Source organism: Sorangium sp. So ce204, assembly GCF_051526795.1.
Lineage (GTDB): Bacteria > Myxococcota_A > Polyangia > Polyangiales > Polyangiaceae > Sorangium > Sorangium cellulosum_B.
In genome coordinates this window covers 403,700-461,370 of record NZ_CP150317.1, presented here as the reverse complement: position 1 = coordinate 461,370, position 57,671 = coordinate 403,700, and the positions used below count along the sequence as shown (strand labels likewise).

Here is a 57,671-nt window from a genome sequence, read left to right as displayed (position 1 = left end):
CGCTGGGGGGCTCCACCTTCGCTGTTGAAAAGGGTCCGAGTCATGAGCCGAATGGGAGGAGCGGGCCCGGAGAGTGTGAACGCCGCGTGGTCGGCGAGCGAGGAGCCCACGTCCCGCCCCGTCTCGATCGCGCCCCAGAGCAGGCCGCCCCGCTCCGCCCCGCCGGGGAGCTCGGGCGCCGCGCAGGAGACGGTGTTCCAGTGCGTCGAGCCGCCCTCGTCGCGCGTGCCGAGCAGGTTTCCCATCCGCAACTGGGATCGGTATGAGTGCGAGTCGCTCATCGGGAAAGGGGGAATGGGCACGGTCTACAAGGCCAGGGACCCGCGACTCCACAGGTACGTGGCGCTCAAGCTGATACGGGGCAACGATCCGGAGCTCGCCCAGCGCTTCATCTGGGAAGCGCGGGCCCAGGCCCGGGTCGAGCACCCGAACATCTGCAAGGTGTACGAGGTGGGCGAGGCGCAGGGCCAGCCGTTCATCGCCATGCAGTACATCGACGGCCAGCCGCTCCACCGGGTGGCGCAGCAGCTGTCCCTCGAGCAGCGGGTGAAGATCGTGGCCGACGTCGCGGACGGCCTGCACGCCGCCCACCGGCTCGGGCTGATCCACCGCGACATCAAGCCGGCGAACATCCTGGTGGAGCGGACCGCCGAGGGCGCCTTCCGCCCCTACCTCCTCGATTTCGGGCTCGCGAGGGACACCGCGGCGGACGCCCGGGCGACGGCGAGCGGCGAGGGGACGCCGGCGTACATGGCGCCCGAGCAGGTGTCCGGGGGCCAGCGCCAGCTCGACCGCCGCACGGACGTCTACTGCCTCGGCTCCACGCTCTACGAGGTCCTCGCCGGGCGCCCGCCGTTCGTCGACCCCTCGGTGACGAGCCTCATCGCCCGCGTGGCGCGCGAGCTGCCGGCGCCGGTGCGCAAGATCGACAAGCGGATCCCCGTCGATCTCGAGACCATCGTGATGAAGTGCCTCGAGAAGGAGCCGCAGCGGCGGTACGACTCCGCGAAGATGCTCGCGCTCGATCTCGAGCGCTACCTCGAGGGGGAGCCGATCGACGCGCGGCCGATGGGCATCGGCTACCGCGCCCTGAAGCGCGCCAGGAAGCACAGGCTCGCGGTCGCGGCGGCCGCCGTCGCGCTCGTCGTGCTCGCGCTCTCGGGCGCCGTCGCCCTCCGCGCGAAGCTCGCCGCCGCGCGTCAGGCCGAGCTCGCCGCGCGCGTGGCGTCCCTGGCCGAGGGCTTCGGTCAGGACGTCAAGGAGATGGAGCTGTTCATGCGCTACGCCTACGCGCTCCCCCTCCACGAGGTGTCGCGGGAAAAGGAGGTCATCCGGGCGCGCCTGGGCGAGATCGACCGGAAGATGCAGGGCATGCGCGAGACGACGGGCGATCTCGTCGAGGGCCCTGGCCGCTACGCGCTCGGGCGCGGGCACCTCGCGCTGCACGAGCCCGAGGAGGCGCTCGCGCACCTCGAGGCGGCGCTCGCGAGCGGGTACGCCGCGCGGGACGCGAAATTCGCGGCGGGCCTCGTGCACGGCATGCTCTACCTGAAGGGGCTCGATCGGGCGCGGCGCCTCGCCGACAAGGGGGAGCGGTCCGCGCACCAGCTCGAGCTCGAGGAGCGGCACAAGCAGCCGGCGCTCAGGTACCTGAGGGACAGCGTGAGATCGGCCGCGGAGCCGCCGTCGTACGCCGTGGCGCTCATCGCGCTCTACGAGGGGCGGTTCGACGAGGCGCTCGCCGACGCGCGGCTGGCGTTCGCGCGATCGCCCTGGGAATACGAGGCGAAGAAGCTCGAGGGCGACATCCTGCTCGCGAAGGGCACGGCGGCGCGCGACCTCGGGGAGCACGCGGCGGCGCTCGTCGAGTTCTGGGGCGCCGTCGCCTCGTACGAGGCCGCGGCGGAGATGGCCGAGAGCGATCCCGACGTCCACGAGGCGGCCGCGCGCGCCCTGAGCGAGATCATGCTGATCGAGGCGCAGCGCGGCGGAGACGCGGAGGAGGTCGTCGCGCAGATCATCGCCCGGTGCGACAAGGCGCTCCGGGCGAGCCCGGGGGCGAGCGGCGCGCTCGCCAAGAAGGCCTGGGCGCTCGTGCACCGCGGAAGGCGCGCCCTGTCGCGCGGCTCGGACCCGAGGTCGGACCTCGTCGAGGCGGTCGCGGCCAGCGAGCAAGCGGCCCAGGGCGATCCGTCGGACGCGACCGCGCACGGCGCGATGGGGGCGAGCTTCTTCCTCCTCGCGTCGCACGAGAGCGCCGTGGGGCTCGACGCGTGGCCCTCGCTCGGCCGCGCGGTCGACAGCGCGCAGCGGTCGCTCGCGCTCGACCCGAACTCCTTCTGGGCGTGGAACGACGCCGCCATCGCCTACGGCATGATGGCCGAGTACGCCGCGTCCCGCGGCGCCGATCCCCTCCCCCTCTTCGAGATCGGCGCGTCGTACGCCGAGCGGGCGATCGAGATCGCGCCGAACGACATGCCGCCGCTCCTCAACCAGGGCTGGCTCTACGCGCGGCGCGCGCAGTACGAGCTCGACCACGGGGCGTCGCCCGAGGAGTCGCTCGACGTGGCCAAGGACAGCCTCGAGGCGGCCCTGCGGCGGCGCCCAGACAGCTACCGCGCCTACAACAACCTGGCCCTGACCTACCTGATCCAGGGCCGGCACGAGCGGCTCACCGGCGGGAGCGCGGAGCTCTCGCTCGCGCGGTCGATCGAGGCGTACGGCGCGGCGGCGCGCCTCAACCCGGACGATCTCGAGGCGAAGCAGGGTGCGGGCCTCGCGCGCATCGAGGCGGCGCACGGGGCGCTGCTCCGGGGGGAAGATCCGACGGCCGCGCTCCGCGCGGCGAGGGGCGCGATCGAGCCCATCGTGGCCGCGAGGGCGCAGCACGCGGGGGCGCTCCTCGCGCTCGGGAACATCGAGCTGCTCTCGGCGCGGTGGGCCGCGTCGCGCGGCGGGAGCCCTGCGGCGGCGCTCGACGCCGCGGAGCGCTCGCTGCTCCGCGCCCTCGAGGCGAACGGGGACAATCCGAGGATCTTCGGCAGCCTGGCCGAGGTCCACCGGCAGCGCGCCGCCCTGACCGGGCCGGGGCTCCTCGACGTGCGCTCGGAGGTCGAGGCGGGGCTCGCGCTGATCGAGCGCACGCTGGCCATCGACCCGGGCTTCCCGCTTGGGCGCGCCAGGAAGGGCGCGCTGCTCCTCCTGAGGGCGAAGGCGGAGCGCGAGCGCGCGGCGCGCCTGGATCTGGCCCAGCGCGCCGGGGCCTCGCTCGACGAGGCGCTCCGCGGCAACCCGCTGCTCGCGCGCGAGTACGCGCCGCTCCTCGACGAGGCGCGGAAGGTCGCCGCGGCGAGCCACCCTTAGCCCCGGATCCCCGCAGCGGCGCTACCTGCGTCTAGGCCGCGACAGCCTGGCCATCGCCTCGTCGTGGGCCCACTTGACGCGCATGAACTCGCCGGCGTCGCCGCCGCGATCGGGGTGCGTGACGAGCGCGAGCCGGCGGAACGCCTGGCGGATCTCGTCCGCGCTCGCGGCCTCCGCCAGGCCGAGCACCGCGAACGGCGACGCGCCACGCGCGGACGCAGGCCGCGACGGCGCGCGGCGCGACGGCCCGGGTGGCGGCGGCGGGGGCGCCTCCCGCCGCGCGCGCGGCTTGGGCCACGGGGGCTCGCCGCGCAGGACGCGCGTCCAGGCCGTCGCCCACGCCGGCGCGATCTCGACGAGCGGGCGCCCGGCCGCGCGCTCGGCCTGCGCCCGCGCCTCCTCGACGGTCCGCGCGCCGCCCTGGCTCGCGTCCGGAGGGCGGAACGGCTCGCGCGCCGGCTCGGCCGTCCACCAGGCGGCCCACAGGAAGCGGCGGCGGCGGGTCGGGGTCACCGCGTAGACGCCGCGGAGCGGGAGCGTCATCGGGGCCTGGCCTTCAGAAGATCTCGGGGCACCACGGGGCGCGCGCCGCGCGGAACAGGCTGTCCGCGCGCTCGATGGCGCCTCCGGAGAGCGCCTCGACCTGGCCCGCGTCGGCCATGCAACGGAACGAGACGCCGCCGAGGTACGCCGAGCCGAGCGCCGTGATGTCGAGGCGGAGGTCCGGCGCCGCCGTGGTCCGCATCGCGCGCCGCTCGCCCCCGTCGAGCTGGAACCGGCCCGCGTTCGAGGGGCAATCGCGGTCGGTGATCTCGAGCGTGAGCGCCTCGCCGCTGCCGTAGGCGCGCGCCGCGAGCGCGGCCTCGACGTCCACGATGCGCACCCACAGCCCGTCGCTCGCCGTGAGGCGCAGCCGCCGCGGCTCGACGAGGAGCATGCCGAGGGGATGATCGGGCGGCAGCAGGCTCGCCTCGATCCGCTGCGCCAGGTCGATGTCGAAGAGGTACCGCCAGACGAGCCTCGTCCCGAGCGGCGAGGCGCCGATCGCCTCGATGACGCGGACGGAGCCGATCGGGATCGAGGACGCGTCAAACCGGTGATGCACGCAGTACAGCGCGTAGGCCTCGGCGCGCCCGTCGACCTCGATCACGACGCGCTGGAGCGGGCCGCCCCCGTGGCGGATGAAGTCGTTGTCGCAGAGCCGCCGGCCCCGCCACCACGCCTCCGAGCGCGCCAGCATCCCGGGGACGAGCGGGCGGGCGCGCTCCCAGACCGGCGCGAACGCCTCGAGCGCCTCGGCCTCGCCGAGCAGCCGCGCCCGGCCCTCCGCGCTCGCCTCCCCGCGGAACGCGCTGCGATCGCGCTCGATCGAGATCGAGCACGCCTGCGACGCGAGGCCGTAGCCGAAGCGGCCGTAGATGGAGCCCTCCGTCGCCCAGAGAGCGGAGATCGGCTGCCCCGCGGCCCGCGCCTCGTCGAGGTGCCGCCGGATGAGGCGCGTGAGGATGCCGCGGCGGCGGTGCGTCGGCATGACCGCGACCGCCGTGAGCCCGGCGACCGGGAGGGCGCCGCCCGGCGTGGTCATCGTGAGCGAGAACGTGCCTGCGGCCCCGACGAGCGACTCGCCGTCATACGCGCCGAGCCGCAACGTGAGCTCCTGGAGCCGCTTCATCGCCTCCTGGCGCTCGGGGTTCACGAGCGCGCCGAAGGCGGTGAGGATCGGATGGGCGAACTCGTCGTACCGCTCGGTGCCCAGCTGCCGCAGCTCGATGGTCATCCGCCTACGATAGCAGCCGCGCCGGCGCCCTCGCGCGGCGTCCTACGCGCTCAGCTGCTCGCGCTCCCTCGCCGCCGCCCGCCGGATGCGCGTCTTCAGCCAGGCCTCGATGAGCGGCCACACCGTGAGCGGCGCGTCCCGGCCGACGACGATGTCGAGGTGGCCGCGCGGGAACGCGCGGTACGTCTTGTCCGAGGAGCGGCTGAAATCGTACGCGGGCTTCACCGACGCCGGCGGCGCGAGGTCGTCGTGCGTGCCCGCGATGACCAGGAGCGGCAGATCGAGCTGCTCGAAGCGCTCGGCGTAGCCGAAGAGGCTCCCCATGTGGTGGCCGCTCTTCCGGGACGCCGCCGCGTCCAGGAACATGTTCCGGAGCACCGTGATGCTGCCGCTGTCCATCGCCAGCGACATGTGCTGCGTGAGCACCCGCGTCTCCATCGAGCCGGGCACGAACCCCCGGATCGGCAGCGGAAAGATCGGGCTCTCGACGAACGCCCGCACGAACCGGAACGGCTCGCCCCACGCCGACAGCGGGAGCGCCCCCTGTCCGAGCGGGACGCGCCGGTCGACCGTCAGCATCAGCCGGCCGAGCAGCGCGAGCGACCGCGACCCGTGCGTGAACAGGTACGGGCTCCCGAGCGTGACGATCCCGCCTACCGCGTCCCCCATCGTCGGCGCCGTCGCGTAGCCGACGAGCCCCCCGAGCGAGTGGCCGATCAGGTACACGGGCCGCGGGCCCGAGATGCGCCGGATCTCCTCGATCGCCGCCGGCACGTCCTCGCGGACGAAATCGGTCACGTGGGCCGGCCGCCGCGCCCCGAGGTGCCGCGACCGGCCGTGCCCCCGCAGGTCCAGGTTGAAGACGTCGAAGCCCGCGCGCGCCAGGTAGTTCGAGAAGCTCCGCGACGGCAGGTGCCAGATGTACCGGTTCTGGCCGTACCCGTGGACCAGCAGCACGCTCGCCACCGTGCCCCGGAGCCGCGCGCTCCGCTTGCGGATCATCGCCAGCGGCACGTCCCGCTCCACCGACTCCGCGTCCTCCACCCCCGGCGCGCGCGCCCCCTCGATCCCGCGGCTCGCCGGCGGCGACTCGTGCGCGGTGCTGCGGACCCGCACCACCACGAGCTCCTTGATGAACCTGTCCCGCTCGTCGCGGTCGATCGTCTGCTCGACCTGGGCCTGATGCAGGATCATCCTTTCCGTCTATTGCGGATTATTTTGCTGTGTGCAACCTCGTTTGGTCCGCCAGCAATGCCGCCGCCGGGGGGCCCTGCCGCGCCAACAACGCACGGTCACCGACGGCGATCACGGGCAGGCGCGCTCTGGCGCGCGGTCGTGGAAAAAGCTCCGCCGTGGGCGGTCCGCGGGCGTCACACGGCGCTGCGTCTCGTGTACCCTCCCCTCGCTGGAGCCCGGTCCACCGGGGCGCGCGGAGAGCCCGATGCAGGCCTCGGCGCGCCCGTTCCGTGGGCGCGGAGCCCGGCCCTGAACTTACGCATCGCTAGGTGACCTACAATGTACCACGTGAAGATGGGTCGGCAGCTCGCGGTCGGGGTGCACGCAAGGGCCGCCGCGCTCGCCGCATTGCTCGGCGCCGTGTGCTTCTCGTCGAGCGCCGGCGCGCAGCCCAAGGACGACGCCGAAGGCAAGCTGGACGACTCCCCCGCCGCCGAGAAGCAGGCCACGGACGAGAAGGCGCAGGACGACAAGGCGCCTGGCGAGAAGGGCGAGCCGCAGGAAGCGCCGCCCGAGGCCGCGGATGAGAACGCCCCGTTCGAGCGGGAGGGCAAGACCTATCGGTTCGCCGGGCTCCGGTTCCGGAACCTCATCGTGCCGAAGGCGATGATCAACCTCTTCGCGGACGGCGGGTCGAGCGTGAACGTGTTCACCTTCGGCCCGGAGCTCTCGACGCGCAGGGATGGGCTCGAGATCGATCTGGCGATCTCCTACGCGGACTACTCGATGGATCCCTTCCTCTTCAAGGGGAAGAACGACGGCGACGACGCCTGGGAGATGGTGTCGAGCACCATGAAGCTCGTCTACTTCACGACCGATCTCCTCTACGAGATCCCGCTCGACAAGGAGAAGGGCCGCTTCTCCCTGCTGATCGGCGGCGGCGTCGGGCTCGGCGTCGTCTTCGGCGACCTCTACCGCGCGCAGGCGTACCCGAACAACCCGTCGCGCCTCGACCCCGACGACGTGGGCTCGTGGAGCAAGTGCCCCGGCCCGATCGGCGGCTTCTGCGACGGCTCCAACGAGCATTTCGGCGACTACGACGAGCCGAGCTGGATCAACGGAGGCTCCAAGCCGTCGGTGTTCCCGTGGATCTCGTTCCCGCAGCTCAGCTTCCGGTACAAGCCTATCAAGCAGCTCCAGACGCGGCTCGACGCCGGCTTCTCCATCACAGGGTTGTTCTTCGGGCTGTCCGCGGGATATGGCCTCTGATCGAGGGATGAGGTGACGTCGCGTCCGCTGTTTCCGCCGCGTTATGAGCCGATCGGGGCCCTCGGAAAGGGCGGTGGTGGCGAGGTGTGGGCGGTGCGAGACCGCCTCACCGGCAAGACGGCCGCGCTGAAGACGCTCGGCGAGGAGGCGGACGAGCCCGAGGTGCTCGCGCTCGTCCGCGAGGCGGCGGCGCTGTCGGGCGTCGAGGGCCTCGGCGTGCCGCGCGTGCTGCGCTTCGGCCGGCTGCCCGCGTCAGGGCGGCCCTTCATGGTGCGCGAGCTCGTCGAGGGGGCGAGCCTCGCCGATCTGCTCGCGCGCAAGCACGATCTGGCCAGGAACCTCGCGGCCATCGCCGACGCGGCCGATCAGCTGACGCGGCTGCACCGCGCGCTCCTGCTGCACGGCGACGTGAAGCCCGCGAACATCATCGTCGGCGAGGGCGGCCGCGCCACCCTCGTCGACCTCGGCCTCGCCGCGCCGTTCCGGGACGACGGCTCGCGGCCCGTGGGCCTCACGCCCCGCTACGCCGCGCCGGAGCTCTTCAAGGGCGACCCGCTCACCGTCCGCGCCGAGGTGTTCGCGCTCGGCGCGACGCTCGCCGAGGCCCTCCGCGACAGCGGGGGCGAGCGCGACCCGAAGGTCGTCGAGGCGCTCCAGGGGGTCGTCGACCGGGCGACCGCCAAGGACCCGAACGCGCGCTACCCGAGCGCCGACGAGCTCTCGAACGCGCTCCGGCGCGCGGCGCGGCTCCCCTCCGGGCCGGACGAGGAGGCCGCGAGGCCGGGTGAGGCGGGCGCGCGGCCCGACGCGGACGCGGGCGCCGTGGTCTGGCCCATCGTCGGGCTGGACGCGCCCTCCACGCGGCTGCTCGCGCAGATCATGGCGCTGCCCGCGGGCGGCGGGCTCTCGATCGAGGGCCCGCGCGCCTCCGGGCGGAGCGCGCTGCTCCGGCGCATCGCGTGGTCGCTCGAGGTCGGCGGCTACGCCGTCGCGTGGGTCGAGGCGGCCCGCGTGGCAGACCCGCGCGAGGCGCTCTCGATCGAGCTGTCGGAGCACGATCTCGGCCGGGTGACGGCGCTCGTCGACGACGCCGATCGGCTCGGCGACGCGGCGATCGAGCGGCTCGACGAGGTGCGGAAGGCCGGCGGCAAGCTCGTGCTCGTGCTCGGGGATCCATCGGAGAGCGGCGCGAACCGGGGGCCAGGCGCACCGCGCGGCGCGCGCGGTGCGCGCGGTGTGCCTGCTGACGACGCGCCTTCACCCGCGCGCCTGGGCCGCGGGTTCGAGCGCTTCGAGATGGCGCCGCTCGACGAGCAGGTCGCCCGCGAGCTCGTGCAGCGCACCATCCCGTCGCTGAGCGACGCGGTGGCGGCGCACGTCGTCTCGCGCGCGGGGCGGTGGCCCGGGCGCATCCGCGAGATCGTCGCGTGCATCGCGCGCGCGCCCGTCGCGTCGACCGAGGACGTCGATCGGCTGCTCGACGCGCCCCCGACGAGCGCGGTGGCGTCCGGGCCGGGCGGCGCGGGCGCCGAGGGGGCGGCGCTGCCGCCGGCGGAGATCCACCGGCTGCTCGACCGCGGCCACTTCGACGCGGCCGCGGAGGCGCTCGGGCGGCACGAGGGCGACGGCTCGGCCGCCGCGGTGCCCGCCTTGACGCTCGCGCGCGCGCGGCTCGCCATGAACCGCGGCGACACGGCGCGGGCGCTCGCCGAGCTCGGGCGCGTGAAGGACCAGGTCGAGGCCTCGGACGATCACGCGCTGGCGGCGTTCTGGTCGCTGCAGATGGCCCGCGCGCTCGTGCGCGCCGGCGACTACGGCGAGGCGGAGCGCCGCGCGGGCGAGGCCGTGGAGCGGGTGGGCCCGCTCAAGATCGAGGCGCAGCTGACCGGCGCGTCGCGCCCCGAGCTCGCGACGGCCGCCGCGTTCGGCGCCTCGCCCGAGGCGATCGTCGCCGAGGCGGTGGCGACGCGCGGGCTCGCGCAGAGCTTCGCCTCGCGGCACGAGGACGCGAAGCGCACGCTGGAGCACGCGGTCCGGCTCGCGCGGCTCACGGGAGAGCCGCGGATCCTGTCGGTCGCGCTCGTGTCGCTCGCCTTCGCGCTCCAGCGGGACGACCGCCTCAGCGAGGCGAAGGCGGTCTACGAGGAGGCGCTCACGGCCGCCGAGCAGGCCGGCGACGCGGGCACGCTCGCGACGACCCGCCTGAACCTCGCCGCGCTCACGAAGCTCCAGGGCGACCTCGGCGCGGCCATCCGCCACCTCGAGGCCGCCGTCGATCTGGGCCGGCGCTCCGGCCGCGTGGCGACGATCCGCCAGGCGCTCCTCAACCTCGCGAACCTCGACCTCTACCTCGGGCGCCTCGCGCGGGCCCGGGTGTCGCTCGACGCGCTCGCCGCCCAGCGCGCGGATCTCGCGCCGCAGCAGCAGGCGCAGCTGCTCGCGCTCGAGGCGGAGCACGCGGCGCGCTCGGGCGATCTCGAGCAGGCCGAGCGGCTCTGCCTCGAGTGCGCCGAGGCGTACGAGGCCATGGGCCGGCGCATCGACGGGGTCGAGGCGCGGCTCGAGCGCGTGCTCTTCGCGGTGGCGCGCGCCGGCGCGGATCCGCGCGCCCTCGGCGAGGAGATCGACGTGGCGTCGGAGCGCCTCGGGACGACCGGCGCCCACCGCGCCCTGCTCGCGCTCGCGCGCGGCCGCGTCGCGGCGGTCGCGCGCGACGAGTGGCGGGCCCGGGCGGCGTACGACGAGGCGCTCGACGCGGCGCGCGCCGCGGGCCAGCGCGACTGGATCTGGCGCGCGCTGGAGGCGCGGGCGCAGCTCGAGACGGAGCGGGGGCACCTCATCCGGGCGCGCCACGACCGCGAGGAGGCGCTGATCACGCTGGAGGAGATCGCCTCGAAGCTGCCGCGCGACCTCCGGGAGGTGTTCTGGAACGACTCCCGGCGCAAGGAGATCCGGGCGGCCGCGATGCTCGAGCTGATGAGCAGCCGCACGGTGCCGTTCACCCAGCAGAGCGCGACGGCTCAGGCGGGCGCGGCGCCCCCGCAGGGCGAGGACCGGCTGGCGCGGGTCCTCGAGATCAACCGCGAGATCGCCGGCGAGCACGATCTCACGCGCCTGCTGGCGAAGGTGACCGATCATGCGATCGCGCTCCTCCAGGCGGAGCGCGGGTTCATCATCCTGCAGCGGCCGCCGCGCGACGAGCTGCAGCAGGTCGCGGGCGAAGGCGCGGTCGATCTCTCGATCCACGCCTCGCGCGACCAGGCCGGGGACGACCCGCACGCGCGCTTCTCCAGCTCGATCGCCGAGCGGGTGATCTCCACGGGCGAGCCGGTCGTGACCGCGAGCGCGCGGGACGACGCGCGCATGAGCGATTACGTCTCGGTGCACCAGCTCATGCTGCAGTCGGTCGCGTGTGTGCCGATCCGGCAGCGGAGCGGGCAGGTGATCGGCGCGCTGTACCTGGAGACCCGGCTGAGCGCGGCGGCGAAGTTCGAGGTGGAGCTCCCGACGCTGAGCGCGCTGGCCGATCAGGTCGCGATCGCGATCGAGACGGCGCGCCTCGTGAGCGAGAACGAGCGCCGCGCCCGCGAGCTCGAGCGCGCGAACGAGGAGCTGCGCGCGGCGCGCGCCAAGCTGGAGGAGCTCCTCGGCCACCGCACCGCGCAGCTGGCCGCGACGCGGCGGGATCTGCGCTCGGCGCGCGCGGTGATCCGCGGCCATTTCGGCTACGAGGGCCTGGTCGGCACGAGCGAGGCGATGCGCCGCGTGTACGCGCTCATCGACCGGGTGAAGGACACGGACATCCCGATCCTGATCACGGGCGAGAGCGGGACGGGCAAGGAGGTCGTCGCGCGGACGATCCACAACGCGAGCCCGCGGGCGAAGAAGCCGTTCGTCGGCGTCAACTGCGGCGCGATCCCGGAGCACCTGCTGGAGAGCGAGCTCTTCGGGCACGTCCGCGGCGCGTTCACGGGCGCCGATCGCGACCGGAAGGGGCTCTTCCGGGAGGTGACCGGCGGCACCATCCTGCTCGACGAGATCGGGGAGATGCCGCAGAAGATGCAGGCGGGGCTCTTGCGTGTGCTGCAGGAGAAGGTCGTCCGTCCGGTCGGCGGCGCGCGGGAGGAGCCGGTCGACGCGCGGGTCATCGCGGCGACGCACCGGGATCTCGCCGACATGGTCTCGAGGGGCACGTTCCGCGAGGATCTCTATTACCGGCTGCACGTCGTCGAGGTGCGGGTGCCGTCGCTGCGCCAGCGGATCGAGGACATCCCGCTGCTCATCGACTACTTCCTCGGGATCTTCGCCGCGCGCTACGGCCGCGATCGCCGCAGCGTGTCCCGCGCCGCGCTGAAGCGGCTGTCGGCGTACACCTGGCCCGGGAACGTGCGGCAGCTCGAGAACGTGCTGCTCAACGCGTGGGTCCTGTCGGATCGCCCCGAGCTGGAGAGCGAGGACTTCGAGCTCCCCGACGCGGCGCCTCGGTCGCTGCGGGGCTCGCTCGACGGCGGCGCCGCGCCCCCGCCGCGGGCGCTCTCTGGCGGCGGGGCGCCCGCGAGCGCGGGCCGGGCTCCGCCGTCGAGCGACCCGCACCGCGTCGAGACGTCGCTGGATGCGCACAAGGCGAGCGAGCGGGAGCGGATCCTTGTCGCGCTCTCGAGCTGTAACTGGAACCGGGTGAAGGCGGCGCAGGTCGTGGGCCTGCCGCGCCGGACGTTCTACCGGCGCCTCAAGGAGTACGGGATCCAGTGACGCCGGGGCCGCGCTCGGCGTGGGGCGCGGGACCGGCAACGGCGCCGTCGGGCGCGTCGGGGACAAGCTCGCCCCGTGCGGGCCTGCTGGGGCAGCTGACCGAGCTGGTCCGGGTGGCGCTCGCCGCCGACGGCGTCGAGGCCGCGCGCGTGGCAAACGAGGCGCTCGGCAAGCTCTTGGCGGCACCCGAGCAGCCTTCCCGAGACACGGCCGATGTCGTTCGCCTTTCGACCGAGCGCGCCCGGCGGAGACGATGAGCGCCCGTGGTAGCGCACAGCTCACCGCGCTCGCGAGGCTGTTCGCTGCGGCGTAGGCTCAACGAGCTCAGTGTGAAACTCGTAAAACTCGCACACGAAGCCGGATCGCCTAGCGCCTACGACCTACCAAGGGAGCCGCAGATAACGGTGCATGAGATCCTGTGGGCGATGCACGCAGCGCTCGACAAGGGTGACGATATTGTACTCAAACATATGCACAAGCATGCTGTCGAGTACCTGAAAGCCAACAGCGACAGGAACTTCGACGGCGCAACGACGGACGTCGCGCAACGAGGCGAGTTCGCCTGTTGGCTTGTTCAGGCGCTCGGTCGCATCCACGAGCCGATCGACAGGCACCCGGTTCCCGATCCGGTGTTCGAGGTCGAGCCCCACGTGCGCATAGGGTGGGCGGTGCTCAGGGGCGCGCGTGTCTTCCCCGAGATATTCGACCTTGGGGACGATGGCGTGATGGACGCAATGGAGGGCGAGTTCGGCTCTGCTCCTGGCGATCTCCAGGACGCGAAGGAGCTCGCGATGCGCGCCCTGCGCGCCGTTGGTGTCCCCGCCAAGGTCGTTTGGAAAGGATCGCTCTCCCGATGCGCACCGTGCTGGCCGACATCCACGCGGGCAAGCTCGCCGCGCAGAAGGCCGGTAAGTACTACGACGTCGAGCCGGACGAGCTCGATCGGTACTACGCCGCGCGGGCGCAAGAGAAGCCAGCGCCGGAAGGCGACGAGTTCGAGGCCGCCATGCAGCGCGCCGATCAACACCGCCACCAGGGGAACAGCATGAGCGCGCCGCCCTTCGACGCACCGACCGGCGGGGACGAGCTCGCCGCCGCCACGCACGGCATGCCGCTGCCCGCCCCGGGCATCGGGAGCGACAGCCCTCCGGCCGAGGCACGAGCGGGAGCAGAGCGGGAGGCGCGGCCCTCGACACGCACGCGAGCCCCGAAGCGCAGCCGCACTGACGGCCCGCGGGGCGACGGGCGCCCGCGCGAGCTCTGCCGCCACGTCACGAGCTGAACGCCGACGTCACCGACGCGCCGGCCGGGCGCTCATCGACGCAGGGCCACGACGGCAACCGCCAGTGCGAGCCCGAGCGCATGCACGTGCGGATGCGGCGGCTCGATGACGGCCACGTCGGGGCTCGGGTCGGAGACGGTCATCTCGACGCCGTCGCGCGGATGGGTGGGACTCGCGGTGACGTTGGGGTTCGGCGGATTGACGATGATGCAGGCGACGCCGGGATCCGGCGGCTCGATGCTCGCGGTCACGCCGGGGTAGGGCGGATCGACGATCTCGGCATCCTGGGGCGGGAGGATCATGCGGCGAAGCTACCACGACGCAGCGCCGCTCCTCACCCTCGCCGCGAGCGGAGCGCCCGGGTCAGCGCGGCTGCAGGTCACGTCGCCCAGAGCACCGAGAGATCGAGCTCGATGGCCTGAAATGGCGCGACACGAACCCGCGCCGCCCCGCGGTGCGTCCCAACAGCGGCCCAGCCCCGATGCGGGACGAGCGAGTAGACCTCGAGCGTCCTCTCGATGGGGTCGACGAGCCACGCCGTCTGCACGCCCTCGCGCGCGTAGATCAGCATCTTGTCGTTCCGATCGACCTTCTCCGTGGACGGGCTCAGCACCTCGCAGACCCAGTCGGGCGAGAGGGAGAAGTAGGCCGTCTCAGGGAGCTCCGGCATCCGTTCGCGGCGCCAGCCAGCGACATCCGGAACGAGCACGTCGACCTCGCCGGGCGCCGCTGGGTCCGGGAAGTGCAGCTCGGGCTCGTTCAGGATCCACCACCCCCCAGGGCCGCCGCGGCCGCCTTGGAACGGGCCGCGGACCTCCCCGATCAGGCCAGAACTGGCGTTCGCGTGGCGCGGCGCTGGCCGCGGCATCACGTGCAGCACGCCCCCGATGAGCTCCGCCACCTTGTTCTGCGGGACGGCTTCCAGGTCGGCGTACGTCGCGCGGCGCTGCTTCTCGGCGGGCTGGCCCATGGCGGAAGCCTGCACGGGGGCGGGCAGCGGGGCAAGATGGCGACCGCCCGCCCAGGGCGAAGCCTCGGCGCGGTGTCAGGCCGAAAGGGCGCGCCCGAGCGACGCCCTCGCCGTGGCCAGCGCTCGGCACGTCGCTCCAGACGCGACGCGGTAGACGCATAGACCGCCCGCCGAAGGGGACGGCGAAGCTCTTCGCCTATCTCCTGCCGGCGGAGGTGCTCGCGCTCCTCGCGTCCGTGGAGATCGCGATCGGACGCCGCGTGCTGTACGCGCTCGCCGTCTACACGGGCCTGCGGAAGTCGAGCCTGATGGCGCTGAAGTGGAAGGACGTCGACATCACCCGCGCCATGCTCGCCGCCCTCATCACTAAGAACGGCGTGCCGCAGCTCTTCGAGATCCCCGCTGGTCTGGTCAACGTGCTGCGCGCCTGGCGCGCGCGGTGCGGCGCCCCGGCCGATGGCGAGCGCGTCGTGCAGGACGTCGAGTGCGGATCGAGCCCTTCCCCGACATCACCGGCGCGATCCCCGAGCTCGCGCCGGCGCCGGCGGATGGGCCGGGCGGCCCCTTGACGGAGGGGGGCGGGACGCCCGAAGGTGGACGCGCAGGACAGACCCACGGGCACCTAGCTGCCGTGATCGGCGGGCTCCGATCCTCGAAAAGACCCGGGAAATGCAGCACTTCGCACCCCCACAATCCGGATACGGGATCCAGTGATCCGGGGGCCGCGCGCGGGGCGGGGCGCGGCGGCGAAGCTGGCCGGCTACCTCGCCCAGAGGACCGAGAGATCGAGCTCGATGGCCTCGAAGGGCTCGACGCGGACGCGTGCGGCGTCGCGGTGGACGACAGCGGACCCCCAGCGACGATCCTGGCCGAGCACATAGACCTCGAGCGTCCGCGCGATCGGGTCGACGAGCCATGCGTGCCGCACGCCCTCGCGCGCGTAGATGGGCATCTTCTCGCCGCGGTCGACGTCCTCGGTCGACGGGCTCAAGACTTCGCAGACCCAGTCCGGGGCGAGCGCGAAATAGGCCGTCTCGGGCAGCTCGGGCATGCGCTCGCGGCGCCAGCCGGCGAGGTCGGGCACGAGCGCGTCGATCTCGCCCGGCGCGTCCGGCTCGGGGAAGTGCAGCTCCGGCTCGACCAAGATGGTCCAGCCGCCGGGCCCGCCGCGGCCGCGGTCGAACGGGCCGAAGAGCTCCCCCTGCAGCGCGCTCTCCGCCCTTGAATGCCGCGGCGCCGGCCGGGGGAACACATGCAGGGTGCCGCGGACGAGCTCCGCCACCTTGTTCGGTGGGACAGCTTCGAGGTCGGCGTACGTCGCGCGGCGCGGCTTCTCGGCGGGCTGGCCCATGGGCGAAGCCTGCCCGGGGGCGGATGGCGCGGCAAGGCGGCGAGACGTGCGGCGTCGACCCGCCACTAACCCCTGGAAACGTCGCACTTCACGGCGCATCATCCCGGCCACGGGATCCACGTGAGCGATCGTTCGAACCTCGCCGCCTCCATCGACGGCGCGCCCCTCGCCGACGAGGAAGCGCGCGATCTCTGGACGCGGTTCAGCCGGTACATGGATGAGCACCGCGGCGACACGGCGGGCTTCGCGCGGGAGAACGGCTACGTGAGCGTGACGCCGACCTTCGAGCGCGGGCGGGCGCTGCTCGTCGTCCGGACGACGGAGGCGCCGCCGGAGAAGCCGGCCCAGCGCCCCGGTGGAGAGAAGCCGGCCCAGCGCCCCGGTGGAGAGAAGCCGGCCCAGCGCCCAGGTGGAGAAAAGCCAGCGCCGCGCCGCGGAGGCAGCGGCAAGCCAGCGCGCGGCAGGCGGCGGCGCTGAGCGCCCACGGTACGGGCGCGAATCGCGAGCAGCCTCGATCCCGGCGGAGAGGCGCCCCGATCGGCCGGCGCCTCACCGCGGCTTGCCGGCCCCTCCGGGGAAGTCCTTGCGCTTGATCTTGGCGCGCCGGCCGTCGGGGTGGTGGAACACGATTCCCTCCGCGAGGTGGCCCGGGGCAAAGCGGCTCTCCAGGTGCTGGAACAGGCCGCGGAGGCCGTCATAGGTCCTCGGGACGTCATCGTAGACGGGAATCTCGAGGTTGAACGGCACGACCATGTGCCTGGCGAGCCCGAGCGGGTTGCCCTGAATGCTCGGTCCGAGCGCCTCGGCCGAGTGCTCGCCGTCCGGCCAGCCCTGGAACTCCGTCCCGCGAACCGCCTCGAAGATCCACCTGTCTTCCGGACCGTGCTCGTCGGCGTCGACGTACCAGCCGTCGATGATTCCCTGCTGCTTCTGGAGCTTGCTCGGGTTCCTGCGCTTCTCGACCCGGACCACGTGGCCCGAGCGAAGGGTCAACCGCACGTTCGTACCGTCGAGCTTCTCGGTGGGACGGCCCTCGCCCGCGAAGACCCACTCGCACCCCTCCCGCGGCTTCGGGAGCACCTTGAAGTCGTCGCCGCGATCGAAAATCGTCGGAATCTTCTCCATGACCTGAATGCCCTTTCGTACCTGGCCGAGCAGCTCGTCAGGGGTGATGACGCCCCCAGCGAGCCCGCTCGCCAGGGCACGCACCAGCTCCGCGACGGAGGTGCTCGCCTCGAGCGCGACGCGCTTCAGCGCCATCCGCTCCTCCGGCGAGATCCACGCGACGAGGCGTGACCAGCCTTCGGGCGGGACCCATGTCGCGAGCTGCTGCGGATCCTTCCTCGGTCTGCCGCGCGGGCGGCCTGGCGCTGTCACGAGCTTCAAGGTAGCCCGATTTTCTATTGTGTCAATTGGCAAAACAAGAATTGGAGCGAGGCGGGAGAGGCAGGAGCAGGTAAGACGTCGCGCGCTGCCCTCGTGTCGAGCGCTGCCCTCGTGGAGATCGGGAGCCAGGGCGGGCGCCGCGAAGGCGCGCGTGGACGCGCGCCTCGGGACATCGGGGCTCGGTGCGCGGCGACGCCCTGGCCCTGCAACAGGGCTGCTGGTCTGCCGCCGCGGGTTCAGTCGAGGAGGGTCCAGGTGGCCTTGGCGGTGCAGCCGTAAGCGTCGAGCGCGCCGGGGTGCGTGAGGGGGACGAGCTTGGTCTGGCCCTTGGCGAGCGGCCCGGTGACCGAGCGGGTGGTGGGCCCCGGATCGCCGTAGTAGTGCGTGACGGTGAAGGTGATCTTCGCCGAGTCCGGAACGCCGAGGAGCGAGGTGTTCTTGATCGCGGCGTTCGGGTTGAAGATGCTGGGATAGGTGATCGAGCAGGAGAGGTTCACGGTCTTCGTGACCGGGCCGCCGCCGCCGTCGTCGCCGCCAGGACCGATGATCGCCTCTGCGCCCTCGCCCACGACCTCGGCGGCGTCGCTGGCGCCCTCATCGACGCTGTCGCCCTCGAGCGGCTCGGCGATGCAGCCGACGAGCGAGAAGGACGAGATGAGCGAGCAGAGGAGCAGGTTCTTGATGTTCATGGTGGTGTGTCCTTTGGTCGGGTGTTCGCGCTCGCGAGATCGCGTGTCGACGGCCTCTTGGCGAGCTCGAGCTCGCCTCGGCGTCCCTCGTCGCTGTCTCGCGGCGTCGCATCCGGATAGAGCAACCGGCGGGCCAGATCGTCGGAGCGCTTCCGGCCGCCGCCCGGCGCCCCAGCACCCGCGGGGAAGACAGCCTATCTCGGGGTTTTCGCGCTCCACCGCGCCGCGCCGGCGGGCGCCCGCGCGGCGCGGTGGAGGTCAGCGCCCCCACGCCGACGGCGCGGGCCTCCACCAGGTGTCGTCTCAGGTGCTCTCTGGCCCGGAAGATCGCGGCAGGCCCAGACGCGATCCGCGCCGCCTCGGGGGCCGGTGCTCCCCCTCACGCCCCGCGATCGAACGCTCAGCGCCGGCGCCGTCGCGACGCCAGCGCGCCGAGCACGCCGAGGAGCATGACGCCGCCGAGATCGGCCGATCGGCTGGTCGTCGAGCAGGAGCACCCGGCGTCGCTGCCAGACTCCTCTTCGCCGCTCTTCGGCGTGTCGCCCGGATCGGCGCCGCCCGCGCCGCCCACCCCGCCGCTCGAGGCGACCGACGAGCTCACTGTCGCGCCCACGGTCGATCCGCCGCCGGCCGAGGAGGAGGAGGAGGAGGAGGAGGTCGACACGCTGCTGCCGTCCGCTCCGCCATCACCCCCGCTGCCGCCGGCGCCGCCGGCGCCGCTGCCGCCGCCATCCAGGCCAACGCACTCGGTCGAGCACTCGGTCGAGCATTCCCCGCAGATGCACTCGAGGATGCGGATATACATGCCGGCCCCCTGGGCATGGTCATTCATGCATTGATCGACGCACGCGTCGTCCTCGCACGCGTTGACACAGCCGATGAATCTCCGGCACGCGTCCGACGCGCCGCACGCGTCATAGGGCGCCCTGCAGGTGTCCGCGAGCGAATCGTTCGAGCAGCTATCGCAGCTGCTGGCTCCGCCGGTGGCAGCGCTCGAGGCGCTCGCGGCCGTGGTCCCGCCGATGGGATACAGCGCGCACACGCCGTCGATGTCGTCCTGCTCGATGGTGCGCATCGACGAGCCCACGACATAGTAAGGGGTCATCGTCGCGGTCCGCTCGCCGGAGTGGCCGAGGCCCAGGAAATGCCCCTCTTCGTGCGTGGCGATCGACTGCGTGTCGACACAGCCGTTGTTGCCGGTGTCGTTCCAGCAAAACCCGACGTCGTTGAAGACCATGTCGGCGTCCACGATGGCGCCGTCGCGGCTCCAGACCGGCATCGTGACGCCGATGACCGAGTTGACGTCGCCGAGCATGTTCGGCCAGGAGGAGCTGATCCACTGAAACACGTTCTTGCCGTCGTTGTAGTTGTAACGATCGGTGGTGTCGCCGAGGAAGTCGACCTGCCACGCCGTACACCCCGCGTTCGACCACGCCTCGAACCCGGTCTCGACACGGTCGACGGCGAAGGCGGAGATCTCGCCCGGGATCGTCGAGCGGTTGATGTAGTAGGTGACGGGCAGCTTGCCCCAGCGGGGGACCACGTCATCGAGCGGCGTCCACGCGGCGGCCTCACGGGCCACGGCGAGGGACGAGGCGGCGCCGAGCAGGGCGGCGAGGGCGACGCGGCGCCTCACCTCACTTCCCTCCCGCGATGCGCACGACGTCCGTCATGAGGCTCTCGATGGGCTCGACCTCCTCGACGGGCGCCTCGATGGGCACGAGCGCGGCTCCGGTCCGCCGGACGAGGTGCAGCCCATCGAGGATGCGCCGCGCCATGCCCCTCTTGTCCACGTGATAGGCCGACAGCGCCAGCGCCGTGAGGTGCCACCGCCCCTTGTCGCCCGAGCGCAGGAAGACCACCGCGTCCTCGCCAGGCGAGAGCCTGGCGTCGCCGAGCAGCCGCTGTGTCTTGCCGTTGTAGGTCCCGCCCATCTGCTCCAGCACAATCATCTTCGAGCCCCCCTTGTCCGCCGCGCCGCCCTTGAGCGGCTGGGTGATCGTGAGCTCGGTGCGGGTCACGATCGATTTTCCGTCATCGGATTCCGTCGTGTACGATCGGCCGACGATCACGCGCGCGATCGTCGCCGACTGGCGCACGAGCTCCTCCCGCGAGAGCAGGACGGCCGTCGTCGCGTCCGCAGGCGCACCGATGCCTAGCAGAGCGAGCGCGGCGGACAGGGCGAGCACTGCTTTCAAGCCTCTCTTCATGTAGATGACTCCTTAAGACATTCATTTCTATCCCGAAGCGCACGCGCCGGCCAACCAGGAAACAGCGCTGCAACGTGCTCGCGATGCCGTGGAGTTGCCCGTCTGTCGTGACGGCGGATCATCCCACCGCGGCGCGATGCCATGCCGACATGTACGGAAGCGGGCATTACGAGCCGCGCCGTGGTGCGCCTGGATTTGTGCCGTACACGTAGACGGCGCACTCCGGAGCTCTCGGGGAGGAGATACCCCTTATCGGGTCATCCCGGCTCTCGGCAGCATCGGTCGGAGTCAGGATGGTTGTCCGTCGATCGGGTCGACTCGCCATCAGCGCCATCGACGGCTGTCCTCGCTCGCCGGGAGCGGCGCGCGGGTCCCCGGCGCGGCGCCGCGCCGCCCTCGGAGGCCCAGGCGCGCGGAGGCCCAGGCGCGCGGAGGCTCGCCCGGGCGCCCTCCGCGCCCCGCGCGGCTCAGGGCCTCTCTCAGTCGAACCGCTTCAGGCCGTTCGGCGCCCTGGAGTCGCGCTTCGCGAAGGCCTCGTCCCGGGCCACGACGCGGCCGGCGAGGACCGCCTCCGCGAGCCCGCGGCACTCGGCGCTGGTCGCGCGATCGGCCCGCGCGAGCGCCTGCTCCGCCGCGGCGCGCGCCTCGGCCGCGCGGCCCGCGAGCGCGTGCGTCCGGGCGATCTCGGCGAGGGTCGCCGAGAGCTCCGCGGCGTTGCCCGACACGTCCAGGAGCCGCTTCGCGCCGAGGTAGAGCGACAGCGCCCCGGCGAGATCCCCCTGGATGCGCGCCAGGTCGCCCCGCGCCCGCAGCACGCCGGCCTGACCCGCGCCGTCCTCGAGCACCTCGAACAGGGCGAGCGCCTGCTCGTAGTCCGAGAGCGCCTCCTCCAGGTCCGACGCGTCGGCCGCCGCGACGCCCACGAGCTCGGCCACCAGCTCGAACTGCTTGCGGCGGAGATCACCCCGCACCTTGAGCGTCGCGGCCTGCCCGCGGCGCTCGAAGCCCGTGCGGAACAGCGCGAGCGCCCGGTCGTAGTCGCGCACCGCGTCCACGAGGTCCTCCTGCACGGAGCGCAGATCGCCCCGCGCCTTCAGCACCGCGGCCTGGCCCAGGACGTCGCGCGTCGCCGTGAACAGCTCGAGCCCGTGGTCGTAGTCCTTCTCGGCGCCCGCCAGATCCCCCTGCCGCACCCGGAGATCGCCGCGCGCCTTGAGCGCGCCGGCCTGCCCGAGGTGGTCCTCGGTCGCCTGGTAGAGCGTGAGCGCCCAGTCGTAGTCGCGCGCGGCGCCCGTCACGTTGTCCTGGCCGAACCGCATGTCGCCCCGCGCCTTCAGCACGCTGGCCTGCCCGCTCCGATCCCCCGTGTCCTGGAACAGCGCGAGCGCGGTGCTGTAGTCGCGCGCCGCGCCCGCCAGGTTGCGGAGCCGGACCCGCAGATCGCCGCGCGCCTTGAGCGCCCGCCCGTGCGCGGCGCCGTGAGGGCGGGCGCGCGGCGGCTCCGAGGGGCCCGAGACGTCCGCGTCGGCGCCCGCCCCGCGCGACCCGGCCCGGGGCTTGAGCGGCTCGCGATCGCCGAGCTGCAGGAAGAGCTGGATCGCCAGGTCGTAGTCGCACACAGCGCCGCCGAGATCACCCTCCTCGGCGCGCGCGAAGCCCCGCGCCCTCAGCGCGTCGCCCTCCGCCGCGCGATCGCCCGCGGCCTGGAACAGCGTGAGCGCCTCGTCGTAGTCGCGCACCGCCTGCACGGGCACGCCCTCCCGCAGGCGCAGCGCGCCCCGATCCATGAACACCTGGGCCTGCCCGAGCACGTCGCCCGTCGCCCGGAAGAGCGCGAGCGCCTCGTCGTAGTCGCGCGCGGCGCCCACGTAGTCGTTCCGCCGGAGGAGCAGGTTGCCGCGCTCCCGCAGCGCGTGGCCGCGCGCCTCCGGCGGGGTGCTGTTGAGGCTCGGAGGCGCCGCGCTCGAACGGGGCCCCCTCACCACCCCCTCGCCGAGCACCTCGGCCAGCGATCCGCTCCGCGGGGTGCAGCGATCCGTCACGCTGTCGAACGAGCGCTGCGTGGGAGGATCGCCGTCCACTCCCCTCAGCTCGGACTGGACTTCGGGAAGGCGACGCATGCCAGGCGGAACAGCATACCGCGCCGGCGCCCCGCTCGTGGAGACATTGTCGCTCACGCAACCGGGCGCGGGCCCGTGGGCTTCGCCCCGCACACCCCGGCCGTGGAACGCCGCTGGCGGTCGATCCTCAGAGGCCCTTGCGCGAGACCAGCACCGCGTCCCGCTCGACCTCGTACATCGCGTGGGTCACGAGCGCCGCAGCCGTGCGCTCGCGCACATGCACGACCCGCAGCTCGGCGTAGGTCTCGTCCGGCAGCAGCTCCTCGTCGACGCCGAACTTCGGCTCGTCGACCTGCGCCGGACGCTCGTCCTGCACCCGCGGCCGGACCGTGGCCAGCCTGCCCGCGCTCCCGAGCTGCTGCAGCCAGCGGTCGCCCCGCCGGACCGCGAAGAAGCGCTGCCCCGGCTTCACGCCGTCCTTCTCGCCCTTGTCGATGAACACCACCTGGTGCTGCCCGACGAGCTGATAGGGGTAGACGGCCGCGAGGATCTTCGCCTCGAGATCCGCCTCGGCGCCCACCGGCGGCACCACGTCGAGGCGCCGCAGCACCGCGCCGACCCTGTCCGTGCGCTCGACGACGTCGAGCGACTCGATGAGCCGCGCGCGCACCATGTGCGTCTTCGGGTTGTAACGATCCACGCGCGCCGTGCCGCGCACCGTCACGAGCTCGCCCTTCACGTCCCCGCTCTTCACCTTCTTGATCTCGCGGAAGATCGTCAGCTCCTGGCCGATCGAGACCTCGTGATCGTCCGAGAGGCGGAGGTAGACGTCGTCGCCCTCGCTGAGGAGCATCTGGTCGTCGGGGCTCGCGACGAGCTCCCCCCACGTGTCCTTCTTCACGTCGTCGACCCAGCCGAGCTCGCGCAGGAAGATCGTCTTCGACGGCACCCTCCCCCCTCGACTCAGCTGGTTCGCGCCGAACCCGATGCTGCCGCGGGTCGGGCCCTCGCTCGGGTCGCGGAGCCGGATCCGGTCGCCCGGGTAGATCCAGTGCGGGTTCTGGAGCTGCGGGTTCAGCGCCCAGACCTGCGGCCACGCATACGGGTTCGTGTAGTACCTGCCCGAGATGTCCCAGAGCGTGTCGCCGCGCCGCACCGAGTGCGACTCGGGAACGAACTGCCCCTCGACGACGTAGCTGCCGTTCGCGCCGCCCTTCACCGAGGCGGGGCCCTCGCTGCGGCGGCCCAGATCGAAGCCGTCCGACGGGCGGGACGTGTCCGTCGTGCCCCGCGAGCTCGAGGGCAGGTGGGCGTTCGGATCGAACCCCGGCTGCGGGTAACCCGGCACCACGACCTGCGTCTCGACGGTCGGCTCGCCCCTCGGGAGCTGGACCACGGTGACGCCCGGCCCCGGGCCGGCGCCCTCCTCGCCGCCCTGGTCCTGAGCGCGCGCCAGCGGCGGCGCGGCGACGATCGCCAGGGAGACCAGGACCAGCGTTGCCTTCGCGGGGAACTTCATCGCTTGCGCCTCGACAGGGTGGAGGGGGGCGGGCTCGGCGGCGGCGGCCCGCCCGGGGGCTCTTCGATCACGGCGCCGTTCGCTGTCGAGCGGAGCACCGGCGGCCGCGCGCCGTCGTCCTCCGGCGCGAGCCGCACCACCTCGAGGTCGGGCCTGTCCGGCTCCTCCGGGAGCACGGCGCGCGCCCCGGCCTCGTCAGGGCGCGCCGCGCCGCGGGCGCCGCCCCGCGAGCGCTCCAGCGAGCCCACACGATCCGCGAGCACCGCGTTCTCCGCGCGCACCCTGACGAGCTCCGCGCGCAGCTCGGAGAGCTGTCGTTCGACCGCGTCGTGCCCTCCGCCGCAACCGACGTTGAGCGCGGCGAGCGCGAGCGCCGTCGAGCCGATGCCCAGGCCAATCCTCATGGGACGCCCAGCCTACCCGCCGCCGCGCCGGCCGGCCAAACGCGCGGCGATCTCCGCGCCCCGCGGCGGGGCGCCGCGCCCCCGACGGGGCAACGCGCCGCGCGCGCCGCGCCGGAACAACCGCGCGCGACCCGAGGTGGGCGGCGCGACGTCACGCGTTACGGAGCGCGCGCAGTTCTGCTAGGGTCCCAGCCCGAGATCTGGGTGCGAGGGGTGAACGTGCGGAAACTCTTCCTGATTTTCCTTGTCGCGACGGCGTGCGCCGGCGCCGGCTGCGGTGACGACGGCCCCGGGCCCGCGGCGACGGCGTGCTTCGACTACAGCAAGTTCGACGGCGCCACGCCCGAGGTGAGCTTCGCGGGCGAGGTCCTCCCCATCTTCCAGCGGTCCTGCTCGTTCAGCTCGACGTGCCACGGCGCCGAGGCCGGCTCGGCCGGGTTCGCGTACCTCGGCCCGACGCTGAGCGAGCAGGCCACGCAGGCGCAGATCGACGCGATCGTGGCCCAGAACGTCGGCGCCGCGTCGAGGGCGCCCTCCGGGATGCCGCGCATCACGGCCGGCGACCCCGCGAACAGCTTCCTCATGCACAAGCTCGACGACACCCTGAGCTGCGGGGACCTCGAGTGCGCCCCCGACGGCTGCGGGGACCCGATGCCCTTTGGCGGCGACCTCCTGCCCTCGGCGGAGCGCGACGCCATCCGCAGGTGGATCCAGCAAGGGGCCAAGGTCAATTGATCGGCCGGCTCTCCGGCCACGTCGTGGAAGAAGGCGACGAGGGCACGGTCGTCCTCGACGTCAGCGGGGTCGGCTACGAGGTGACCGTCCCGCTCGGGGCCGTGGGGCGCGCGCGCGGCATCGCCGCGAACGCGAAGGCCGGCTCGGACGCGATCACCCTGTTCGTCCACACCCACGTGCGCGAGGACGCGCTCCTCCTGTACGGCTTCGCGACGCGCGAGGACCGGGCGGCCTTCCGCGTGCTCATCGGCATCTCCAGCATCGGCCCGAAGATCGCGATGGCCATCCTCAGCGCGCTCGGCGCGGGGGAGCTCGCCGCGGTGATCTCCCGCCGGGAGACCGCGCGCCTCACCGCCATCCCCGGCGTCGGCAAGAAGACCGCCGAGCGCCTCGTCCTCGAGCTGAAGGACAAGCTCGTCCACCTCCCCGCGGCCCCGCTCTCCCCCGCGGCCCCGCCGCCCGCGGCCACCGGCGCCAAGCAGGACCTCCTGCACGGCGCGCTCACCCGCATGGGCTACCGCCCGGCCGAGGCGGAGCGCGCCGTCACCGCCCTCGGCGCGCGCGTCGACAGCGCCCCGCTCGGCGACCTCGTGCGTGATGCGCTCGCGCTCCTCTCCAAGTGAGCCACACCGCCGGCGCCCGACGAGCCCGGCAAGCCGGGCCGCCCACGCCCGACGAGCTCCGCAAGCCGGGCACCCGCGCCCGACAAAACGCGGCCGCCCGCGCCGCGGAAAACCGCGGCCGCCCGCGCCCGGCGAGCTGCGATTTGCCGGGCGGAATCGCCCCGGCGAACGGGCGGGCGGCGGCGCGCGACCCCCGCTCGAGGGGCGGAGGAGCGACAGACAGTCGACAGAGGGCCGCCGCGGCGAATATGCTCCCGCCGCCGTTCGCCCTGGGACCCAGCCCGGTCGCTCGTTGTGAGGAGGCGTGGTGATCACCTGCCCGAAGTGCTCCAAGGAAAATCAGGACCATTACAAGTTCTGCCTCGGCTGCGGCGCCGAGCTGCCTCGCGACGTTTCGCCCAAGAAGTTCGCGGCAGGCACCCCGCCCCACGGCGTGCCCGCGGCTTCGCGGGCGAAGGACTACGGCGATGAGCCGACCGCCATCGGCACGGGCGCCCAGAAGGGCCCCGCGGTCGCGCCCCCGCCGCCCGCGCTCGTCGATCCCGCGGCGTTCATCGCCCCGGCCCGCGGGGAGGACACCGGCGCCAGCAAGAAGGCCGCGGCGGCCGCGCCCGCGACGCCGGCGGCGGCGGCCGGCGCAGGGACGGTCGTCTGTCCCCAGTGCCAGGAGCCCAACCCGCCGTCGAACAAGTTCTGCGCGCTGTGCGGCTTCAAGCTCGTCAAGCCGGCGGGCCAGGCCGCGCAGCCCTCCACGCCGGTCGTCTCCACGTCGGGCGCCGCGAACGTCGTGCTGACGGCGCTCCGTGCCGACGGCACCGAGGCCGGCTCGTACACGCTGCCCACGAACCCCACGCTGGTCGGGCGCGACTCGGGCACGATCTTCGGCGGCGACAGCTACCTCTCGCCGCGCCACGCGACGTTCTCGATCAAGGGCGGGCGGCTCTTCGTCAAGGACGAGGGCTCGCTGAACGGCGTCTACCGCAGGCTGCGCAGGGACACGCCGGTGCAGCTCGACAACGGCGACGTCTTCCGCATCGGCCAGGAGATCGTCCGCGTCGAGCCGCTCTCCCCGGCGCCCACGACCCCCGACGGCGTCGAGCGGCTCGGCAGCCCCTCGAAGGGCTACGTCGCGCGGCTCGCCCTCATCATCGGCAGGGACGCGACCGGCAACGCGTTCCCGGTCCCCGACACCGGCCTGCACCTCGGGCGCGAGCGCGGCGACATCCTCTTCCCCGAGGACGGCTACGTCTCCGGGCTCCACTGCCAGATCTCGCTCCAGGGCGGCCGCCTGTTCCTCACGGACCTCGGCAGCTCGAACGGCACCTTCCTCCGCGTCCTCGGCGAGACCGAGATCACGGGCGGCGACATCCTGCTCATGGGTCAGCAACTGTTCCGCATCAACGTCTGAGCGCGCGCCAGCGGCGCCCCGAGGACGGCGACCCGTCCCGCTCGCACAACCCGACGCCCCATCGTACGCTCAGCAGCAGCCCTGAGGCACTCGCCATGGAAATGGTCCGCACCATCCGCGTGGTCGCCGCCGTGATTGAACAGGACGGCCGGTACCTGATCACCCAGCGCCGGCCGACCGCCGTGCTCCCGATGCTCTGGGAGTTCCCCGGGGGGCGCGTGGAGGAGACCGAGACGGACGCGGCCGCGCTGAAGCGCGAGGTCCGCCACCGGCTCGACGTCGAGATCGAGGTGGGCCAGCTGATCTCGTTCGTGAGCCACCCCTACGAGCGCTACGTCGTCGACCTGTACCTCTACGAGTGCCACATCAAGAGCGGCGAGCTCGCCTCGCTGGCCGTGAACGCGTTCCGGTGGGTCACGAGCGCCGAGTTCGATCGCTACCCGTTCACGCCGGCGGACGAGGCCAGCATGAACAAGCTCCTCGGCATGACCTGACGCGCCCGCGCCCTCACAGGCGCGGCGAGCGCCGCAGCAGCACGAGGAACATCGGCCCGCCGAGCATCGCGGTCACCGCGCCCACGGGCGGCTCGGTGCCGAGCCACCGGAACAGGAGCCGCGCGACGAGGTCGCACGTGACGAGCAGGACGGCGCCGGCCACGAGCGACAGCGGCAGGAGCCGCCGGTGATCCGCGCCGCAGAGCCGGCGGACCGCGTGCGGGACGATGAGCCCGACGAAGCCGATGAGGCCGGTGCGGCTGACGATCGCGCCGACGACGCACGAGGACGCGAGGAAGACCCGGCGCTCGACGGCGCGGACGTCGACGCCCAGGGTCCCGGCCGACTCGTCGCCGAGCGAGAGGAGGTTCAGCCGCGCGGCGTCGGCGAGGAGCACGGCGCAGCCGGCGGCGACGTAGACGGCGACGCCGAGGAGGGCCGGGGTCGTGGGCAGCTCGACGAAGCCGATGAGCCACCGGAGCAGCTGCTGGGCGCGCGAGGGAGAGACGAGCGTCTTGAGGAAGGAGATGAGGCCCGCCGCGATGGCGTTCACGATGACGCCGGCGAGGAGCATCGAGGCGCCGGAGGTGCCCTCGGCCGCGCCGCGCGCGATGGCGTAGACGAGCAGCGTCGCGACGAGGCCGCCGGCGAGCGCCGCCGCGGGCAGGAGCGTGGCGCCGAGGACGGTCGTCGCGCCGACGCCGAGCGCGATCGCGACCGCGGCGCCGAGCGCGGAGCCGCCGGAGACGCCCAGCACGTACGGCTCGGCCAGCGGGTTCCTGAGCAGCGCCTGGAACGCGGCGCCCACGGCCGCGAGGCCGGCGCCGGAGACGGCCGCGAGGAGCACGCGCGGCAGGCGCACGTCGAGGAGGAGGGTCCGGTCGAGGCCGGGCTCGGCGACGGCGCGCGCGATCGAGACGGGCTCGGCGCCGAGGAGGACGGCGAGGACGAGCGAGAGCACGAGCGCCGCGGGCGCCGCGGCGAGGACGAGCGCGCGGCGGAGGCCCCGGCCAGGCGCGGGCGGCGCCGGGAGGGAGGGCACGCTCGCTCGGCGCGGGGCGCGGCCGGACACGGGCAAGGTCAATCCTGGCCGCCTCCGCCCGCGGGCGGCAGCGGGGCGTGCCCGCCGCCTCGCTCGGCGTTCCGCTCGTAGATCAGGCGCAGCCCGGTGAGCGTCAGGTCGTCGTCGACCCCCTCGATGGTCTCGGTCTGCGGCGCGATGAGCCGCGCCAGGCCACCGGTCGCGATGACGCGGCACGGGTAGCCGAGCTCCCGCCGGAGGCGGCCCACGAGCCCGTCGACGAGCCCCGCGTAGCCGTACACGATGCCCGACTGCATCGAGTGGACGGGGTTGCGGCCGACGACCCGGGGCGGGAGCGCGATCTCGACGCGGGACAGCCGCGCGGCGCGGGAGAAGAGCGCCTCGGCGCTGATCTGGATGCCCGGCGCGATGACGCCGCCCAGGTACTCTCCCTTCGGGGTCACGCAGTCGAACGTCGTCGCCGTGCCGAAGTCGACGACGATGACGCCGGCGGCGGCGTGATCCCCCCGGTCGGGCTCGGCCGCGTGCGCTCGCGCCGGCGCGGCGCGGGGCGCGGGCTCGGGCTGCCGGCGCACCCACTCGTGCGCCGCGACCGCGTTGACGATCCGGTCGGCGCCGACCTCGCGCGGGTTCTCGTAGAGGATGGCCATGCCGGTCTTGATGCCGGGCCCCACGACGAGCGGCTCGATCCCGAACGCCCGCTCGACGAGCCCCACCATCGTGTCGGTCAGCGTCGGCACGACGCTCGCGACGATCGCGCTGTCGATGCGGGCGAGGTCGACGCGGCGGAGGTCGAGCATCTGCCGGACGAGCACGGCGTACTCGTCCGAGGTGCGGGAGCGCGCGCTCTCGCAGCGGAGGTGGTGCTGGAGCACCTCGCCCTCCAGCACCCCGAAGCTGATGTTGGTGTTCCCGACGTCGATGGCGAGCAGCATGCTGGCCCGACTCTAGCGCCGCGCGCCCGGGATCCGGCCAGGATTTCGGACGCGCCACCGGCGCTCGCGGCGCGCTGCCGCACGCCCGCCGCGCCCGGCCTTCAGCGCTTGCGCGCGAGCGTCACCCCGTCGCGCACGGTGAGCATGATCTTCTCGACCCGGGGATCGCGGAAGACGAGATCGTTGAAGGCGGCGATGGCGCGGCCGTCCGCGCTCTCGGGGGCGAGGACCTCGCCGCTCCAGAGGGTGTTGTCGGCGACGATCAGCCCGCCGCTGCGGAGGCGCGGGAGGGCCTCGTCGTAGTAGGCCGGATACCGCTCCTTGTCGGCGTCGATGAACACGAGATCGAAGGCGGGGCTCGCCGGCATGGCGCGGAGGGTGGCGAGCGCGTCGCCGAGCGCGATCCGGATCTTCCCGCCGTGCTCGCTGCGGTCGAAGAACGATCGGGCGATGCGGACCACCTCGGGGTCGCGATCGCAGGTGATGAGCTCGCCGTCCGGCGGGAGCGCCTCGGCCATGCTGAGCGCCGAGTAGCCGGTGAACGTCCCGATCTCGAGCACGCGGCGCGCCTGCATGAGCGCGACCAGCATCCTGAGCAGGGCGCCTTCGACCCGCCCGACCTGCATGACCGCCCTCGGCTCGTGGGCCAGGGTGAACTCGCGCAGCTCATCGAGGAGCGCGGGCGGCGGCTCGGAGTGGTCGTGAACGTAGCGATCCAGCTCTGGATTGACGATGGCGATCATGGCGAGGTTCCTCGGCCGGGCACCGTAGCATCGGTGCGCGCTCCCTCCTCACCTCACCTTGAGCCGCCGGCGGCCTTCGCGGTAGCGTCGACCATGGCCTTCTCTTCCTGGAAGACGTGCGCCGCCGCGGCGCTCCTTGCGGCGGCCTGCAGCTCGACGGACGGCAGCCCCGGGACGGGCGGCGCCGGCGGGGGCACGGGCGGCTCCGGCGGAGGCACGGGCGGCGCCGGCATGGGCGGCGCGGGCGGCGCCGGCGGCGCCGGCATGGGCGGCGCCGGCATGGGCGGCGCCGGCGGCTCCGGTGGCGCAGGCGCCGGCGTGGGGGCGAGCTCCACGGCGGCCGGCGGCGGCGCGGGGGGAGAGGCGGTCTACGACTGCGCGTCGCTCGGCGACCCGTGCACGACCTGCCTCGCCCTGCGCTGCCAGGAGAGCTATTGCGCGTGCCAGCGGAGCGCGGAGTGCGCCGCGCTGGGCAACTGCCTCCTCGGCTGCGCGGCGGAGGACGTGGCTTGCGAGCAGGCGTGCCTGACGGCGCACCGGGCGGGCATCTCGGGCATCTTCCTCGAGGGCGGCTGCGCGTCCGAGCGGTGCAGCGCGCAATGCCCATCGCGAGACGCGCTGTCCCCTTGCGCGTCCTGCCGGTTGACAGGGTGCGCAGCCGAGATGAACGCGTGCGTCGCCGAGCCGTCGTGCAGGGCAATGCTCGCGTGCGTGGATGCGTGCCGTGCGGACGGAGATGGCTGCCTGGAGGCGTGCTCGGCGATGCACGCGGACGGCGTGCAGGCTGCCGGGGCGGTCTTCGCATGCGAAGAGGCGCGGTGCGGGGCGGATTGCGGGTGACCGGTGAGCCGCCGCGAGCCGCCATGCCGCGCCGCGCCGCGGGGGTCGACGCCCCGGGCGAACAGACATACCATTCCGTCGTGGCCTTCCTCGGATTGCGCGAGATCGAGCGGGACCCGTACGCGGTCGTCCATCACGACCCCGCTCAGCAGCTCGTGCTCATCAAGCGATATTCGCTGAACTATCCGAGCATCGCGGCGATCGAGCTGAGCTTCGACCGCATCAATCGGTCGCTCGAGGCGATCGCCAGGCGGCACACCCTGCTGCTCGTCGACGCCCGCGACGCACCGCTGCGCAACGACGCCGGGTTCGAGAATGCGTTCGCTCACTGTCACACGCGGCTGACGGAAGGCTTCAAGAAGACCGCGGTCCTCCTGAAGAGCGCGACCGGGGTGCTCCAGCTAGGCCGGCTTTCGAAGGGCTATACAAAGCCGATGGGCATCTTCACCCGCCCCGAGGACGCGCTCAACCACCTCGGCGTCAGCGTCGACCTGAAGCAGCTCACCGATCCCTGACGCGCCCCTCTACCCCGAAGCGGGGCTCACCCGCACAGGAGACGGGCCCAGATCGGCGTTTTCGGCGCGGAAGCGTACTCTTGTACGCTGAGCACCGAAAACGTCGAGGTGGGCCCGTATCCGAAGCGGGTGAGCCCCTCAAGAGAGAGGTTTGCCGCCGGTTACGCCGAGGACCTCGCCGTTGACGTAGATCGCCTCGTTCGAGGCCAGGAACACGAACGCCGGGGCGAGCTCGGCCGGCTGGGCCGGGCGCTCCATTGGATGATTCTTGCCGAAGGTGGCCACCTTCTCCTTGTCGAACGATTGCTGGATGAGCGGCGTCCACACGGGGCCGGGCGCCACGACGTTGACGCGGATGCCACGCTCGATGAGGTCCTGCGCCAGGCCCTTGCTGAAGGTGACGATCGCCCCCTTGGTGGACGCGTAATCGAGGATCTGCGGGCTCGGCTGGTACGCCTGGATCGAGGCGACGTTGATGATCGAGCCGCCTTCCTTCATGTGCGGCAGCGCGTACCGGATCATGTGGAACATGGCCAGGATGTTGACGCGGAAGGTGCGCTCGAGGCGCGCTGCGTCGATGTCCTCGAACCGCTCGACGGCCTTGCCCTGCTCCGCCGCGTTGTTCACGAGGACATCGATGCGCCCGAATTTACGCGCCACCTCCTCGACCACCTTCCGGCAATGGGCCTCGTCGGCCAGGTCGCCGGGCAGCGTGAGCGCCTCGCGCCCGGCCTCCTTGATGACCCGCGCCGTCTCCTTCGCGTCCTCGTGCTCGCTCAGGTAGGAGATCGCCACGTGGGCCCCCTCGCGGGCGAACGCGAGCGCGACGGCGCGGCCGATCCCGCTGTCCCCTCCGGTGATCAGCGCGATGCGGTCCTTCAGCCGGCCGAGCCCCTTGTACGACGACTCGCCGTAATCGGGCCTCGGCTCCATCCTGGCTTCGATTCCGGGACGCTCCTGTGTCTTGCCCTCGAAAGGCGGCTTCGGGCCCGCGCCTTTCGGATCCGCTGTCGGTCCAGTGTTCTGCATAACCTCCTCCTGACGCTGCGCTGCGGTGAGAGGACGAACGCGCTCCCACCGAACCCTGGCCATAAGGGCGGCGGGACAGCTCAGCCATCGGTGGCCGCCTGCTCTCCAGATCGGAGCTCCCCCTACCTCCACCGGCGCGGTGACCAGCGAGCGGCGCGCGCCGTCGGATCCCCGCCGGGCGCTCGCGAGCGGACACGGCAGCAGAGATCTCTCGGTGATGGACGTGATGGACGTGATCGACGTGACGGACGTGACGAACGTGATCGAGCAGACGACGCGGCGGCCCTGTCGCGCGGTACGACCGCCGCGGCCTGTCACATCAAGGCTTGACAGGCGACAGCTGGTCCGGTGTCTTCACCCTGCGTTGTCTCGCGGCACGCCGCCGGCGAAGACGCGGAGGAGAACCGTCGTGATGAAACACATCGACGAGAGCCGTCTGGAGTCAGATCTCGAGTATCGGTTCGGGTATCTCATCGAGTTTGTCGGCTTCGGCGAGGCGGACATCGCGGCGATCCACGGCGCCGCGCCGCACCTCGCCCCCCGGGTCGAGGCGCTCGTCGACGCGGTGTACGAGAAGCTGTTCCTCTACGACGCCACGAAGCGCCACTTCGTGCCGAAGCAGCACGGCTACGAGGGGGCGCCCCCGGCCGACCTCGCGTCGCTCACGCTGGACCACGAGCAGATCAAGTTCCGCAAGCAGCACCTCTCAACCTACCTCGTCCGGCTCGTGACCCACCCGTATGATCCGAAGATGGTCACCTACCTCGACATGGTGGGGAAGATCCACACCGCGAAGGCCGGCAATCCCGAGGTCGTCGTCCCGCTCGTGCAGATGAACGCGCTCATGGGCTTCGTGTCGGACGCCCTGCTCCAGACCATCCTTTCGCTGGGCCTCGACCGGGAAGCCGAGGTGCGCACCCTCCGCGCCTTCAACAAGCTGCTCTGGCTCCAGAACGACCTCCTCGCGCGCCACCACCTCTCGGCGGCCTGATCCCCCTCCCCTTCCGGCCATGCGTCGCCCGCCGGGACGGACCGCAGCGGCGGGCTGCGCGCCGGCCTCCCGGGGGCGGCGGCGCGTCGAGCGGACGGCCCATTGCGCAATCGCGCGACGGCTTGCGCAAGGGCACAACGGCGCGCGCTGCGCCGCCCCGCCGCGCGCGCCACGCGCCGGCGGGGGCGCCTCCGGATCGCCTGATTCGGCCGGGAACGCCGCGACGAGGAGCCCGGCACATGCGGTGCTAGGCGCCCGCCCACCATGAACCGATTCTTCGATGGCATCGCTCTTCTCGTGGGGCTGTTCGTCATCCCGACGATCGCCGGCTGCAGCGACGAGCCATCCGAGGAGGAGCGCCGCTTCGCCCGGCTCGCGAAGCGCGCCGAGCAGGTGCGGGAGCTGTCGTTCCGCCACGCCGTGCCGGTCGTCACGATCACGCGGGACGAGTACGAGGCGGACCAGGAGGCGGCCGCGGCCGCCGCCGAGGAGGACGATCTTGCGGAGATGGCCGCGACCTACGGCCGCCTCGGCTACTTCGCCGTCGACGCGGACCTCCGGAAGACGCTGGCTCGCTCGGGGGACTGGGCCGCTGCGTGGTACTCTCTCGAGAGCAACGGCATCGCGCTCATCGGCCAGGTGGACGACTCCGTCCTCATCCACGAGTACGTGCACGGGCTCCAGGATCAGCATTTCGACCTGGCGCCGGACCAGGACGACACGCTCACGAGCGACGCGTTCCTCGCGCAGCGGGCGGTCACCGAGGGCGACGCGACGCTCGCGGAGGGGCGCTTCATCATGCAGGAGCACCTCGACGCCGATCTGCACCTCGTGGACTGGGGCCCGCTCCTGGCCTCGGTGCATGCGCGCCGGGAGGAGCTCCTCGCCGAGAGCGATCTCCCCCTCTTGTTCATGGCGTATCCATCGTTCGCCTACAGCTTCGGGCTCGAGTACTGCGCTCACAACCTGACCGGCGCGAGCGCGGCGACGCCCGTCATCGACAGGCTCCCGCCGTTCGACTGGTCGAGCGAGGACGCGCTCTTCACGACGCGGGCGCCCACGAGCACCCAGCAGATCCTCGCCCTCGACGCCCAGGACCCCGAGGTCGGCGTCGGCCTGGACGAGATGCCGTCGACGCTCGACGACCGGCTCGAGCGGCTCGACTGGGACACCCTCGGTGAGTGGCTCACCTACCTGCTCCTGCGCCCGCTCGAGGGCGCGGCCGATCTCGGCGACATGCGCGCGCTGGCCGCGGCCTGGGACGGCGATCGCGCCCTGTTTGTGCGCGATCGGAAGACGGACGCGATCGGCACGGCGTGGGCGTCCGCGTGGGACGACGCCGGCGCCGCGGCGGGCGTCGAGGCCGCGCTGTGGCAGCTCTACGACGGCGCGCCGATCGCCGGCGACGAGCCGCGGCTCGGGCGCGCCGGCGACGGCGAGCTCCTCTGGATCGAGCGGAGGGAAGAGCGCGTGGTCGCCCTCAAGAACGTCGACGAGGCGCTCATGCCCTCGCTCGCCGAGGCCGCCTTCCCCTCCGGGATCCGGCCGATGCGGCACGTGATCCGGACGCGCCCGTCGCTCGCGGCCAGGCTCTCGCGGCGCCTGGCCGGGCGACATCACTGAACCAGCGACGGCGCGGCGCGCTCAGATGCAGAGCGAGTCGCAGTCGTGCTCCTCTTCGCACGCCGTGACGCAATCGCCGTCGTCGTCGCACGCCGCGATGCAATCGTCTCGATCCGTCGAACACGCCGTGATGCAGTCGTCCTCGCCTTCGTCCTTGTCGTCGTCCGCGTCGACGAAACAGCCGGCGGCCAGGGGAATCGTGGAGACCAAGAGCACTGCGAGCACCTTGCGCAACATGGGTTGTCCTCCTTCGTGGTGTACTGTCCGCATGCGATGCAGGGGACATCGAACACTCAAGCAGGGGGCGTACCAATCGCTGTTCTGACGCGACTCACCCGCTGGGCCGCAGCCCCGGAGAGCCGTTATGCCGCGCAAAGCGAGCTCGGCGCCGGAGCTCCGGGTCACCCGAGCGCCCCGGCCGGCGGACGTGGGGGTCCCCGCGAGAAGGCAAATCGCCACAGCGGAGGAGGCCATGGCGGCGCTCGGCGGCGTCGGCGCCGGGACTTTCGGCGCGGCGCGCCGGGCGTGCGCGCTGGGCCAAAGTGTCACACCCGGCTCGACCGTGAGGCCCGGACCTCCGTCCAGGTGAGCCTCCGGCCGCGCTGGGTCTCACCGCAGCGCGGCCCCGCGGCTCACCCCTCGTCCTCGGGCTTCTGCGGCTTGGGCGGCGGCCGGTCCACGGCGTAGCGCCGTAGATCCAGCGTGCAGGGCGCGTCGCCGTGGGCGATCGCCTGCTTCGCGGTCACCGGCCAGGGCGTCGGCCCCTCGATCGTGAACCGCTGCGCGCGCCGCGCCGACGCCTCGAACCGCGTGAGCGGCGCGGCGTCGAAGGCGCGGCCCTCGGGGTGCCACACGTGGTAGGCGCACGCGCCGATCGAGCGCTTGCCCCACGTGTCCAGGATGTCGATGTGGACCGGGTGGTGGATGCCGATGTGCGCGTGCAGGCTGTGCGGCGGCGCCCAGGCGCGGAACCGCACGCCGCCCACGTGCTCGCCCGCCGTCCCCGTCGGCCGGAGCGGCAGCACGTGGCCGTTCACGAGCACCGTGTGGCGCTCCGGCGTGAGCCCCTGCACCCGCACCTCGATGCGCTCCATCGACGAGTCCACGTAGCGCGACGTGCCCGTCGTCGTCAGCTCCTCGCCGAGCACGTGCCACGGCTCGATCGCGTTGCGCACCTCCAGCACCACGTCGCCGGCGTGCAGCGTGCCCACCACCGGGCAGCGCAGCTCGATGAACGGCCTGTACGCGTCCGCGGGCAGGGCGAGCCCGCGCTGCTTCAGGTGATCCAGCACGTCCTCGAAGTCGCGCCACAGGTAGTACGGCAGGAGGAAGCGGTCGTGCAGCGCCTGGCCCCAGCGCACGAGCCGGCCCGCGTACGGCTCCTCGGCGAACGAGGCGAGCAGCGTGCGGACGAGGAGCGCCTGGGCGACCGCCATCCGGAAGTGCGGCGGCATCTCGAAGGCGCGCAGCTCGATGAGCCCCTGCCGGCCGTGCGCCGTCTGCGGATCGAACAGCTTGTCGATGCTCACCTCGGCGCGGTGCGTGTTGCCCGTCATGTCCACGAGCAGGTGGCGGAACAGGAGGTCCGAGAGCCACGCCGGCTCGTTCTGCCGGCGCTCGAACGCGCGCGAGAGCGCGATCTCCAGCTCGTAGAGGTTCTCGTGGCGCGCCTCGTCCACGCGCGGCGCCTGCGACGTCGGGCCGACGAAGAGGCCGGCGAACATGTACGAGAGCGACGGGTGGTGCTGGTTGAACGTGAGCAGGCTGGCCAGCAGATCCGGCCGGCGCAGGAAGGGGCTCGAGAGCGGCGTCGGGCCGCCGAACGTGAGGTGATGGCCGCCCCCGCTCCCCGCCATGCGCCCGTCGATCAGGTATTTCTCGCAGTGCAGGCCGCTGTGGAGCGACGCGTCGAACACCGTCTCCACGAGCGACGCGTACGCGCGCACCCCGTCGGAGGGCGGCAGGTTCACCTCGAGCACGCCCGGGTCCGGCGTCACCGAGAAGCGGAGCACGTTCGCGCCGGCCGGGGGCGGGTACCCCTCGAGCAGCACGTCGATGCCCGTCTCCTGCCGGGTCGCGTCGATCGCGGCGATGAGCTCGAAGAAGTCGGCCGGCGCGAGGAGCGGCGGCAAGAAGACGTGCACGAGGCCGTCGCGCGTCTCGACGCAGAGCGCCGTGCGCACGCCGTAGCCCGATCGCCCCGCGGCGGGCGCGGCGCGCTGGGCGTGATGCGCGGCGCGCTCGCCGTCGTGGGCGTGCCGCTGGGCCGCGCGCGCGCGCGCCGTCTCGGCGTGCTCCGGGTCGCCGTCGCCCTCGAGGAGCTGGACGCGGCGCTGCCTCTCTTCCTCCTCGTCGGCCTCGGGCTCGCCGCGCCGCGGGTCGGGCGGCGACACGAGCTCCTCGATCGGCGGCGGCGGGGCCACCGCGACGAGCGAGCGGAGCGGGAGGCGCAGGCCGATGGAGCTGTCGCCCGGGAGCAGGAAGAGGTGCCCGCGCCGGAAGCCCCAGCGCTCGCTGATCCACGACCCCCACTGGCGCGCGAGGGGCAGGACGAAGCCGACCTCTCGCCCGAGCCCGCGATCGAGGACGCGCGCGAGGCGCCGCCGCTCCTCCGCGTCGTCGAGGTTCGCCTTGAGCGGGTCGACGTCGGTGGGCAGGCTCGCCTCGTCCTGGAGGTGGCGCCAGGGGTCCTCGAGGGCCGGCATCAGGAAGTCGGCCAGCCCGAGCCGCGCCGCGAGCGCGTCGGCGAACCTCCGAGAGAGCTCGACGCCGCGCCCGCGCGACGCGCTGGTCGCCGGATCGGCGTGGCGCGCCTGGGACATCTCGGTCCAGATCGGGACGCCGTCGCGCCGGCCGATGATCTCGAGCGCCCAGCGGGGCAGGCTCTCGCCGGGGTAGTGCTTGCCGGCGCGGAGCAGCAGGACGCCGCCCGGCGTGATCCGGCGCCGGAGCTCGTGCGCGAGCCGGAGCCCTTGCGACCACTTCGTCGGGCCGAGCGCGCCCTCGCACCACTCGGGCGCGTCCGGGTACTCGCGCGAGTTGAAGGTCGGCTCGCCGCCCATGGTCAGGGAGAGGCCCGCGGCGGCGAGCCGCTCGTCCGCGCGATCGGCCACGGAAAGGAGCTCCTGCCACACGGGCTCCTCGTAGGGCGTGGTGGGCCGCGGCTCGTGGCCGAGCCGCCCGACCTTCATCTCGAAGGTCACGTCGGTCGCGCGCGTGTCGCTCGTGCCCTCGACCGGCGCCGCGAGCGCGGGCGAGGCGGTGCAGGCGAGCGGGATGTGGCCTTCGCCGCAGAGCAGGCCGCTCGTCGCGTCGAGGCCGATCCAGCCGGCGCCCGGGAGGAAGACCTCGGCCCACGCGTGCAGGTCGACGACGTCGCGGCTCACGCCGCGCGGCTGGTCGGGGATCATCCCCTCGTCCGTGAGCTGCACGAGGTAGCCGCTCACGAAGCGCGCGGCGAGCCCGCGCGACCGGAGCGCCGCGATGAGCAGCACCGCCGAGTCGCGGCAGCTGCCGCGCCCTTGCGCGAGCGTCTCCTCCGGCGTCCAGATGCCGGCCTCCTCGCGGATGACGTACCTGATGCGCCGGTTCACGGCGGTGTTCAGCGCGACGAGGAGCGACACGGTGTCGCCCTTCGAGGGCAGCCCGGCCAGGAACTCGTCGAGCAGCGGGCCGCGGGCGAGCGACGGATCGGCGCTGTCGAGGAAGGGGGTGAGGTCCTGCTTGAGCTCGGCCGGATACGCGAACGGGACCTTCTCCGCGCGCTCGTCCAGGTAGAAGTCGAACGGGTTCACGGGGCGCACGCTGACCGCGAGCTCGACGAGGATGTCGAGGTGAGGGACGCGCTCGCCCGCGGGCAGGAGCACCCGCGCGACGTGGTTGCCGTACGGGTCCTGCTGCCAGCGCGCCGCGATCTGCGGGTCGATCTTCAGGCTGTACGACTCGATCTTCGCCTTCGCGTGCGTCGCGGGCCGCAGCCGGATGAGCTGCGGGCCGAGCGAGGCGGGGCGGGGATAGGTGTAACGGGTCCGGTGCTGGATGAGCAGGCGCACGGTGGTTTGTCTCCGGGGGTGGCCCTATCCAACCAGAAGTGCCCTCTTCCGTCTCGCCTTCCGTGACGCGCGTGAGGCGCGCTGCGAGATCGTTTCGAGGACGATTCGGCCAGGGATCGACGGCGTGGCGGCGCGTGGGCAACGCGACCGCGCAGCGACGCGGGCGTGTGACGGAGCGACCGCGCAGCGACGCGGGCGTCTGACCGAGCGACCGCGCAGCGACGCGAGCGTGTGACGGAGCGACCGCGCAGCGACGCGAGCGTCTGACGGAGCGACCGCGCGCCAGCGCGGCCTCGCGACGGCGCGAGCCGTGTGGCGAAGCGACCGTGCGACGGCACAAAAACAGCGTGCTGCGGCGCCTTTTGCGCCGTTCTGTCCGCCTCGCCACGCCGCGCCCCGACACCGGCGCCGCCCGCGCTTGCCGTCCGAGGGCGAAGCGGTGATCATCGCCCGCTGTGTCGGGTCCGGAGACGAAACAGCCCTCGCTGCCCCCGGTCGAGCCGGGGACGGTGCTCGCCGGCAAGTACCGCGTGGAGCGGGTCATCGGCCAGGGCGGCATGGGTGTGGTCGTCGAGGCCCGCCACGTCGTGCTCGACGAGCGGGTCGCCCTGAAGTTCCTGCTCCCCGAGTTCACCCAGCACCCGGAGGGCTCGGCCCGCTTCCTGCGCGAGGCGAAGGCCGGCATGAAGATCAAGAGCGAGCACGTCGCCCGGGTTTCGGACGTCGGCACGCTCGAGAACGGCGCTCCCTACATGGTCATGGAGTTCCTGATCGGGAGCGACCTGGCGCGCCTGCTCCGCGATCAAGGCGTGCTCGGCATCGAGGACGCGATCGACTACATCGCGCAGGGCAGCGAGGCGATCGTCGAGGCCCACGGGCTCGGCATCGTCCACCGCGATCTCAAGCCGGCGAACCTGTTCCTGACGGCGCGCGTCGACGGCTCGCCGCTCGTCAAGGTGCTCGACTTCGGCATCTCCAAGATGGCGACCGGCGCGGTCGACGTCCTGACGGGCACGGACGCGGCGCTGGGCTCGGCCCTGTACATGTCGCCGGAGCAGATGCGGCAGACGCGCTCGGTGGATCACCGGACGGACATCTATGCGCTCGGCGTCTCGCTCTACGAGCTGCTCGCCGGCAGGCAGCCGTACTTCGCGGAGACGCTGCCGCAGCTCTGCGCGGAGGTGCTGACGGGCACGCCGACGCCGCTGCGGGAGATCCGCCCCGACGTGCCCGCCGCGCTCGCGGCCGTGCTGGAGAAGGCGTACGCCCGCGAGCGCGAGCACCGGCACGCGTCGGTCGCCGAGCTCATCGTGTCGCTCGCGCCGTTCGCGCCCGCGCGCACGTACACGACCCTGGCCAGGATCGCGCGCATGGGCGGCCTGTCGCTGCACGCCGCGATCCCCGGCGGCCAGCGCGCGTCGCAGCCGTCGTTCCCCGGCGTGGACTCGAGGCTCCCTGGGCCGGCCGCTCGCGAGCCGTCGTGGCCGGGGCCCACCTCGCACCCCGCCTGGCAGCGCGACACCGCGCCGCCGCGCCCGCCGACGCCGCTCCCCCACGGGACGCCGTTCTCGCCGGCGCCGCCCGTCGCCCACGCCTCGACGCCTTACCCGCATCCATCCTCGCCGTTTTCGCAGTCCCCGTCGCCGGGCAACGGCGCCTTCGGGCCTCGCCCTGCCGACGACGGCAGGCCGAGCCCGGTCCCGCCGAACGGCTTCCCGGCGCCCGCGCCGCAGCAGCACATCGTCCCCGGTCCGTACAGCGCGCCGATGAGCTCCCGCGCCGCCGCGACCTTCGCGTCGTCGACCCACCTCGGGATCTCGTCGGACGGGCGCCGGATCCCTGGGCTGTCGGTCTCCCCTTCCGCGATCCTCGCGATCGCGCTGATCTCCGCGACCCTCCTCCTGGGGCTCATCGTCGGCAGCGTCTACATGCTCCGCCGGGGCGGCGACGGGACGGAGGGCACGGCGGCGGTGCCGACGGTCGCCGTGAGCGCGACGGAGACCGCCGCGCCGGCGCCTGCGCCGACCCCCGAGCAGCCCGCGCATGCCGCCGGAACGACGACGCCGGACGGGCCGACGATCCGCCCGACAGGGGCGGCAGCCGACGCAGCGACGACGGCTGACGCAGCGGCGGCGAGCGCCTCCGCGGCCGCGAGCGCCCCCGCGCCGAACGCCGCGGCGGCCGCGAGCTCCCCCGCGGCGTCGCCGAGGACGGCGCCCACCGCCGCCCGGGGCGGCGCGCCTGCGGGGCGCACCACGCCGGCCGCCCGCCCGTCGCAAGGCACGACGACGCAGCGCCCTCCGAAGGGCATCGACCTGAACGATCCGCACTGAGCCCACAGCCATGATCCCCTCGACAGTCCATGCCCCCCGCGCGCTCCGTCGCGCCCGCCTCGCCCTCGCCGCGGTCGTGCTCGGCTCGGCCGCCCTGTTCGCGCCCTCGGGCGCCGCCGCGCAGGGCGCGGGCAGCGATCCGACGCTCGCCCAGACGCTGTTCGAGGAGGGGCGCCGCCTGATGGAGGCGAAGTCGTACGCGCAGGCGTGCCCCAAGCTGGCCGAGAGCCAGCGCCTGCGGCCCGGCACCGGGACGCTGCTCAACCTGGCCCTGTGCAACGAGGGGCTCGGCAGGACGGCGACCGCGTGGGGGCAGTTCAAGGAGGCGCTCTTCGCCTCGAAGAAGGAGGGCAACGCCGCGCGGGAGGCGTTCGCGCAGGAGCACATCGACGCCCTGGAGCCGAGGCTCTCGAAGATCCAGCTCAACGCGGAGAACACGCCCGGCCTGCTGGTCCGCGTCGACGGCGGCGACATCCCCGCGGCCGCGCTCGGCACGCCGATCCCGATCGATCCCGGGGCGCACGAGGTCGAGGCGACGGCGAGCGGCTACACGGTCTGGTCGACGACCGTCCAGGTCGGCGAGAGCGCCGATCTGAAGGCGATCGCCATCCCGAAGCTCCTGCCGGTGGCGCCCGCGAGCAAGCCCGCCGCGCCGCAGGCGCCGCCGGCCGGCGGCACCGCCGGCGGCCGCAGCGGCGGGGGCGGCCTGCAGACCGCGGGCTTCGTGATCGGGGGCGCCGGCGCGGCGGTGCTCGGCGTCGGCGCTGTGTTCGGCATCCTCGCCTCGGGGCAAGCGAGCGACGCGGAAAAGGACGAAACGCTCTGTCCGGAGAAGCTGTGTACGCCGGAAGGTCGCAAGGAGATCAACGCGGCGGAGACCAAGGCGCTCGTGTCCACGATCGGCGTCGGCGTGGGCGTCGCCGCGCTCGCCGCGGGGGCGGTCCTCGTGCTGACCTCGGGCCCATCGAGGGCGGAGGGCGCGAGCGCCGCGGCGGCACGGCAGGGCTCGCCAGCGCGGGTGCAGGCGCGCATCGTGCCGCTCATCGGCCCGGAGGGCGGCGGCGTCGGGGTGCTGGGCGCTTTCTAGCGCCGCCCGGTGACGGTCACTTACGCGCCAATCAGGGGGCGTCCTCACGTGACATCCGCGCCGGCGGGCGCTCGCTTTGTATCGATGGATGACGCCGGCCCGCTAGCAAAGATCTCCGCTGCCTCCCGGCTCCGCAGCTGCAAGCGCGACGTGCTCGATCGCTGGACGCGCCGGGTGCTCGACGACCCCAGGGCGCCGGCGCCGCGGCGGGGCGAGCGCCCGGTGCTCGACGACGCGGCGCCGGCGCTGCTCGAGCACCTGATCGAGGCGCTCGCGGCGAGCCGGCTCGCCGGCGAGGACGCGGCGCTCCGCGGCGCGTACGAGCGGGTCGAGGACCACGCGCGCCGCTGCGTCACGCGGGGCCGCTGCATCGAGGCGGCGCTGCGGGAGCTATCGCACCTCCGGGCTGCGCTGATCGAGGAGTGCGTCGCCCAGGACATCGCGCTCGGCGTGGGGGAGGCCCAGGTCCTCCACGCGGTGGTGGACGCGAGCATGTGGACGAGCGCCCTCGAGATCGAGCGGGCGACGCGCGCCGCGCTCGAGGACAGCGGCGCGCGCCTGCGGCTCGCGACGCAGGCCGGCGGCGTCGGCGTCTGGGATTACGACACGGTGACCGGCAAGCTGCGCTGGGACGACCGCTGCCGGGAGGTGTGCGGGCTGGAGCCGGCGTCGGACGTCGAGTCAGACGTCGATTACGAGCTCTTCCTCTCGGCGATCCACCCGGACGATCGCGCGCGCGTGCAGGAGGCCGTGCTGCGCTCGCAGGCCCCGGAGAGCGGCGGCGAGTACGGCATCGAGTACCGCCTCGTGGGGATCCGCGACGGGATCGAGCGCTGGGTCTGCGTGCAGGGGCGCACCTTCTTCGACGCGACAGGGCGCAGCGTCCGGATGATCGGCACGGCGATCGACATCTCCGATCGCAAGCGGGCGGAGGCTGCGCGGCTGGACGATCTCGCGTTTCGCGATCGATTCCTGGCCGCGCTCAGCCATTACCTGCGCACGCCGCTCACGGCGGTCACGCTGGCGTCGAGCACGCTGGTGCGCCACGGCAACCTGACGCCGCGCCAGGCGACGAGCGTCGAGGGCATCGCGGCGAGCGCGCGCCGCATGGCGCGGACGATCGACGACCTGCTCGACCTGACCCGGAGCTGCTTCGGCGACAGCATCCCTGTCGCGCGGAGGCCGGGGAACCTCCATGTCCTCTGCAAGGGGGCGATCGACGAGCTCCGTGCGACGCGCGCGGGGGTGCCGATCCGGCTCGATCTGCGGGGGAGCGGCGCGGGGCTGTGGGATCCCGAGCGGATCGCCCAGATGGTGACGAACCTCGTGCAGAACGCGGTCGACCACGCCGATCCCGGGAGCGCCGTGCGGGTGGCGATCCGGCCGCGCGGGGGCGACGTGCTGATCGAGGTGCACAACGAGGGCCCGGAGATCGCGCCGGAGCGGCTGGCGACGCTGTTCGAGCCCTGGCAGCAGGCGTCGCCCGCGGAGGGGCGAGCGAGCGCGGGGCGGGGGCTCGGGCTCGGACTGTTCATCGCGCACCAGATCGCGCGGGCGCACGGCGGGGTGATCGAGGTGGCGAGCCAGGCGGAGCGGGGGACGACGTTCACGGCGCGGCTGCCGCGGAGGGGGGCGGGGGCGAGGGGCTGAGGGCCAGTACGGACGCGATGTGCCCTAGAGCGACAAACGGGTTGAAACCGCCAGAAGAGAGCAGAATTCGAACCGCCAAGGCGCCAACGACGCCAAGAGAATCACAATAATCTTGGCGTCTTATGGCGCCTTGGCGGTTCACTTCTCGCTCGATCAACGTGATCGGTCTTCTAGGCATCAAGCTGGGCGGACCGTTCGATCTGGGCGACGGAGGGCCCGGCGGCTGGCACATCATCGACGCGCTCGAGCTGCGCTTCCCCGACCCGGGCGCGCCGGGCGAGCTCGACGCGCTCGTGCCTGATCTCGCCGGCTGGCGCCGCGAACGCATGCCCGAGATGCCCGACACGGCGTACTTCGCGCTCGCCCCGGACTGGATCTGCGAGGTGCTTTCCCCTTCGACGGAGCGCGTCGACCGCGACGACAAGATGCCGATCTACGCACGCGAGGGCGTGCGGCACGCGTGGCTGGTCGACCCGATCGCCCGGACGCTGGAGGTCTACGTGCTCGGCGCGGATGGCGGCTGGGGGCCCGCCGTCGTCCACCGCGACGCCGCGCGCGTCCGCGCCGAGCCCTTCCACGCCATCGAGCTCGATCTCTCGGTCCTCTGGGCGAGGTGACCTGCAGCCGCGCTGACCTGTCCGAGCCGACCTGGACCGAGCAGCGATGGTTGTACTCCTGGCCGAGGCGACACAGGGTGTTGCGAATCCCCTGTCCGATCTCCCTGGTCGGCCCGGTGGCGGTGCCTAGAGCGATAGACGGCTTGAAACCCCGGAAAAGAACAAGAATTTGAACCGCCAAGCGCGCCAAGGACGCCAAGATTTTGTTTTGTTCTTGGCGTCCTTGGCGCCTTGGCGGCTAATTTCTCGCTCGATCAACGTCATCGGTGTCCTGGAGCACCGACGATGAGGCAACCCCGAGGAATCAACAGAAGGGAAGAGAAACCGCAACGGCGCAAGGTGGGCGGTTCATCTTCTTGCTGTTGCATGCGGTTTCAACCCGATTGCAGCTCCACGGGGAGGCCGAGCCGCAGGAGAGCATCGCGGCCGGTCCAGCGGCCGCGAAGTCGAGGTGCCCTTCGGGCCCATCGCATCTCCTGAGTCGTCCCATCACCTGCCTCCGGATCGCCGCCGGCGCAGCCCCAGCACGCCAAGGAGCGAGAGCGCTCCGAGCCACCGCGGGGGAGCCTGGCCAGGGCTCGCGACTCGGCAGCTCATCGACGTGTCGCCACCGCCGTCCGGAGCGCCGGCGCCGCCGCCGCCGCCGCCGCCTCCAGCGTGGTCTCCATCGCCGCCTGAGCCTGGCTCTGGATCGCCGCCGGACGACTGCGAGGTGCTGCAAGCGCCGTCGCTGCTGCTGCCACCTTCGCCGGCGCTTCCACCGGCGCCACGGCCACCGGCGCCAGCGCTGCCTCCTTCACCAACGCCGCTGCCACCGGCGCCCGCGCTGCCTCCTTCACCAACGCTGCTGCCACCTTCGCCAGCGCTCCCTCCTTCGCCAACGCTGCTGCCACCGGCGCCAGCGCTGCCTCCTTCGCCTCCGCTGCCGCAAATGTCGACGGCGCCTGCTGCGCACGCGCCCGCCTGGCAGGTGTCGCCATCGGTGCACGCATCCCCATCGTCACAGGCGGTGCCCGTGAGCGGCGCACAGCGGCCGTCCTCGGAGGCACCGGCGACCACCACGCAAGCATCGCAAGGGCCGGCGTCGCAGGCGGCATCGCAGCAGACCCCATCCGCGCAGAAGCCGCTGTCGCAGGAGGCGCCATCGTCGCACGGCGCGCCGAGCGGAGACGTGGAAAGCGCGTAGAGCTCCGCGTTGGTCGTCGAGACGAGCCCGGGGATGGCGACGATGTCGACGACGTCGCCGCCGGCGATCAGCACCGCGCCGTCGAGGAGCTGCGTGGCCGTGTGGCCAGCCCGGGGGAGCCTCATCGGCGCGGCAGGGCTCCAGCGCTGGGCGACCGGATCGAACATCCACACGGCACCAGAGAACTTGTAGTAAACAGGGCAGTCCCACGGATCAGAAGTACCGGTACACGCCTCGGAGCTGGTCTCGCGCGTGTAGCCGCCCGTGAACGATGCGCGGCCGTCCCGCAGCGCCGTGAGCGCCGGCGACACGATCCCGCTCGCGGCCGGCAAGGCGAACGGCGGCATCGCGGTCTGGGTGTCCGTGACCGGATCATAGACGCTGGACAAGGCGTCGGGGCCATCGTGGCGCAGGATCATGAGCACCTTGCCGTCCGACAGCAGCACGATGTCCTTGAAGCGGAGAGGCGGCCCCAGGGTCCATGTCGCCGAGGCCGGATCGAACAGCTCGGAGCGGGAGACACCATCGCTGACGAGGACCCTGCCGTCCTTCAGCGAGATCGCGCCGCGAACCGCGTTCATCGCGGTCCGCATGGGCGTTGTCGCCGACCATGTGTCGGTGGCAGGGTCGTAGATCTCGGCGACGCCGCGGCTCGGAGAGGGTCCCTCCAGGACCCTCCCGCCGGCGACGAGCACACGGCCGTCGGCCAGCATGGCCGTGCCGCATGTCGAAGCGGCGCGAGCGGTGGGCATCCGGGCCGTGGAGGTCCACACATCGAGCGCGGGATCGTAGAGCTCGAACGAGACCCCCGACGCGACGAGCACACGGCCGTCCTGGAGGACCATGACGCGGGAGGTCGCCACGGAACCGGTGATCGCCCTCGGCGCGGCCGGAGCCCATGTCCCTGTCGCCGGATCGTACAGCGCCGTGCTGGTCAGCAGCGTGTCGTCGAACAACCTGAGAGGCTCGGGCTCTACGAGGATCCGCGTCGCGCCACCGAAGACGAGGACCTTGCCGCTGTGGAGCACGACGGCGTCGTGGTCGACCCGGGGCTCGGCCATCGTGGAGGTCGCGGCGTCGGCGGTCGGCTCCTCGCCGGCCGGTTCGAGGAGGGGCGGATCGCGCCAGAGGCCAGCCGGCCCCCTTCCCAGGTCGTCGCCCTGCGCGCAGCCGACCAGGGCCGCGGTGAAGAGGGCGATCGCCGCTGGCCACACCGGCAGGGGCAAGCTCCCGGCCCGCGCCGCACCCCGGAAGCCGAGGCTGCTCCTGCTGCCAGGCTCGCTGTCCCGCGAGCCTCGATACGATTGAAGCGTTCGCATCCCGCAAGCTCCTGCGCCCGTTGTCGCGTCGGGCTGCAGGACGTCGGGTGCGCCGGGGCGCGACAAAATTCATCCGTGCAATCGAGGGGGCCGGAGGAGCGCACGTCCTTCTGAAGTTGCTCGCCCACGACCCGATGCGCCGAGCGCATCACCCGCGTGCCGAGAGATCGGCCCGAACCCATCTCGGGATCAGCGCTTCTTGCTGGGCTCGCGCGCCGGCTCGAGCTCCTGGAAGGGCAGCGCGGGCCGGGGGACGAACCGGCTCATCTCCGCGGTCCCGTGGAGGTTCCGCAGCGCGCCGGGCGCCGGCTCCGCGGGCGGAGCGGGCCACGGCGCGCTCGCGGCCTCCCGGGGCGCGCTCGCGGCCTCGTCGCGCAGGTACGACGGCCACTCCGCCGCACGCTCGCCCTCGAACGCGCGCGCTCCGTCGATGTCCCCCTGCTGGGCCACGGGCTCGCCGAGTGACTCGATGCGCGGCGGGAACTCGCGAAGTCGCCGCTCCTGGGTCGCGAGGGCCTTCGCAAAGCGCGTCAGGATCTCCGGCTCGTCGCGGGCGAGCGCGCTGCTCATCGCCGTGCCCCAGCCGCGCGTCGCCGCGTGCCAGCGCGCCGGCTGGATGCCGAGCCGGAGCAGCACCTCGGTCGCGCGCGCCGCGGGGAAGTGGCGGCGATAGGCCATCACCTCCGCGTAGCGCTCGATCGTGAGCCCCTCGATCTGCGGTTCGCGCTGGTGCGCGCGCCCTGCCTGCCGCCCTCGCTCTGCCGCGCTCATCTCGGCTCCTTGGTCGCGGCGCCGCGCGCCTTGCGCTTCGCCAGCCGCAGCTCGCGCTCCTTCACCCATTTCGGCGTGTGGAGCGCGGGGTTCTTCAGCCACCCGCACGCCTCGCGATCGCCTCGATCGCACGCGAGCTGCGCGGTCTCGCGCGCCTTCTTCGGGTCCCTGGGCACGCCCCAGCCCTTGTCGTGGAGCAGGGCGTAATCGAGGCAGCTCGGACGGCTATCGCCATTGCATGCCTCGCGGAGACGCTCGGCGCCTTCGCGCATCCCTTCTCCCTCCCGTACCTCCTCGCCGTCGTGGGAGATGAGCCAGACACCGAGGGTACGGCATGCATTGCTGTCGTGCCAGCCGCAGGCCTTTCGCCGGAAATCGAGCGATTTGTGGATATCGCGCCCCGTCCCCTCCCCGTTGAGATAAAGCGTGCCGAGGATGTCGCAGGCAGGCGTATAGCCGAGCGCGCAGCTCCGCTCGGTGAGCACGAACGTCTTGCGCGGATCCTTCGCCACGCCGTAGCCGAATTTGTGAAACCTGGCGAGCTCGAAGCAGGAGGGCTCAGCGCCGCCTCGGCACGCGATGTCGAACAGCGCTGCTGCGGCCACGTAGTCTCTGTCGCCTTGCTCTCCTTCGCCGTACATCAGCCCGAGATCGTTACATGCGGCGATGTTGTTGCGGGTTCGGCAGAGCTCGCCGAGCAGGCTCCTCGCGCTGGTGATATCCTCTTTGGCGACCAGGTTGCAAAACCGGCCCGTGTCCTCGCAGGCGGCCTTGCGCAGCGCCACCTGACGTTTGGCGAGCTCGTTGACCCGCGCCCATCTCTCATGCTCCTTGATGTCGCCGAGGGCGGGGAGGTCCGCGCGGGCCCACATCTCGGCTGCATGGCCGCAGCTCCATTCGTTGCCCATGGCGCATCCTCTTGCGAGGAGCGCGCATCCCCTGGCCTGATCTTCCGGCACATGGATCGCCGTGAAATGGATCGCCCCCAGCGTACCACAGGACTTCGCATCATCGGCGTTGCAGGCGCGCTCCAGGAGCTTGATCGCGGCGGCGAACTCCTCGTCGGTCTGCGCCTCGATGCCCGGCTCGCTCCGGAGACGGAGGTCGGCCAGGCGACCGCAGGCAGGTTGATATCCGGCGTCGCAGGCTTTGGTATAGAGCGCCGCTGCGCGCGGATAATCCCTCTCCAGCGCGCCGCCGAGGTAGAGCTGGGCGAGGCGCTCACAGCCGCTTTGCTCACCGCCGTTGCACGCCTTCTCGAGCACGGTCGCCGCCTCTTTGGGATCGGCCTGCATCCGGATTTCCCCGGCGCGGACGCAGCTCGCGAGCGCGCCGTGATTGCACGCCCACGTGCACTCCTCGATCGTGGCGCTCTTCGCGCAGTCCTTCGGGCCTGCTGGCGGAGCGCTCGCCGTCGCTGCCGCCGCCGTGGGACGTGCCGCCGCGGGCGGCGCGGGCGGCGCGGACTGGAGCGGTCGGGGCGGCGGCGCTCCAGAGCAGCCGAACACGAACATCAATCCGGTAAGCAGAGACGCTACCACCGATCTCATGCGAGCTCCACCTCACCCGGTGTCCTCGGTTCGTCGTCGATCATGCTCATCCTGAGCTCTTCGGCGTGGTCATCGTCGGTCGCGATGGGCTCGGCGTCATGCGCGCTCGCGCTCCTCGTGTCCTCGCCGTCACGGAACAGCGATGGAATCGTGATGTCGATATCGCTGTAACGGTCGTCGAAGCGCTCGCCGTTCCAGGGCACCTCGAGCTTGGGATCGCGCCCCTGCCGCGCCACGGGCGCCACGCTGTCCTTGATCGCGTTCGGCAGCGGGTTGCCCTGGATCTGCTCGTTCGTCACCCCGAAGCTGAGCTCCGACCGAGCCCGGCTCCAGTAGAGCGCGCCTCCTCGGTCATCGTTCGTGAGGACGATCTGCGCCACGTAGTCCTCACCGTAGCGGAGCCCTGGCGCGGGCGGTGGATCCTTCTTCGTCTTCTTCGCTTGCTCCTTGTCGAACTTCATGCGGCGGATGACGGACACGTCGCGCGCCATCTTTGAGAGCTTCCGGCTCCGTGCGCCCTTGGTCCACATCATCCTCGCGAGCTCCATCCGCGGGATGTAGATGATCCACCAGGGCTGGAGGCTGGTGAACCCGGGGGTGTTGCGCAGGGACCATGCGCACTTGCTCACCCAGAAATTCTGCCCATCGTCATCGTACGTCCGCATGAGCTTGCTGACGAACAGCACATGCCGATCGCTGAGCTCGGGCCCAGGGCGGCGCTCCGCGATCACGAGGCGCATGAGGCTGATGGGCCGCGCGCGGCGGATGTGGTCGGCCATGGTGTCGAGCGCCACGGGGGCCGTGGGCAGCACGCCCATCCCGCAGAAAACGTTGCCTGGCGGGGCCGCGGTGAGGGAGATGCCGTCGTAGATCCCCGCCTTGCCGAGCGGGTCCATCACGGTGTCCCCTGCGTGTCTGTCGAGCGGGTGGCCGTTGCTGGTGTCGAACTTCTGGATCCGCTTCTTGTCCTTGCTCACGCGGAGCACGAAGAAGATGTGAGATCCCTTGCGCTGTCCGGTCGCGGGGAGGGGCACGCCGACGAGCATGTTCGCGGCGTCTGACTCCGAGGTCGGTGTCGAGGGAGTAAAGTTCAGCTCCTCTACCTTCGTGAGCTGCTCCGTCGGATCATCGACTTGCCGCTTCGGCGTCCCGTACTGCGACTTGCGCTCGGTGATGTCGTTCAGCGTCTTTTCTCTGAACTGGGCCTTGATCGCGGGCGCGCCATGCGCATCGGTCTCGATCCATCCGATGGGAACGAAGCCGGTCACCATCTTGTTGTCCCCGAAGGGGTTATAGCAGTAGATCGTCCCGGGGCCGATCGGCGGCGTCTTCAGCAGACCCGCCGCGACGTCGAGCGTCGCCTCCCTGGTCGGATACCACTTGCCGCCCGCGAACTGCCCGGCGTCGAAGATGGGGCGTCCGGGGTTCTGGCCCGCCGCCCAGCCGGCGCCATTCATGTGCTGCTCGAGCGTGAAGCCCCGCATGACCGTTCCGTACGTGGCATTGTGCTCACACGCGCAGCAGATCGAGATGGCCGGGTCGTCGTTGTCCTCCATCGCCGACTCGATCCTGCGACCGTCCTTCTCGAGCTGCTTCTTGAAGATCTGGATCTCGAGCCAGGTCGCCGGCGCGGTCGCCTTCTTGCGCACGCCCCACACCTTCTGGCTCATGTAGTCGATCGACGTCTTCTGCATCCGCGAGAAGATGAACGAGTCCCACTTCGAATCTCCGAAGTAGCACTGCCCCGGCCCCCCGTACCGCTGGCCGAACATCGCCTCGCTGAGCGCCTTGGCCCAGGCCTCCTCGGCGGGGTCGTCGACCCACTCGTCCTCGCCGTCCGTGCCCGGCGGGCCGGCCCACGCGTCGTCGAGAGGGGCGTGGATCCGCGCGTCGATGTGGGCGAGGATCTGCTCGATGCTCGCCGCGTCGGTGAGATCCAGCTCGTGCGCCGGGAACTCCGGCGCGCCCGTGGTGCCGTCGGGGTAGTCGACGGGCGTCATGTTGAGGCACGTCGTGAGCCGCGGCGGCTCGGCCTCGAACGCGGCTGGCGGCGAGGCGTGGCCAGGGCCGCCTGCGGGGACCTTGACTCCCATCGGTGCGCTCGGAGCAGGCATCGTCTCTTCTCTCCCTTGGCGTCGCGTCCCTGGCGTCGCGTCAGCTCCCGTGCCGCTCGACGATCGACCCGGCGGTCGCCTCGTCGAGCTCCCCCGTCGGCTCCAGCGCGTGGTCGCTCTGGAACCTCCGCAGCGAGGCGCGCGTCTCGTCGTCGATCTCCCCCTTGCCCGCGCCCCGGTAATAACCGAGGTTCCTGAGCCGGATCTGCGCTCCGGCGATCGACGTCGGCGCCGGCAGGTCCTCGATCTGGATCGAGTAGCGCCGCACCTGCCCCGTGGGGAACGCGCCGAGCCACAGCGTGATCTCCGCCGTCCTCGCCGCCTCCGGCACGTCCGCCTCGATGGATCCGTCGCCGCCCGTCGCGCCGTCGAGCTTCAGGCCCTCGCACGCCATCTTGAACCGCTTGCCGGCATAGGGCTCGAACCTCTCGTCGGTCAGCCGGATGCAGAACCTCTTCGTCCCGGGCGGCGCCTCGCCGTCCTCCGGCGGCTCGGGCGCGCCCTCGTCGCAGTTGAGGAGCACCTGCTCGCCCTTCACGCTCGCCTTCTTGCCGAGCTCGATCGAGGCCTCCTCGCCGTAGATCTTGACGACCTTCGACACGATCTCCGCGTCGCTCGCGAGCCGCACCGCCGGGCCCGGGCCGGACAGCGACGCGCGCTCCGAGCCCACGATCTCGATCGATCTCGCCCGGATGACGACGCCCTTCGGCGTGACCTCGATCGAGCTCTGGCCCGACTCGAGCACGATCGAGTCCTCGGCGCGGACGCGGATCACGCTGCCCGAGGAGAGCAGGTACTTGTGCGACACCGAGACCTCGGCCTGGCCGTCGTCGCGGCCCTCGCCCACGAGCAGCGTGTGCTCGGCGTCGACGCGGAGCACGTGCGGGCCGCCCACCACGGTCGTCGAGCCGCCGTGGAGCGTGGCCGTGTCCGTGCCGTGCACCTCGACGCTCCGGTTCTGGAGGATCTCCTCCGCGACGCTGCCGGTGGTGCGGCCGCGCGCGTCGCCGCCGCAGCTCCTCGACGCGCCGCCCTCGACGACCTCGACGAGCGCCCCCGTGACGTGATCGTCGCGGTCGCCCTCGACGCGGACGACCTGCTTCCCCGCGACGTTGAGGGTCTTGTCGCGGCCGACGGTCTCCGTGGCGTCGTTCTCGATCGAGGCGTCGAGATCGCGCTGGGCGCGGATCACCACCTGCTCGCCGCCGGCCCGATCCTCGAAGGCGATCTCGTTGTATCCGCCGCCGCCCGGCGTCGACTGCGTGCGGATGCCGCTCCGCGAGCGCGAGCGCGGCAGCCGGTGCGTCGGCGCGTGGAGGCCGTTGTGGAGCGCGCCCACGACGACGGGGCGGTCGAGATCGCCGCCGAGGAAGCCGACGAGGACCTCCATCCCCACGCGAGGCACGAACTGGAAGCCCCAGCCCGCGCCCGCCCACGGCGTCGCGACGCGGAGCCAGCACGAGCTCCTGTCGTCACGCGCGCCGTCGAGGTCCCAGTGGAACTGCACCTTCACGCGGCCGAGCGCGTCGGTGTGGATCTCCTCGCCGGGCGGGCCGACGACGGTCGCGGTCTCGAGCGCCTGCCGCACCGACGCGCGGGGCGCGGGCGGCCTCACCGGCACGGCCTCGGGCGCGCAGCGGAAGCGCGCCTCGTAGCTCGGCCCGTCGCTGCCCGAGAGGTGCGCGTTGTGCCCCTCGTGCTCGACCCGGGTCAGCACGTAGCGCCCGTTGAGCGCGGCGACGTCATGGCCCTCCAGCGAGAACCTGTGCCCCGGCGCGAGCCGCCGGCACCACGACGCGCCCTCGCCGAGATCCACGCGCGCCCGGGCCTGCTCCAGCACGATCTGCGCCCGCTCGGCGCCGGCGTCGATCCGCTCGTCGTGGTCGTGGTGATCGTACGTCGTGCGCGCCCGGATCGCCTCCCCTCGGGTCCCGCCGAGATCGAGCGCCGGCCGCGCGAGGTCGAAGCCCTTCACCCGCGCGCCACGCGGCGCCTTCGCCTGCCTCCGCACGAACCGCGTCACGTGCCGCTCCTCGGGAGCGAGCGCGGCGGCGCCGGTCGCCTGGCGGTAGGCGAGCGTGGGATCGCCGGCGATCTGCGCATAGGCCCCGGGGGAATCGGCGAAGACGATCACCTCGGGCGCCGCCGGGTCGCCGCCCTCGGGCGGCTCGAACCAGAAGAAGACGCCGTCCTCCGCGCAGAGCCTGGTGATGAAGGCGAGATCGCTCTCCTGGTGCTGGACGCAGTAGACGCGCGGGGGCCGGGGCGCGGCGAGGGAGAAGCGGTGGGGCAGCCCTGCCTCGGTGAGCACGGCGCCGAGGACGCCCGAGAGGGGTTGCTCCTGGAAGATGCGGCTCTGCCGCCCCTCGCCGAGGAGGGCGAGCCGCGGCTCGATGCGCACGCGGACGACGGCGCGCCCGTCGCCGTCGGCGCCCTCGACGCTCACCCGGGTGACGACGCCGGTCACCGCGCGCGCCTCGGTCGCCGAGGTGGGCACGCGCAGGGACGCGGGCCGCTCCATCAGCGTCGCGGCGAGGGTCGCCTCATCGATCGCCCCGGCGTCGAGCCGCGCGGTGACATCGAAGGAGAAGCAGCGTGAGAGCCTCTCGATGCCTCGAAAGCGCACGACCTCCAGATCGGGTGTCCCGGGCGCGTCGATGCGGAGCTGGAAGAGGGCCGAGGGCGAGGGCGCCTGCACAGGAGCGGATGTTCGGCGGCCGGCTGAGCTGCGTCAACGCCGGTGGAGCGCCGGCGCGCGCCCTCGATCGCCGCGGCGTGGTGATCTGGGCCGCCGGCTACGGGACCCGCGGCGACCGCGAGACGCTGTTCTCGACGGTGGTCTTCTTCACCGCCGTGCAGCGCGACGACCTGGGCGAGCCCCCGCCGCTGCGGGCAGCGCCTGCCCCGCGAGAAGAGCCCGTGACGCCGGCCGAGGTGCCGCGCTCCCCCGAGCGCCCGTGCGCGGGGGTCCCTCAATTCTCGCGGTTATGCTCAGGCGGAGAGTCCGGGGCCTGGCCGGCGCGCGTGCCGCCTAGAACAGGCTTCAATGGGGCCGCCGCCTTTCAGCGGCGGAGAGAACAAAACGACGTTCAAGGCCACCATAAAGAACGGGCTTCAATGGGGCCGCCGCCTTTCAGCGGCGGAGAGCGGGAGTGTCCGCCACGAACAACAGGACGGGGAACAGGCTTCAATGGGGCCGCCGCCTTTCAGCGGCGGAGAGATGAGCCTGGCCGCGGAGCGCGGGATCCAGAGCGGCGAGCTTCAATGGGGCCGCCGCCTTTCAGCGGCGGAGAGGGAGTCGTCGCCAAGGAAGGCGACGACGAACAAGGAGCTTCAATGGGGCCGCCGCCTTTCAGCGGCGGAGAGCGTGCGCTACGCCTTCATCCGCGCGACGCACGGCACGCTTCAATGGGGCCGCCGCCTTTCAGCGGCGGAGAGGTCAAGGCGGGAATCGCAGCGCGAGGGCTCGGGCTAGCTTCAATGGGGCCGCCGCCTTTCAGCGGCGGAGAGTCCGCGCGGGTCTCGCTGCCCATCCGCGCGTCGAGCCACAGCTTCAATGGGGCCGCCGCCTTTCAGCGGCGGAGAGGTACCCCGAGGGGGCCAAGCGGTATGTGATTGAGGAGCTTCAATGGGGCCGCAGCCTTTCAGCGGCGGAGAGTCGAAGGTGGCGTCGCGCTTCGGCACGAAACCCGGGATGCTTCAATGGGGCCGCCGCCTTTCAGCGGCGGAGAGAAGGGGAGCGCAGTTGCCGGCCCCGGCTGCGCCTCAGCTTCAATGGGGCCGCCGCCTTTCAGCGGCGGAGAGTCGGAACCGTGGTCACGAATGACTATCTGGAGGTGTACACGCTTCAATGGGGCCGCCGTCTTTCAGCGGCGGAGAGTCAGTCTTACGCGCCGCTCATCGTCCACGAGCGATGGCTTCAATGGGGCCTCCGCCTTTCAGCGGCGGAGAGTTGGGCTGACCATCTGGGGAGCCTACAAGCTGGGAGGCTTCAATGGGGCCGCCGCCTTTCAGCGGCGGAGAGCCGTGCCCGACGGCGATGATGTCGACCGTCTTAGAGAGCTTCAATGGGGCCGCCGCCTTTCAGCGGCGGAGAGGGTCTGCCTGAGACATCAATTGGCGCTCGTGTAAAGGATGCTTCAATGGGGCCGCCGCCTTTCAGCGGCGGAGAGCCCTCGCCGCGCGGCGACACCGACCGGCTCCAGCCCCCGCTTCAATGGGGCCGCCGCCTTTCAGCGGCGGAGAGCCGGACCTGCTCCCGCGCCCTCGCGCCCGGGGAGGTGCTTCAATGGGGCCGCCGCCTTTCAGCGGCGGAGAGATCGCGTGGGTGGAGACGACGCTGGACGGGCCCGCCATGCTTCAATGGGGCCGCCGCCTTTCAGCGGCGGAGAGCGCCCACGGCCGAGCCGAGGCGGAAGAGCGCCAGCCGCTTCAATGGGGCCGCCGCCTTTCAGCGGCGGAGAGGGCCGTTGGCGTCGAGTATTGAAACGCCCAGTTGTGCGCTTCAATGGGGCCGCCGCCTTTCAGCGGCGGAGAGGCCCGAATGCGGCAGGAGCAGACCGGGCAGGTGCCGTCGCTTCAATGGGGCCGCCGCCTTTCAGCGGCGGAGAGCGCTGCCCCGTCGGTTCCCAGGCGCATCACGTGCTGGCTTCAATGGGGCCGCCGCCTTTCAGCGGCGGAGAGTCGGATTCGATCCACTGGCCGTTAAGAGCCAGCCTGGGCTTCAATGGGGCCGCCGCCTTTCAGCGGCGGAGAGTTTCATCGCTCGCGCCTCCTTTGCTCGATCGTGATGGGCTTCAATGGGGCCGCCGCCTTTCAGCGGCGGAGAGATGGGTGCCGAGGAGACGCACGGCGTGAACCCGACGCTTCGGCTTCAATGGGGCCGCCGCCTTTCAGCGGCGGAGAGGATGACCGACGAGCAGGTCGAGGAGGCGCAGCTCGTCGCGCTTCAATGGGGCCGCCGCCTTTCAGCGGCGGAGAGCCCACCCGTCGATGGTGTTGATCACCGCCAGAGGCACGCTTCAATGGGGCCGCCGCCTTTCAGCGGCGGAGAGGTTGTTCGCGTACGAGCCGCGTCCGCGCTTCGAGACGCTTCAATGGGGCCGCCGCCTTTCAGCGGCGGAGAGACCTTGATGCCGTCGATCTCGTCCGGTCGACTCGAGCTTCAATGGGGCCGCCGCCTTTCAGCGGCGGAGAGGTAGTGCGGAGTCGACGGGATCTCGACGGGCTCGGTGGCGCTTCAATGGGGCCGCCGCCTTTCAGCGGCGGAGAGCGAGGATCCTGGACACCGCGCGCGTCCGAGCGACTGCTTCAATGGGGCCGCCGCCTTTCAGCGGCGGAGAGGTCCTGCAAGATTCCTCACGCGTTACCTCGCAGCCACCAGCGCTTCAATGGGGCCGCCGCCTTTCAGCGGCGGAGAGTCTCGTGCTCGCGCAGGGCGGTACCGAGCGCGATGGAGCTTCAATGGGGCCGCCGCCTTTCAGCGGCGGAGAGCCCGCATCCGCGCGATACTCGCACCTTAGAGAACAGCTTCAATGGGGCCGCCGCCTTTCAGCGGCGGAGAGGAACGAGGAGCGGATCGCGGCGCTGGAAGTCAGGCTGCTTCAATGGGGCCGCCGCCTTTCAGCGGCGGAGAGGATCGAGGCGCGCTGCATCGCCTCGCGAAAGTGGCGCTTCAATGGGGCCGCCGCCTTTCAGCGGCGGAGAGCGGCGAACGGCTCACCACGCAGCCCGCGCACCGCGAGGTGCTTCAATGGGGCCGCCGCCTTTCAGCGGCGGAGAGTCGGCGTCGAGCCGCCCGTGCGCG

Annotated in this window: 42 protein-coding genes, 1 pseudogene and 1 CRISPR repeat array (1 of these 44 cut by a window edge); of the genes and pseudogenes, 18 read left to right on the top strand and 25 right to left on the bottom strand. The window is 72.5% G+C overall.

Annotated elements, in window-relative coordinates; translation table 11 throughout:
* Nucleotides 1-42 precede the first annotated feature (42 nt).
* Nucleotides 43-3,363, top strand: a complete 3,321-nt coding sequence (locus WMF22_RS01720) for a protein kinase domain-containing protein (RefSeq protein ID WP_438034637.1) — start codon at nucleotides 43-45, stop codon at nucleotides 3,361-3,363.
* Between the two features lie 21 nt (nucleotides 3,364-3,384).
* Here the strand turns inward: WMF22_RS01720 and WMF22_RS01715 are convergent, their stop codons facing one another.
* From WMF22_RS01715 to WMF22_RS01705, 3 genes are read right to left on the bottom strand one after another with little or no spacing between them, the layout of a single operon-like run.
* Nucleotides 3,385-3,906, bottom strand: a complete 522-nt coding sequence (locus WMF22_RS01715; RefSeq protein WP_438034636.1) for a J domain-containing protein — start codon at nucleotides 3,904-3,906, stop codon at nucleotides 3,385-3,387.
* 13 nt (nucleotides 3,907-3,919) lie between these two features.
* A complete protein-coding gene (locus WMF22_RS01710) occupies nucleotides 3,920-5,140 on the bottom strand; it encodes a GNAT family N-acetyltransferase (RefSeq protein ID WP_438034635.1) in 1,221 nt (406 codons plus the stop codon).
* A gap of 42 nt (nucleotides 5,141-5,182) precedes the next feature.
* Nucleotides 5,183-6,334 carry an alpha/beta fold hydrolase gene (locus WMF22_RS01705; RefSeq protein WP_438034634.1) on the bottom strand — a complete coding sequence of 384 codons (1,152 nt, stop codon included), beginning with the start codon at nucleotides 6,332-6,334 and terminating at the stop codon, nucleotides 5,183-5,185.
* A 336-nt stretch (nucleotides 6,335-6,670) separates the two neighbouring features.
* On the opposite strand from WMF22_RS01705, the gene WMF22_RS01700 reads away from it, so the two are divergent.
* Nucleotides 6,671-7,585, top strand: a complete 915-nt coding sequence (locus tag WMF22_RS01700; RefSeq protein ID WP_438037228.1) for a hypothetical protein — start codon at nucleotides 6,671-6,673, stop codon at nucleotides 7,583-7,585.
* Between the two features lie 12 nt (nucleotides 7,586-7,597).
* Complete coding sequence (locus WMF22_RS01695) at nucleotides 7,598-12,337, top strand: sigma 54-interacting transcriptional regulator (RefSeq protein WP_438034633.1); 4,740 nt, start codon at nucleotides 7,598-7,600, stop codon at nucleotides 12,335-12,337.
* A gap of 380 nt (nucleotides 12,338-12,717) precedes the next feature.
* Here the strand turns inward: WMF22_RS01695 and WMF22_RS01690 are convergent, their stop codons facing one another.
* On the bottom strand, nucleotides 12,718-12,987 hold the full coding sequence (locus WMF22_RS01690) for a hypothetical protein (protein WP_437297395.1): 270 nt from the start codon (nucleotides 12,985-12,987) through the stop codon (nucleotides 12,718-12,720).
* Between the two features lie 203 nt (nucleotides 12,988-13,190).
* Here WMF22_RS01690 and WMF22_RS01685 point away from each other — a divergent pair, with 203 nt between their 5' ends.
* Nucleotides 13,191-13,619, top strand: a complete 429-nt coding sequence (locus WMF22_RS01685) for a hypothetical protein (RefSeq protein ID WP_437297394.1) — start codon at nucleotides 13,191-13,193, stop codon at nucleotides 13,617-13,619.
* Nucleotides 13,620-13,651: 32 nt separating this feature from the next.
* Here WMF22_RS01685 and WMF22_RS01680 read toward each other — a convergent pair whose 3' ends face one another.
* Both WMF22_RS01680 and WMF22_RS01675 read right to left on the bottom strand, forming a co-directional pair.
* Nucleotides 13,652-13,921 carry a hypothetical protein gene (locus WMF22_RS01680; RefSeq protein WP_437297393.1) on the bottom strand — a complete coding sequence of 90 codons (270 nt, stop codon included), beginning with the start codon at nucleotides 13,919-13,921 and terminating at the stop codon, nucleotides 13,652-13,654.
* Between the two features lie 77 nt (nucleotides 13,922-13,998).
* Entirely contained in the window at nucleotides 13,999-14,589 is a 591-nt protein-coding gene (locus WMF22_RS01675; RefSeq protein WP_437297392.1) for a Uma2 family endonuclease, read from the bottom strand.
* 158 nt (nucleotides 14,590-14,747) lie between these two features.
* Between WMF22_RS01675 and WMF22_RS01670 the strand changes: the two genes are divergently transcribed.
* On the top strand, nucleotides 14,748-15,158 hold the full coding sequence (locus tag WMF22_RS01670) for a tyrosine-type recombinase/integrase (RefSeq protein ID WP_438037227.1): 411 nt from the start codon (nucleotides 14,748-14,750) through the stop codon (nucleotides 15,156-15,158).
* 191 nt (nucleotides 15,159-15,349) lie between these two features.
* On the opposite strand, the gene WMF22_RS01665 is transcribed toward WMF22_RS01670, so the two are convergent.
* The gene (locus tag WMF22_RS01665; protein ID WP_437297391.1) at nucleotides 15,350-15,940 is read right to left on the bottom strand and encodes a Uma2 family endonuclease; all 591 of its coding nucleotides are present in this window, start codon (nucleotides 15,938-15,940) and stop codon (nucleotides 15,350-15,352) included.
* A 120-nt stretch (nucleotides 15,941-16,060) separates the two neighbouring features.
* Between WMF22_RS01665 and WMF22_RS01660 the strand changes: the two genes are divergently transcribed.
* Nucleotides 16,061-16,417 (top strand): hypothetical protein, encoded by a 357-nt coding sequence (locus WMF22_RS01660; RefSeq protein ID WP_438034632.1) that lies wholly within the window; start codon nucleotides 16,061-16,063, stop codon nucleotides 16,415-16,417.
* A 72-nt stretch (nucleotides 16,418-16,489) separates the two neighbouring features.
* Here WMF22_RS01660 and WMF22_RS01655 read toward each other — a convergent pair whose 3' ends face one another.
* From WMF22_RS01655 to WMF22_RS01625, 7 genes are all read right to left on the bottom strand, one after another.
* Nucleotides 16,490-17,317: a hypothetical protein gene (locus tag WMF22_RS01655; RefSeq protein WP_437301519.1), complete on the bottom strand. Its 828-nt coding sequence runs from the start codon at nucleotides 17,315-17,317 to the stop codon at nucleotides 16,490-16,492.
* Nucleotides 17,318-17,562: 245 nt separating this feature from the next.
* Nucleotides 17,563-18,015 carry a hypothetical protein gene (locus WMF22_RS01650; RefSeq protein WP_437297389.1) on the bottom strand — a complete coding sequence of 151 codons (453 nt, stop codon included), beginning with the start codon at nucleotides 18,013-18,015 and terminating at the stop codon, nucleotides 17,563-17,565.
* A 400-nt stretch (nucleotides 18,016-18,415) separates the two neighbouring features.
* The gene (locus WMF22_RS01645; RefSeq protein ID WP_438034631.1) at nucleotides 18,416-19,651 is read right to left on the bottom strand and encodes a matrixin family metalloprotease; all 1,236 of its coding nucleotides are present in this window, start codon (nucleotides 19,649-19,651) and stop codon (nucleotides 18,416-18,418) included.
* A gap of 1 nt (nucleotide 19,652) precedes the next feature.
* Nucleotides 19,653-20,225: a hypothetical protein gene (locus tag WMF22_RS01640; RefSeq protein WP_438034630.1), complete on the bottom strand. Its 573-nt coding sequence runs from the start codon at nucleotides 20,223-20,225 to the stop codon at nucleotides 19,653-19,655.
* Nucleotides 20,226-20,704: 479 nt separating this feature from the next.
* On the bottom strand, nucleotides 20,705-22,345 hold the full coding sequence (locus tag WMF22_RS01635; protein ID WP_438034629.1) for a tetratricopeptide repeat protein: 1,641 nt from the start codon (nucleotides 22,343-22,345) through the stop codon (nucleotides 20,705-20,707).
* A 127-nt stretch (nucleotides 22,346-22,472) separates the two neighbouring features.
* Nucleotides 22,473-23,804 carry a LysM peptidoglycan-binding domain-containing protein gene (locus WMF22_RS01630; protein ID WP_438034628.1) on the bottom strand — a complete coding sequence of 444 codons (1,332 nt, stop codon included), beginning with the start codon at nucleotides 23,802-23,804 and terminating at the stop codon, nucleotides 22,473-22,475.
* Nucleotides 23,801-24,208 (bottom strand): hypothetical protein, encoded by a 408-nt coding sequence (locus tag WMF22_RS01625; RefSeq protein ID WP_438034627.1) that lies wholly within the window; start codon nucleotides 24,206-24,208, stop codon nucleotides 23,801-23,803. Before WMF22_RS01625 ends, WMF22_RS01630 begins: the two co-directional genes overlap by 4 nt.
* Before the next feature lie 213 nt (nucleotides 24,209-24,421).
* Here WMF22_RS01625 and WMF22_RS01620 point away from each other — a divergent pair, with 213 nt between their 5' ends.
* From WMF22_RS01620 to WMF22_RS01605, 4 genes are all read left to right on the top strand, one after another.
* Nucleotides 24,422-24,943: a hypothetical protein gene (locus WMF22_RS01620; RefSeq protein ID WP_438034626.1), complete on the top strand. Its 522-nt coding sequence runs from the start codon at nucleotides 24,422-24,424 to the stop codon at nucleotides 24,941-24,943.
* On the top strand, nucleotides 24,940-25,566 hold the full coding sequence (ruvA, locus tag WMF22_RS01615) for a Holliday junction branch migration protein RuvA (RefSeq protein ID WP_438034625.1): 627 nt from the start codon (nucleotides 24,940-24,942) through the stop codon (nucleotides 25,564-25,566). The genes WMF22_RS01620 and ruvA overlap by 4 nt, the downstream gene beginning before the upstream one ends.
* Before the next feature lie 307 nt (nucleotides 25,567-25,873).
* Nucleotides 25,874-26,974, top strand: a complete 1,101-nt coding sequence (locus WMF22_RS01610) for an FHA domain-containing protein (RefSeq protein ID WP_437297381.1) — start codon at nucleotides 25,874-25,876, stop codon at nucleotides 26,972-26,974.
* 95 nt (nucleotides 26,975-27,069) lie between these two features.
* On the top strand, nucleotides 27,070-27,468 hold the full coding sequence (locus WMF22_RS01605; RefSeq protein WP_012232930.1) for a (deoxy)nucleoside triphosphate pyrophosphohydrolase: 399 nt from the start codon (nucleotides 27,070-27,072) through the stop codon (nucleotides 27,466-27,468).
* A 13-nt stretch (nucleotides 27,469-27,481) separates the two neighbouring features.
* Here WMF22_RS01605 and WMF22_RS01600 read toward each other — a convergent pair whose 3' ends face one another.
* The 3 genes from WMF22_RS01600 to WMF22_RS01590 form a co-directional block, all read right to left on the bottom strand.
* Nucleotides 27,482-28,510, bottom strand: coding sequence for a FecCD family ABC transporter permease (locus tag WMF22_RS01600; protein WP_438034624.1), 1,029 nt, complete (start codon nucleotides 28,508-28,510; stop codon nucleotides 27,482-27,484).
* Nucleotides 28,511-28,548: 38 nt separating this feature from the next.
* Complete coding sequence (locus tag WMF22_RS01595; protein WP_437297379.1) at nucleotides 28,549-29,445, bottom strand: type III pantothenate kinase; 897 nt, start codon at nucleotides 29,443-29,445, stop codon at nucleotides 28,549-28,551.
* Nucleotides 29,446-29,546: 101 nt separating this feature from the next.
* Nucleotides 29,547-30,188, bottom strand: a complete 642-nt coding sequence (locus tag WMF22_RS01590) for an O-methyltransferase (RefSeq protein ID WP_438034623.1) — start codon at nucleotides 30,186-30,188, stop codon at nucleotides 29,547-29,549.
* A gap of 93 nt (nucleotides 30,189-30,281) precedes the next feature.
* On the opposite strand from WMF22_RS01590, the gene WMF22_RS01585 reads away from it, so the two are divergent.
* A complete protein-coding gene (locus WMF22_RS01585; protein ID WP_438034622.1) occupies nucleotides 30,282-31,028 on the top strand; it encodes a hypothetical protein in 747 nt (248 codons plus the stop codon).
* Nucleotides 31,029-31,108: 80 nt separating this feature from the next.
* The gene (locus WMF22_RS01580) at nucleotides 31,109-31,543 is read left to right on the top strand and encodes a hypothetical protein (protein ID WP_437297376.1); all 435 of its coding nucleotides are present in this window, start codon (nucleotides 31,109-31,111) and stop codon (nucleotides 31,541-31,543) included.
* Nucleotides 31,544-31,681: 138 nt separating this feature from the next.
* On the opposite strand, the gene WMF22_RS01575 is transcribed toward WMF22_RS01580, so the two are convergent.
* Nucleotides 31,682-32,572 carry an SDR family oxidoreductase gene (locus WMF22_RS01575; RefSeq protein ID WP_437297375.1) on the bottom strand — a complete coding sequence of 297 codons (891 nt, stop codon included), beginning with the start codon at nucleotides 32,570-32,572 and terminating at the stop codon, nucleotides 31,682-31,684.
* A gap of 412 nt (nucleotides 32,573-32,984) precedes the next feature.
* Between WMF22_RS01575 and WMF22_RS01570 the strand changes: the two genes are divergently transcribed.
* On the top strand, nucleotides 32,985-33,563 hold the full coding sequence (locus WMF22_RS01570; RefSeq protein ID WP_437301518.1) for a protoglobin family protein: 579 nt from the start codon (nucleotides 32,985-32,987) through the stop codon (nucleotides 33,561-33,563).
* A 264-nt stretch (nucleotides 33,564-33,827) separates the two neighbouring features.
* Nucleotides 33,828-35,186, top strand: coding sequence for a hypothetical protein (locus tag WMF22_RS01565; protein WP_438034621.1), 1,359 nt, complete (start codon nucleotides 33,828-33,830; stop codon nucleotides 35,184-35,186).
* A 21-nt stretch (nucleotides 35,187-35,207) separates the two neighbouring features.
* Here WMF22_RS01565 and WMF22_RS01560 read toward each other — a convergent pair whose 3' ends face one another.
* Nucleotides 35,208-35,423: a hypothetical protein gene (locus WMF22_RS01560; protein ID WP_437297373.1), complete on the bottom strand. Its 216-nt coding sequence runs from the start codon at nucleotides 35,421-35,423 to the stop codon at nucleotides 35,208-35,210.
* 395 nt (nucleotides 35,424-35,818) lie between these two features.
* Nucleotides 35,819-39,238, bottom strand: coding sequence for a DUF2126 domain-containing protein (locus WMF22_RS01555; protein ID WP_437297372.1), 3,420 nt, complete (start codon nucleotides 39,236-39,238; stop codon nucleotides 35,819-35,821).
* Nucleotides 39,239-39,693: 455 nt separating this feature from the next.
* On the opposite strand from WMF22_RS01555, the gene WMF22_RS01550 reads away from it, so the two are divergent.
* The 4 genes and pseudogenes from WMF22_RS01550 to WMF22_RS01535 all read left to right on the top strand — a co-directional run.
* Nucleotides 39,694-41,571, top strand: a complete 1,878-nt coding sequence (locus WMF22_RS01550) for a serine/threonine protein kinase (protein WP_438034620.1) — start codon at nucleotides 39,694-39,696, stop codon at nucleotides 41,569-41,571.
* A gap of 10 nt (nucleotides 41,572-41,581) precedes the next feature.
* Nucleotides 41,582-42,658 (top strand): hypothetical protein, encoded by a 1,077-nt coding sequence (locus tag WMF22_RS01545; RefSeq protein WP_437297370.1) that lies wholly within the window; start codon nucleotides 41,582-41,584, stop codon nucleotides 42,656-42,658.
* A gap of 84 nt (nucleotides 42,659-42,742) precedes the next feature.
* Complete coding sequence (locus tag WMF22_RS01540) at nucleotides 42,743-44,308, top strand: ATP-binding protein (RefSeq protein WP_438034619.1); 1,566 nt, start codon at nucleotides 42,743-42,745, stop codon at nucleotides 44,306-44,308.
* Between the two features lie 170 nt (nucleotides 44,309-44,478).
* Nucleotides 44,479-44,925: pseudogene (locus tag WMF22_RS01535) on the top strand (Uma2 family endonuclease); the annotation flags it as partial.
* A 489-nt stretch (nucleotides 44,926-45,414) separates the two neighbouring features.
* On the opposite strand, the gene WMF22_RS01530 reads toward WMF22_RS01535, so the two are convergent.
* The 5 genes from WMF22_RS01530 to tssI form a co-directional block, all read right to left on the bottom strand.
* On the bottom strand, nucleotides 45,415-47,430 hold the full coding sequence (locus tag WMF22_RS01530) for a Kelch repeat-containing protein (RefSeq protein ID WP_438034618.1): 2,016 nt from the start codon (nucleotides 47,428-47,430) through the stop codon (nucleotides 45,415-45,417).
* A gap of 189 nt (nucleotides 47,431-47,619) precedes the next feature.
* Nucleotides 47,620-48,201 (bottom strand): hypothetical protein, encoded by a 582-nt coding sequence (locus tag WMF22_RS01525; protein ID WP_438034617.1) that lies wholly within the window; start codon nucleotides 48,199-48,201, stop codon nucleotides 47,620-47,622.
* Nucleotides 48,198-49,751 (bottom strand): hypothetical protein, encoded by a 1,554-nt coding sequence (locus WMF22_RS01520; RefSeq protein WP_438034616.1) that lies wholly within the window; start codon nucleotides 49,749-49,751, stop codon nucleotides 48,198-48,200. The genes WMF22_RS01525 and WMF22_RS01520 overlap by 4 nt, the downstream gene beginning before the upstream one ends.
* The gene (locus tag WMF22_RS01515) at nucleotides 49,748-51,844 is read right to left on the bottom strand and encodes a hypothetical protein (protein WP_438034615.1); all 2,097 of its coding nucleotides are present in this window, start codon (nucleotides 51,842-51,844) and stop codon (nucleotides 49,748-49,750) included. Before WMF22_RS01515 ends, WMF22_RS01520 begins: the two co-directional genes overlap by 4 nt.
* Nucleotides 51,845-51,905: 61 nt before the next feature.
* Nucleotides 51,906-54,563 carry a type VI secretion system tip protein TssI/VgrG gene (gene tssI / locus WMF22_RS01510; protein ID WP_438034614.1) on the bottom strand — a complete coding sequence of 886 codons (2,658 nt, stop codon included), beginning with the start codon at nucleotides 54,561-54,563 and terminating at the stop codon, nucleotides 51,906-51,908.
* A 342-nt stretch (nucleotides 54,564-54,905) separates the two neighbouring features.
* Nucleotides 54,906-57,671: a CRISPR direct-repeat array (repeat unit 36 nt; unit sequence GCTTCAATGGGGCCGCCGCCTTTCAGCGGCGGAGAG); it runs 5,011 nt beyond the window's last position.

Bases quoted from the DNA above. Each gene is read 5' to 3' on its own strand.
- WMF22_RS01720 (WP_438034637.1), top strand. From the start codon at position 43: ATGAGCCGAATGGGAGGAGCGGGCCCGGAGAGTGTGAACGCCGCGTGG.
- WMF22_RS01715 (WP_438034636.1), bottom strand. From the start codon at position 3,906: ATGACGCTCCCGCTCCGCGGCGTCTACGCGGTGACCCCGACCCGCCGC.
- WMF22_RS01710 (WP_438034635.1), bottom strand. From the start codon at position 5,140: ATGACCATCGAGCTGCGGCAGCTGGGCACCGAGCGGTACGACGAGTTC.
- WMF22_RS01705 (WP_438034634.1), bottom strand. From the start codon at position 6,334: ATGATCCTGCATCAGGCCCAGGTCGAGCAGACGATCGACCGCGACGAG.
- WMF22_RS01700 (WP_438037228.1), top strand. From the start codon at position 6,671: ATGGGTCGGCAGCTCGCGGTCGGGGTGCACGCAAGGGCCGCCGCGCTC.
- WMF22_RS01685 (WP_437297394.1), top strand. From the start codon at position 13,191: ATGCGCACCGTGCTGGCCGACATCCACGCGGGCAAGCTCGCCGCGCAG.
- WMF22_RS01680 (WP_437297393.1), bottom strand. From the start codon at position 13,921: ATGATCCTCCCGCCCCAGGATGCCGAGATCGTCGATCCGCCCTACCCC.
- WMF22_RS01675 (WP_437297392.1), bottom strand. From the start codon at position 14,589: ATGGGCCAGCCCGCCGAGAAGCAGCGCCGCGCGACGTACGCCGACCTG.
- WMF22_RS01665 (WP_437297391.1), bottom strand. From the start codon at position 15,940: ATGGGCCAGCCCGCCGAGAAGCCGCGCCGCGCGACGTACGCCGACCTC.
- WMF22_RS01650 (WP_437297389.1), bottom strand. From the start codon at position 18,015: ATGAACATCAAGAACCTGCTCCTCTGCTCGCTCATCTCGTCCTTCTCG.
- WMF22_RS01640 (WP_438034630.1), bottom strand. From the start codon at position 20,225: ATGAAGAGAGGCTTGAAAGCAGTGCTCGCCCTGTCCGCCGCGCTCGCT.
- WMF22_RS01635 (WP_438034629.1), bottom strand. From the start codon at position 22,345: ATGCGTCGCCTTCCCGAAGTCCAGTCCGAGCTGAGGGGAGTGGACGGC.
- WMF22_RS01630 (WP_438034628.1), bottom strand. From the start codon at position 23,804: ATGAAGTTCCCCGCGAAGGCAACGCTGGTCCTGGTCTCCCTGGCGATC.
- WMF22_RS01625 (WP_438034627.1), bottom strand. From the start codon at position 24,208: ATGAGGATTGGCCTGGGCATCGGCTCGACGGCGCTCGCGCTCGCCGCG.
- WMF22_RS01605 (WP_012232930.1), top strand. From the start codon at position 27,070: ATGGAAATGGTCCGCACCATCCGCGTGGTCGCCGCCGTGATTGAACAG.
- WMF22_RS01595 (WP_437297379.1), bottom strand. From the start codon at position 29,445: ATGCTGCTCGCCATCGACGTCGGGAACACCAACATCAGCTTCGGGGTG.
- WMF22_RS01590 (WP_438034623.1), bottom strand. From the start codon at position 30,188: ATGATCGCCATCGTCAATCCAGAGCTGGATCGCTACGTTCACGACCAC.
- WMF22_RS01585 (WP_438034622.1), top strand. From the start codon at position 30,282: ATGGCCTTCTCTTCCTGGAAGACGTGCGCCGCCGCGGCGCTCCTTGCG.
- WMF22_RS01575 (WP_437297375.1), bottom strand. From the start codon at position 32,572: ATGCAGAACACTGGACCGACAGCGGATCCGAAAGGCGCGGGCCCGAAG.
- WMF22_RS01570 (WP_437301518.1), top strand. From the start codon at position 32,985: ATGAAACACATCGACGAGAGCCGTCTGGAGTCAGATCTCGAGTATCGG.
- WMF22_RS01565 (WP_438034621.1), top strand. From the start codon at position 33,828: ATGAACCGATTCTTCGATGGCATCGCTCTTCTCGTGGGGCTGTTCGTC.
- WMF22_RS01560 (WP_437297373.1), bottom strand. From the start codon at position 35,423: ATGTTGCGCAAGGTGCTCGCAGTGCTCTTGGTCTCCACGATTCCCCTG.
- WMF22_RS01545 (WP_437297370.1), top strand. From the start codon at position 41,582: ATGATCCCCTCGACAGTCCATGCCCCCCGCGCGCTCCGTCGCGCCCGC.
- WMF22_RS01540 (WP_438034619.1), top strand. From the start codon at position 42,743: ATGGATGACGCCGGCCCGCTAGCAAAGATCTCCGCTGCCTCCCGGCTC.
- WMF22_RS01530 (WP_438034618.1), bottom strand. From the start codon at position 47,430: ATGCGAACGCTTCAATCGTATCGAGGCTCGCGGGACAGCGAGCCTGGC.
- WMF22_RS01525 (WP_438034617.1), bottom strand. From the start codon at position 48,201: ATGAGCGCGGCAGAGCGAGGGCGGCAGGCAGGGCGCGCGCACCAGCGC.
- WMF22_RS01520 (WP_438034616.1), bottom strand. From the start codon at position 49,751: ATGAGATCGGTGGTAGCGTCTCTGCTTACCGGATTGATGTTCGTGTTC.
- WMF22_RS01515 (WP_438034615.1), bottom strand. From the start codon at position 51,844: ATGGGAGTCAAGGTCCCCGCAGGCGGCCCTGGCCACGCCTCGCCGCCA.